The sequence below is a fragment of the Streptomyces sp. 2A115 genome, from assembly GCF_052245575.1.
In the GTDB taxonomy this organism is placed as follows: Bacteria; Actinomycetota; Actinomycetes; order Streptomycetales; family Streptomycetaceae; genus Streptomyces.
On the sequence record NZ_JBQQCG010000014.1, the window covers coordinates 1 to 54,859 of the forward strand.

The following is a 54,859-nucleotide window of genomic DNA, read 5'->3' on the forward strand; positions in this document are numbered from 1 at the left end:
GGTAGGGGCCGGGCGGTACTGGGGTGAGGGCCGGGCGTTAGCCTCGGTTCGACATACGCGGACCAGGAGGCAGCGATGGCGAAGGTACCGGCCGCGGCGGTGGCGGCGAGTGGGCTCATCGGCGGGTACGGGATCGCTCGCTGGACCAGGAAGCGGCAGCTCGGCGGGGCCGTACTCGCCGTCGCCGGGGCCGCGGCCGCGCAGCAGTGGCGGCAGCAGGCCGGCGGGAAGGCGGCGGGGGCGCTGACCGCCGCGTACGTCGTCGCCTTCGCCGGGTCGCATCCGCTGGCCAAGAAGGTCGGGGCGTGGCCCGCCGTGTTCGGGGTGGCCGGGGCCGTGGCGCTGGCGTCGTGGGCGGTCGCGGACCGGCGGGGCTGAGAGTGCCTTGGTACAGCTGAGAGCCCGTGTCCTGCTTCAGGTGCTCTCAGCTGGTCTCAGGTGCTCAGGTGGGCTCAGCTGGTCTCAGGTGGGCTGAAAAGCCCTTCGGTACGCCTGCGGGCTGGTCCCCACCACCCTCTTGAACCGGTCCCGGAAGGCCGTCGGTGACCCGAACCCCGCCTGGACCGCGATGTGTTCGACGGGGTGGGACGTGGTCTCCAGGAGGTGCTGGGCCCGGCGCACCCGTGCCCGGTGCAGCCACTGCAAGGGCGTCGTGCCGGTCTGTTCGCGGAAACGGCGGTTGAGGGTACGGGCGCTGGTGCCCGCGTGCGCGGCGATGTCGTCCAGGGTCAGGTCGCGCCCGGCGTTCTCCTCCAGCCACTCCAGCAGGGGTTCCATCGTCGCGCCGGCCGGGGCCGGAGGCTGGGCGTGGATGATGAACTGGGCCTGCCCGCCCTCCCGTTCGAGCGGCATGACGGCGAGCCGGGCCGCGTGCGCGGCGACGGCCGAGCCGTAGTCCTTGCGGATCATGTGCAGGCACATGTCGAGCGCGGCGGCGGAGCCCGCCGAGGTGAGGAACTGGCCGTTGTCGACGTAGAGGACGTACGGGTCGACCGTCACCGCCGGGTACATGTCCGCGAGGTACGGGGCGGCGATCCAGTGGGTGGTCGCCCGCAGCCCGTCCAGGAGACCGGTCGCCGCGAAGATGAACGCGCCCACGCAGACCGAGGCGATCCGGGTGCCGTCGGCGGCGGCCTCGCGCAGCGCCTGCGCGACACCGGGCGGCAGCGGGACGGCGGGGTCGGCGATGCCGGGCAGGATGATCGTGTCCGCCTCGGCCAGGGCCTCCAGACCGCACGGCGCCCGCAGCGTGAAGACGCCCGCGCTCACCTCGTCCTGCGCCGCGCAGACCCGGACCCGGTAGGCGTCTCCGCCGTCCGGGAGCCGGGCGCGCGAGAAGGTGTCGATCGGCGCGGAGAGGTCGAACGGGATGACCCCGTCGAGGGCGAGGACGGCCACGGAATGCATGGCGACAGGGTAGGCGGGGGCGACCGAGGCCCTGGCGAGAATCCGTTGAACTGTGGCAATACCGCCACTTCTGCAGGATCTCGTACGCCGCCTACCGTCCCCTCGTGACCAAATTCCTGCTCGTCGTCCACGTCCTCGCCGCGATCGTCGCCATCGGGCCCGTCACGGTGGCGGCCAGCATGTTCCCGCCCAGCGCGCGCCGGGCCCTCGCCGATCCCGGAGACCCGCGGGCGGCGGAGACCGTACGTCTGCTGCACCGGATCTGCCGGGTGTACGCCGCGATCGGCATCGCCGTACCCGTCTTCGGTTTCGCCACGGCCGGCAGCATGGGCGTACTCGGCGACGCCTGGCTGATCGCCTCGATCGTCCTGACCGGACTCGCGGCCGCCGTTCTCCTGGCGCTGGTGCTGCCCCGTCAGGAGGAGATCCTGGAAGCGACGGAGATCCTGGGATCGGCGGAAGCCGCCCCAGGGGCCACGAAGGCCCCGGAGGCCATGGATGCCTCCGGAGCCACCAAGACCACCGAAGTCACCGCGAACCCCCGCGCCACCGTCCGGCTCGCCATGTTCACCGGCATCTTCAACCTGCTCTGGGCAACGGTCACGATCCTCATGATCGTCCGTCCGGGTTCCACCACGGGAGCCTGACCGCGTCCTCGACCTCGACCTCGACGCTCAGGGTCGGGGACGACTCCGCGAACACTCACAGGACTGGCTCAGGACGCGCACGACGAACGGTGGGCGATGATCAACCCGTCCATCGAGTCTCCCGCGTCCTCCCTGAACTGCCTGGCCACCGACGCCGCGACCAACACCCCCGCCGCCATGACAAGCGTGGAGAACGCCCAGGCCAGGGGCCACACGGATGCGTCCGGCGGTTCGGAGTGGGTGTGGAACGAGAGGTACATGAGCGTCGACGGGGGCGCCGCCACCAGCAGCAGGGGCCAGGCCAGAGCGTCGCGGTGACCGAAGTACGCGGCCAGAAGGAGCAGGGACACGGCCAGGACCGCGACGCCGAGGACGGTCACCGGGGTCGTCTCGGTCGTCGAACCGGGTGACTCGGGCCGGTTGCGCAGGTCCCAGGGAAGGCAGAGGAGGTACGCCGCCGAGGACAGGGCGGCACCCAGCAGGCGGGTCAGCCAGCGTTCCGCCCAGGGGCGCGTCGACAGGAGGCCCAGCAGTTTCTCGGTCAGCGGCTTCTCGGTCAGCGGCTTCTCGGTCATGGGAACAAGGGTTCCCCGTACGCACACAGGGCCGACAGAGTACGCGTACTCAGTTCCCGTAGGCGTTCCCCTGAGCATTTCTCCGGGTGCTCGTCCAGGCCGTACAGCTGATCCGAGGCCTAGACTCCCAGGTCATGAAGGGACTGCTGCTACGGCTGTCGGCCCTCGACGCGGACGCGGCGGCGGCGCTGCGGGTCATCGCGCACTTCGAGGCGCTGCTGGGTGCCGTACGGCTCGACGCCGAGTCGCTGGTGCGGTCGACGGCGGGGCTGGCGGAGTGCCCGGCGGGGCTCGAGGTGGGCGGGCGTGTGGTGCGGTTCGGGCCCGCCGGGACCGTACCGGCGGGGCCCGCGGGGCAGCCGTCCGGGAGTGCCGAGTTCGCGCCGGGCGGCCGGGTGTGGCTGGAGCGGGCGGGTGCGCCGGGGCCCTTCGACGAGCTGGTGCTGGAGTGGATGGCCATCGCCGCGGGCGTCCTGCACGGCAGCCGTCAGCCGGACACCGGGCACGCCCAGGTGGCCGACCCCGCACTGGTCGAGCGGGTGCTGTCGGAACGGGAGGCCGTCGAGGACCGGGCGCGGGCGCTGCGCCTGCTGGGCCTGGTGCCCGAGCAGCCGCTGCGGGTGGTGGCCGTCGCCGGGGCCGCCTCGGTCGCCGTGCTCGGCCGACGCGAACTGCGTGCGGGCGTACGGGTCGCCGGTGTCGGCCCGCTCGCGGTGGCCCTGGTGCCGGGTGCCCCGTCGGTCGCCGAGGAGCTGCGGGCGTACGTCCGTGAGCAGGGCGCCGAGGGAGTACGGATCGGGGTCGGCGGCAGCGTTCCCGCCCTGGACGCCGGTGTCTCCTGGGCCCAGGCCCGGCTCGCCCTGCGCTTCGCCGTCGACCTCACCGGTCTGCCCGACGAGGCGGTCGTCGACCACGACACCCTTGGCCCGGTCGCCCTGCTCGCCGACATCCCCGTCGACCGGCTGCGGTCCCAGCCCGACGTCCGCGCACTGGCCGGCCTCGCAGCGGGCAAGGGCGGCCCGGCGGCCCTCACCGCCCTGACCGCCTTCCTGCGCACCGGCTCACTCCGCCACGCCGCGACCGACCTCCACCTGCACCACAGCTCGGTCGCGGCCCGCCTCTCCGGCGTGGAGACGGCGCTGGGCTACCGGCTGAGCGGCGCCCAGGACAGATTCCGGGCCCAACTGGCGCTGTACGGGCTGCGGTTGGCGGAGCCCCGATAAGGGCGCGGGGCTGTGTCGATACGCGGCTCCGCCGCGTGGGCGCGACCAACGCCCGATAGGGGCGCGGGGAACTGCGCGACCAGCCACAACCGACCCGCAGCCAACGAACAGCCTTTCCCGCGGAGCGCTCCGCCGGCTCCCCGGAGCTAGCGGAGCGCTTTGCGGAGCACCGCCACCGCTTCCGCCGCCTCCCGCAGGGACACCTCCGCGTGCGGGATCATCCCCGAGCCGTGGAAGGTACCCGGGAACAGATGCAGCTCCACGCTCACACCGGCCGCGAGCAGCGCCCGGGCGTAGTCGATGCCCTCGTCACGGAGCGGGTCGAACTGCATCACGGAGATGTACGTCGGCGGCAGCCCGGCGAGCTGTTCGGCGGTGGCCCGGGCGGGGGCGGCGTGGACGGGCACATCGGCACTGCCGGGGACGCCGGCGCCGAGGTAGGCGTCCCAGCTGACGACCGCGTTGGGCTGGTTCCAGATGGGCGTGTCGGTGAAGGCGCGCATGCTGGGCGTGTCGAGGCGGTCGTCGAGTTCGGGGATGCCGAGGTACTGGAAGGCGATCGCGGGGCCGCCCCGGTCGCGGGCAAGGAGCGCGAGACCGGCCGCGAGACCGCCACCGGCACTGCTGCCGAAGAGGGCGATGCGGTCCGGGTCGATGCCGAGTTCGGTGGCGTTCTTGGTGACGTGGACCAGCCCGGCGTACGCGTCCTCCAGCCCGGCGGGGTACGGGTGCTCGGGGGCGAGCCGGTATTCGACGGAGAAGACGGCGGCGCCCAGCTCCCGCGCGAGCATCGTGTTGACGCCGTGGTCGAATTCGACGGTGCCGAGGATGAAGCCGCCGCCGTGGATGTCGTAGACGACCGGCAGCGGGCCCTCGACGCCCTGCGGGCGGTAGCAGCGCAGGACGACGTCCGGCGCACCCGCCGGCCCGGGTGCCACCAGCTCGGTGACGTCCACGCCGGTGGTGTCCACGTCCGCCGAGGCCGCCGCGATGCTGACCGCGGCCTCGGCCCGGGCCCCTTCGAGGTCCGAGCAGTCGGCCCTCGGCAGCATGTGCACGACCGCGGCGAGCTCCGGGTCGAACGGGTAGGTCGTCATGTCGTCTCCGATCCGCCGCTCCGTATCGTCGGCGCACCGTTGCGCCGACGCTCGTCGCGTCGTTGCGGAAACCGTGCCATGGCGCGTCCGCGCAGGTCACCCGACATGTGTCGGGTTATATGGAAGCGTGGACCGACAGTCGTGCGGCCCGACCGCCGGCGTGCGTGATCGGCAGTCGGCTGACGGCAGACGGCAGACGGCAGACCGGAGGCTCAGGTCTGGCTTACAGGCCTGGCTCAGGCCATCGACCGCGCCCCCGGCCCCGACCCCCGCCCCAGCGAAGCCACCGAAAGCGGCCGGGCGATGTCCTCCAGCGAACGCCGTTCCGCCCGCACCGCGAGCGCCACCGCGACCAGCCCCGCCGCGCACATCAGCGCCGCACCGATCCGGAACGCGAGCACCGTGTCGGCGACCACACCCGTACTGGTCAGATCCGCGAACAGCAGCGGCCCGCTGATGCCGCCGGCCGCCGTGCCGATGGCGTAGAAGAAGGCGATGGCCATGGCGCGGGTCTCCATCGGGAAGACCTCGGAGACCGTCAGGTACGCGCTGCTCGCGCCCGCCGACGCGAAGAACAGGACCACGCACCAGCAGGCGGTCAGCGTCACCGCGCTCAGCGAGCCCCGGCCGAAGAGCCAGGCCGTGCCGAACAGCAGGAGGCCCGAGCCGAGGTACGTGGAGGAGATCATGACCCGGCGGCCCACAGTGTCGAAGAGCTTGCCGAGCAGCAGCGGGCCGAGGAAGTTGCCGGCCGCGATGACGGCGAAGTAGTAGCCGGTGTCCGAGGTCGGCACGTCGTAGAACGTGGTGAGGATCGCGCCGAAGCCGAAGGTGATCGCGTTGTAGAGGAACGCCTGGCCGATGAAGAGGGAGAGGCCGAGCACGGCGCGCTTGCGGTACGTCGAGAAGACCGTGCGCCCGATGGTGAGGAAGCCGATGCTCTTGCGCTGGTGGATGGTGATCTCCCCGGCGGGCGGTGGGAGTTCGTGTCCCTTCTCCGCCTCGATCCGTCGCTCCACGTCGCCGACCAGACGCTCGGCCTCCTCTCCCCTGCCGTGGATGAACAGCCACCTCGGGCTCTCGGGGACGTTGCGGCGTACGAGCAGGATCACCAGGCCGAGGACGACGCCGAGGGCGAAGGTCAGCCGCCAGCCGACGTTCATGGCGAACAGGTCGGTGTTCAGCGCGACGATCGACAGGAGCGAGCCGCCGATCGCGCCGAGCCAGAAGCTGCCGTTGATGATCAGGTCGACGCGGCCGCGGTAGTGGGACGGGATGAGTTCGTCGATCGCCGAGTTGATGGCCGCGTACTCGCCGCCGATGCCGAAGCCGGTGAGGAAGCGGAAGGCGAAGAACCACCACGAGTGGAAGGAGATGGCGGTCAGGGCGGTCGCCGCGAGATAGACGGCGAGGGTGACCATGAAGAGCTTCTTACGGCCGAACCTGTCCGTCAGCCGGCCGAAGAACAGCGCCCCCGAACAGGCACCGGCCACATAGAGCGCGGCCGCGATACCGGTGACCTGGGCGGCCGAGATGGGCAGTCCACTGCCGGACTCGGAGAGACGGCCGGCGATGTTGCCGACGACGGTGACCTCCAAGCCGTCGAGGATCCACACCGTGCCGAGACCGATGACGATGGTCCAGTGCCAGCGTGACCACGGGAGACGGTCCAGGCGGGCGGGGACGGCGGTGGTGACGGTGCCGGTGTCGGCCTCGGTGACGGACATGGGCTCCCTCCTCGTCGAGCGAACCCGGAACGGGTCCCCTCGACGACGGGGCCTACGCCCGCGTTCGCACCGGCTAGCCGCCCACCGCCCGCGACAACGTGTAGATCACCAGCCCCGCCAGCGAACCCACCACCGTGCCGTTGATCCGGATGAACTGCAGGTCACGCCCGATGTGCGCCTCGATCTTCTTGGAGGTGTGCTCGGCGTCCCAGCCGGCGACGGTGTCGGTGATGAGGGAGGTGATCTCGTCGCGGTACGTCGTCACGACGTACACCGCCGCGCCCTCGACCCATCCGTCGACCTTCGCCTGGAGCTTCGGCTCGGTGGACATCCGCGCGCCGAGCGAGAGCAGCGACGCCCGCACGCGCAGCCGCAGTTCGCTGCGCTCGTCCTCAGCCGCGGACACGATCATCTGCCGTACGGCGGACCAGGCGGAGGCGATCAGGTCCTGGACCTCGCCACGGCCGAGGACCTCACGCTTGAGGTCCTCCACACGCGCGCGCGTGTCGGTGTCGGACTGGAGGTCGGAGGCGAAGTCGGTGAGGAAGCGGTCGAGGGCGCCGCGGGCCGGATGGGTGGGCATGTCGCGCATCTCGGTGACGAAGCGCAGCAGCTCCTTGTAGACGCGCTCGCCGACCTTCCTGTCGACGTACCGCGGGGTCCAGCCGGGGGCGCCGCCCTGCACCGCGTCCAACACCTGGTCGTTGTGAAGGACCAGCCAGTCGTGGGCGCGTACGCAGATCAGGTCCACGACCCGCCGGTGGCCGCCGTCCGCGACGACCTTCTCCAGCATCTTGCCTATGCCGGGGGCGATCTCCTGGGCGTCGGCCCGCCGGTTGATGGCCTCGCCGACGACGGCCTGCACGTCGGAGTCACGCAGCACGGCGAGGGCCCCGCGCAGGGCGGTGGCGAGCTCCGCGGTGACCCGGTCGGCGTGCTCGGGAAGGGCCAGCCAAGCGCCGAGGCGGCTGCCTATGCCGACGGTACGCAGCCGCTGCCGTACGACTTCCTGCGAGAGGAAGTTCTCACCGACGAACTCGCCCAGGGAGACGCCGAGCTGGTCCTTCTTGGTCGGAATGATCGCCGTGTGCGGAATGGGCAGGCCCATGGGGCGCCGGAACAGGGCCGTCACCGCGAACCAGTCGGCGAGCGCGCCGACCATGCCCGCCTCGGCGGCCGCTGCCACGTATCCCGTCCAGGCGCCCGCGCCGGAGTTGCCGGCCCACTTGGCGAGTACGTAGACGACGGCGACCAGGAGCAGCATGCCGGTCGCCGTGAGCTTCATCCGGCGGACGCCGCGGAACTTCTCCTCGTCGGCGGCGCTGAACGAGGTCATCGCGCGGTTGGCAGCCCCGCCGGGCGGGGCATGCTGCCCTTCTGAACCTACTTCGTCCTCTTTCGTGCGTTCCATCCACTCCACCCGTTCCCGGTCCCCCATACCCATTGTCCCAACCTGACCGACTCCTGGAACGGAACAGGAGTTCCCGACGTCTTTCCGGGCGGGGTCAGGAAAGAGGAAAGCACCCGCAGGGGCAATGGGGGTCCTGTCGGGTTCCTCCCCCGCCATGCCTCATCATGGGGTGATCACATCGGAGCCTTGAGCTCCCACTGCTCGAGGAGATACGCACCGCATGACCAAGCGTCACGGTTATGCCTTGCTGGCCGCGATCGTCGCCGTAATCGTGGCCATCTCAGCCGCCATATACGTCGGCGTCTCGGTCGACGACGGTGAGGAGAACACCCTCGCCGGCGGCCGTACCCCGCACAACTCGGCGGCTCCCGCGTCCACCGGCATCTGGGTGGGCGCCTGGTCGGCGTCCATGGTCGGCGCCGAGCCCGGCACCGAGGTGAACGGGATGGCGGGCCGTTCGGTACGCAACGTCGTACACGCGGGCATCGGCGGCACCGCGGCCCGGATCACCCTGTCCAACCTGTACGGACAGCAGCCGCTCAGCATCACTCACGCCTCCATCGCCGTCGCGGCCACCGACAACAACGCCGCCGCGGCCGCCGACACCATGCGCCGCCTCACCTTCGGCGGCAGCCCCTCGGTGGTCGTGCCGGCCGGGCAGCAGATGGTGAGCGACGCCGTACGGCTGCTGATCCCGCACGACTCGGACGTGCTGGTGACGACGTACTCGCCGACCCCGTCGGGCCCGGTCACCTACCATCCGCAGGCGCGGCAGATGTCGTACACGGCGGAGGGCGACCGCACGGAGGACGTCAGCGGCGCCCCCTACACCTGGCAGACCCCGTACTGGCGCTATCTGACCGCGCTGGACGTGCTGAGCAACGAGTCGGAGGGCACGGTCGTCGTCATCGGCGACTCGCTCACCGACGGCGTGACCTCGACCGTGGGCGAGAACCGTCGCTGGACGGACGTCCTCGCCGACCGGCTGCGCGAGCCGCGCGACAACTCCGACGGGCCCCGCTACAGCGTGGTCAACCAGGGCATCAGCGGCAACCGCGTCCTGGCCAGCGGCCTGGGCCGCCCCGCCGAGAACCCGAGCGCCCTGAGCCGCTTCGGCCGTGACGTACTCGGCCGCACCAACGTCAAGGCCGTCGTCGTCGCACTCGGCGTCAACGACATCCTGCGTACGCCGCACCAGACCGACGCGAACAAGATCACGGCCGGTCTGCGCGAACTGAAGCGCCTGGCCCACGCCCGCGGGCTCCGTGTCATCGGCGCCACGCTCATGCCCTTCCACGGCCACCGCGGCTACCAGCCCGACCTGGAAGCCACCCGCCAGGCCGTCAACGCCCAGGTCCGCTCCGGCAAGGTCTTCGACGCCTACGTCGACTTCGACAAGGCACTCCGCGACCCGTACGACCCCCGCCGCCTCCGCACCGACTACGACTCGGGCGACCACCTCCACCCGAGCGACCGGGGCTACGAGCGGATGGCGAAGGTCTTCGACTTGGACGACCTGAAGGGGACGGCTCCGGCGGAGCTGTGACGGGGCCCGCGCCCCGGAAGGGCGCAGCCCTTCAGGGGCGCGGGGAACTGCGCGACCAGCCACAGACGGCCCGCGCTATACAGCACTACCCGCGGGAGCATCGGCGCTCAATCCCGATCGCGCCGGTTACTGCGCCGCTCGTCCCGCTCCTCCCGCCGCGCAGCGTTCCGCTCACGCCGCTCCTCGTGCCGTTCATCCCGGTGCTCGCGCGACATCTCCCGGTGCTGCTCCATAGCGGCACGATGGATGGACCGGGCCTCGTCCAGCGAGTCGTCGCCGTCCCCGGCACCGGCACCCTCCAGGGCCCGGCGCCTGGTCTCCTCCAGCTCCTCCTGGCGGGCAGCCTTCCGCTCCAGCTTCTCCAGCCGGCGCTCCTCCTTCAGGCGCAGCCGTTCGGCCCTGGTCATCTTGCGTTCGACGCCGACGCCGCCCCAGAAGGCGAAGCCGGTCACGATGACGCGCGGGGCGCCGGGGTCGCCCAGCACACCCTCCTGGCTGTGGTCGAAGCCGCCCATGACGCCGATGCCGCGGACGACGACCTCGACGCCGGGCGGCACGATCACCCCTATGCCGCCCATGATCGTGACGCAGTTGACCACGACCTCGCGGTCCACGAAGTTCGCGTCGCGCAGGTCGATGGTGCCGCCGCCCCAGAACGCGAAGGAGTTGAAGCGCCTGGGCATGGTCCAGCGCCCCTTGCGCTCGAACCCTCCCATGATCGCGACGCCCCACTGGGACGAGCCCTCACCGCCGACGATCCGGCCCGCCCAGTCCCCCGTACCCTCGGGCCCCTTGACCGTCGACACCACGGGAGCCGGAGTGGTCACACCGGGACCGGGCAGATCCCGGGTGATGGGCGCCAGCTCCTTGTACGTACGCGCCTTGTAGGTCGCCTCCAGCCGTTCCTCGAACTCCTCCATGTCGAGGCGGCCCTCCGCGAGGGCGTCCCTCAGCACTTCGGCCACCTGCTCTCGGTCGGCATCGGAGGCACGCAGCTCGGCAAGTCCGTCGGAAGGGCCGTCGGCGAGTTCGTCCGTCATGGACAGAAGCCTACGAGGTTGCCTTCTCCTCGTACATGCGGCTGATGACCGCCTCGATGTCCGGTTCCCGCACCGACAGGTCCACCAGCGGATACTCCGCCGCGATCCGCGCCACCAGCGGAGCCGCCGACGCCGCCGCCGGGAAGGCCAGCCACTGCCGCGGCCCCTCGACCCTCACCACGCGCGCCAAGTCGACCTCGATCGGCGGAAGTTCGCGTTCCAGGTCCACCACCAGCGTCCGCTCGCTCTCGCCGATCTCGTGCAGCCCGGTCAGCGGCCCGTCGTACATCAGCCGCCCGTGGTCGATCACCATCACCCGCTGACACAGCTGCTCGATGTCGGTCAGGTCGTGCGTGGTGAGCAGCACGGTCGTACCGCGCTCGGCGTTGAGCTCCCGCAGGAACTCCCGCACCTTCGCCTTGCTGATCACATCGAGCCCGATCGTCGGCTCGTCCAGGTACAGCACCTCCGGGTCGTGCAGCAGAGCCGCCGCGATGTCCCCGCGCATCCGCTGCCCGAGCGACAGTTGCCGGACCGGCACGTCCAACAGGGCGCCCAGTTCGAGGAGTTCGACACACCGGTCGAGATTCTCGGCGTACCGCGCGTCGGGGATCCGGTACATGCGGTGCATCAGCCGGTACGAGTCGATCAGCGGCAGGTCCCACCACAGCGTCGTACGCTGCCCGAACACCACCCCGATGCGCTGCGCGAGCCGCGTCCGCTCACGTGACGGATCGATGCCGGCGACCCGGAGGCGCCCACCGCTCGGCGTCAGGATCCCCGTGAGCATCTTGATCGTGGTCGACTTGCCCGCGCCGTTCGGCCCGATGTAGCCCACCATCTCGCCGCGCGGCACCGTGAAGGAGATCGAGTCGACCGCCCGCACCTGCCGCCGTTCCCTGCGCAGGAAACCGGTCTTCTTGCGTACGTCGAAGACCTTCTCGACCCGGTCGAGCTCAATGAACCGGCCGTCCGCGATGTGACTGTCCATGTCCCCTAACTCCCCGTGCTCCGGTACGAACGAAGACCCGCACGCCAGGCGACCCCCGCGAGCGCACAACACCCCACCGCCACCAGCGGCGGCAGGAACGCGACCCACTCCGGCAGATCGAGCGGATACGGCCGCCCCAGCACGTACAGCGCGGGCAGCCAGTTGACGAAGGCGAGCGGCAGCACGAAGGTCACCCCACGCACCAGGTCCTTCGCGAAGACGGTCGGCGGGTACTGGAGGAGCGTGGTGCCGCCGTACGTGAAGGAGTTCTGCACCTGGGACGCGTCCTGCGCCACGAACTGGAACGCCCCGCCCGCCACGAACACCGCCGCGAAGATCCCGGCCCCGCTGACCACCATCACCGGCATCATCAGCACCTTCAGCGGGGTCCACGCGATGTCGAGTACGACGAGCGCGTACCCGAGGACCAGCAGCCCCTGCGTGATCCGGCCGAGCCGGCGCAGCGCGAACCGGTCCGCCGCGACCTGCGCGAGCACCGGCGCGGGCCGCACGAGCAGCGTGTCGAGCGTGCCGTCGCGCACCCGCAGGCCGAGCCGGTCCATCGAACCGAGCGCCAGGTCGGTCAGACCGAAGGACGCGGTGGACAGCCCGTACAGGAAAGCCACCTCGCCCAGCGAGTAACCGCCCAGCTCGTCGACCCGCGAGAACATCAACATGATCGTGACGAAGTCGAGCGCGCTCCCGGCGAAATTGCTGAAAACGGTCATCGCGAAGGACGCGCGATACGTCATCGTGGAGCGGATCCACATCCCGGCGATCAGCCGGTAGGCACGCAGCCCGTCCACCAGACGCGAGGCCTGAGCCCCACGACGCGAACCCTCCACCGCCGGACGCGGGGCCTCGATCGGCGGACGCGAGGACTCCACAACCGGCCGCGGTGCCTCACCCACCCTGGACCACCACCCTCCGCGTCGCAGCCGACTGGACCAGACGGCCGACCGCGAGCAGCCCGACCGCCCACGCGGCCTGGAAGACGTACGTGCTCAGCAGCCCGAACCCCGTCCGCTCGCCCAACAACACATCCACGGGCGCCTGGAGCAGCGCCGACCAGGGCAGCGCACGGGCCAGTTCACCGAGGGCGCCCGGGAAGACGTTCAGCGGCAGCACCATCCCGGCGAAGAAGAGCCCCGCGAGAACGGCCAGTTGCTGCACGCCCGCACCATCCATGAACCAGAACGCCGACAGCGCCACGAGATAGCGGATCGCGAAGCTCACCAGGACACCGAGCACGACGGCGACGAGGAACGCCAGCCAGGTCCCCGGGTCCACCGGGAGCGCGATGTCGAAGACGAGCCCTCCGAAGGCCACCGGCACCACACCCCGCCCCAACAACTGGAACGCGGCCCGCCCGGAATCCGCGGCCAGCCACCACGCCTGCAGATCGGCGGGCCGGTAAAGGTCGATCGCGATGTCACCCGTACGGATTCTCTCGATCATCTCGTCCTCGAAGCCGCCGCCCATCACCGCGATGGCCGAGAGCAGCCCCTGCCCGATCCACACGTACGTCAGCGCCTGCGCCTGGTCATAGCCCCCGAGACCTGGTCTCTCGTCCCACAGCGCGATGTACGTGTACGCCAGGATCAGCCCGAACACGGTGTTCGTGAACACGCCCGCCGCCGTCGCCACCCGGTAGGTCGTGTACCGCCGGAACCCGCCCGCCGCGACGGCCGCGTACAACCGCCCAGTCCCCACCAAAGGCCCCCTTCGGCCGTTCCGGAGCGCTCCGAACCAAAGCGCAGGAGCCTAGCCGCGCGGCCGTGCCCGGTGCCAGGCATTTTCTCCGCGCGACACGGGCCACGAGCCGGGAACCCTTCGCCGGATGCGACAGTCTTCAAGGGGGACGCATAAGGCGTACGAGGACGTACGAGACGTACGACGCAAAAGCTAAACGGGAGTCCGGCACAACATGAACGACCAGCCGCAGCCGCAACAGCCGAGCGAGGGCTGGGCACCCAGGGAACCCGGAACCGCCCCCGTGGCGGCGCCAGGCACACCCGGGTACACGCCCGGCAAGAAGCCCAAGCGGCCCGAGCGCACCGGCTGGCGCCGCCTGATCCCGACCTGGCGGATCGTGCTCGGCACGTTCGCCACGGTGGTCCTGCTGCTCATCGGCCTGTTCGCGCTCGGCTACACCCTGGTCGAGATCCCGCCGGCGAACGCCGCCGCGACCAAGCAGAGCAACGTCTATCTGTACGCGGACGGCAGCCAGCTCGCCCGCGACGGCGAGGTCAACCGGGAGAACGTGACGCTCGCGCTGATCTCCAAGGACGCCCAGCACGCGGTGCTGGCCGCCGAGGACCGGGACTTCTACACCGAGTCGGCCATCGACCCCAAGGCGATGATCCGCGCCGGCTGGAACACCGCCACCGGCAAGGGCAAGCAGTCCGGCTCGACGATCACCCAGCAGTACGTGAAGAACTACTACCTGGCCCAGGAACAGACCGTCACGCGGAAGGCGAAGGAGTTCTTCATCTCCATCAAGCTGGACCGCGAGAAGAGCAAGGACGACATCCTCGAGGGCTACCTCAACACCAGCTACTTCGGCCGCAACGCGTACGGCGTCCAGGCCGCCGCCCAGGCCTACTACGGCGTCGACGCCAAGGACCTGACGGTCGCTCAGGGCGCTTACCTGGCGGCACTGTTGAACGCGCCGAGCGAGTACGACGTGGTCGCGCACCCCGAGAACAAGCCGGCGGCGCTGGCCCGCTGGAACTACGTCCTCGACGGCATGGTCAAGAAGGAGTGGCTGAGCGAGGCGGACCGCGCCGGCGTCAAGTTCCCCGAGCCCAGGCAGACGGTGGTCTCGGCCGGGATGTCCGGACAGCGCGGCTACATCGTGACGGCCGTGAACGACTACCTGACCGACAACAAGATCCTCGACGAGGACGCGCTGAACACCGGCGGCTACCGCATCACGACCACCCTGCAGAAGCCCAAGCAGGACGCCTTCGTGAAGGCCGTGGACGACCAGGTGATGGACGAGCTCGACAAGAAGAACCGCAAGGTCGACAACTACGTCCGCGCGGGCGGCGCCTCCATCGACCCCAAGACCGGCAAGGTCCTCGCGATGTACGGCGGCATCGACTACACGAAGCAGTACTACAACAACGCCACCCGCCGGGACTACCAGGTCGGCTCCACCTTCAAGCCGTTCGTGTTCACCTCGGCCGTGCAGAACGGCTCGGTCACCCAGGACGGCCGCACGATCACCCCGAACACCGTCTACGACGGCACCAACTCGCGCCCCGTGGAGGGCTGGGACGGCGGCTCGTACGCCCCCGAGAACGAGGACGAGGTCTCGTACGGCCCGATCTCGGTCCGCACGGCCACCGACAAGTCCGTGAACTCGGTGTACGCGCAGATGGCGGTGGACGTCGGCCCGGCGAAGGTCAGGCAGACCGCCGTCGACCTCGGGGTGCCGTCCGACACCCCGGACCTGACGGCCTCCCCGTCCATCGCGCTCGGCCCGTCCACGGCCAGCGTCCTCGACATGGCGGAGGCGTACGCGACGCTCGCGAACCACGGCAAGCACGGCACGTACTCGATGATCGAGAAGATCACCAAGGACGGCAGGGACGACGTACAGCTCCCGAAGAAGGACACCAAGCAGGCCGTGAGCCGCGAGGCCGCCGACACCACGACCGCGATCCTGCAGAGCGTCGTCGAGGGCGGCACCGGCACGGCCGCACAGGCCGCCGGACGCCCCGCCGCGGGCAAGACCGGCACCGCGGAGAACGACCAGGCGGCCTGGTTCGCCGGCTACACCCCGAACCTCGCCACGGTCGTCGCCGTCATGGGCCAGGACCCCGACACGGGCGAGCACAAGCCGCTGTACGGGGCGCTCGGCCAGGCCCGGATCAACGGCGGCGGCTACCCGACGCAGATCTGGGCCCAGTACACCGAGGCCGCCCTGAAGGGCACCGAGGTCCAGGACTTCGACCTGGAACCCCAGGAAGGCGCGGAGGAACAGGAACTGCCGCCGGCCGACCCCGCTCAGGAACAGCCGGGCACGGGCGGCCAGGACAACGGCGGCGCGACCACCGGCGGCCGTCAGACCCCCGGGACCCAGGGCCAGACCAACGGCGGCACGACCACGGGCGGACAGACCCCGGGCAACGGCGACACCACGACCGACGGCGGCACCACCAACGGCGGCGGCACAACCACCGACGGCGGCACGACGACGGGCGGCACCACCGGCGGCACCACGGGTGACACGACAGGCGGCACCACGGGCGACGGCACGACGACGGGCGGCGGCGAGACGGACGACGGGGACGGGGACGAGGACGCGGGCCTCGTAGGCATCACCTAGTCCCCCACTGGCCCCCACGTAGTGCCCCACTGCCCCCACGGTGACCGCCGCCGGGCGAAGGTACGCAGAAGGGGCTGGTGACGATGGTCACCAGCCCCTTCTGTCTCTTTGCTCCAGAGGTACAGCGTTCCACTCCAGAGGTACAGCGTTCTAGAGGTACAACCCCGTGGAGTCCTCGGAGCCCTCGAACCGGTCCGCCGCCACGGCGTGCAGGTCCCGCTCGCGCATCAGCACAAACGCGGCGCCGCGCACCTCGACCTCGGCCCGGTCCTCCGGGTCGTACAGGACGCGGTCGCCCGGTTCGACGGTCCGTACGTTCTGCCCGACCGCGACGACCTCGGCCCAGGCGAGCCGCCGGCCCACCGCCGCGGTCGCGGGGATCAGAATGCCTCCGCCGGAACGGCGCTCGCCCTCGGCGGTGTCCTGCCGCACGAGCACGCGGTCGTGCAGCATCCGGATGGGCAGCTTGTCGTGATGGGTCTTCTCGCTCACGTCAACGAACTTACCTGGCTTTGCGCGACCCGTACGTAGGAGGGTGCGGATGGAGCGCGAGTGGACTGCGGGTGGAGTGCGCGTGAGGCGCGCGGGTGTGGGTCAGCCCCTGCGGCGCCGCGAGCCCACCGCGAACAGCCCGACGAGGCCGACCACCACGAGGGCCACGGGCACGACGCGCTCCAGCCGCGGCACCCCGTCCTCCGTGACGAACTGCCCCTTCACGTCGTCGACGATGCGGTTGACGCCGACGTAGGCACGGCCGAGCGAGTGGTCGACGCTGGACACCACCTTGGCCTTGGCGTCCCCGACGATCGTCTTCGGGTGCACCCGCACACCGATCTCGTCGAGCGTCTCGGCGAGGTTTTCGCGACGGCGTTTGATGTCCGCCTCGATCTGCGCCGGAGTCCTGGTGTCCGGCGAGCTCGACGTATCCGACACGCGCTGCCTCCGTGGTCGTCGTGGTCGTTTCCGTGGCCTGTTCCCGTCGGCCTCTTCTGTGGTCGACAGTCTGTCAGCTCCGCTCACCGCGCATCGCCCGGCACCCCCATTACGCTCGGGTCCGTATCCACCACCCCGCAAGGAGACCGAACCGAGATGAGCGAGCGACTCCAGCCCGGCGACACCGCCCCCGCCTTCACCCTGCCCGACGCCGACGGCAAGGAGGTCTCCCTGGCCGACCACAAGGGCCGCAAGGTCATCGTCTACTTCTACCCGGCCGCCCTGACCCCCGGCTGCACGAAGCAGGCCTGCGACTTCACCGACAACCTCGACGTCCTGGCGGGCGCCGGCTACGACGTCATCGGCGTCTCCCCCGACAAGCCCGAGAAGCTCGCCAAGTTCCGCGAGAAGGAGTCCCTGAAGGTCACGCTGGTCGGCGACCCCGACAAGACGGTCATCGAGGCCTACGGCGCCTACGGCGAGAAGAAGAACTACGGCAAGACGTACCTCGGCGTCATCCGCTCCACGGTGATCGTGGACGAGGAGGGCAAGATCGAGCGGGCGCTGTACAACGTGCGGGCGACCGGGCACGTCGCGAAGGTCATCAAGGATCTGGGGATCTGAAGACCTTCCGCTCAGCCTCAGCCGCCTGCCCGGTACGATGGCAGGCGGCTAGCGGCGGTGGCGCAACAGGCGACGCAGCAGACTTAGGATCTGTGGCCCTTGATCGGGCTTGAGGGTTCGAATCCCTTCCGCCGCACATGAACGGCCTGCGAATCGAATGATCGATGCGCAGGCCGTCTCTGCGTCCGCTCAGCCCAACAACTCCCGAACCACCGGCACCAGCCCCCTGAACGCCTTCCCCCGATGACTGATCGCGTTCTTCTCCTCGGGGCTCAGTTCCGCGCACGTGCGCGTGTCCCCCTCCGGCTGGAGGATCGGGTCGTAGCCGAAGCCGTGGGAGCCGGTGGGTTCGTGGCGCAACGTGCCCCGTAGGCGGCCCTCGACCACCCGTTCCGTGCCGTCGGGGAGGGCGAGGGCGGCGGCGCAGGCGAAGTGGGCAGCGCGGTGTTCGTCGGGGATGTCGCTGAGCTGGTCGAGGAGGAGGTTGAGGTTGGCGCGGTCGTCGCCGTGGGAGCCGGACCAGCGGGCGGAGAAGATGCCGGGGGCGCCGCCGAGGACGTCGACGCACAGGCCCGAGTCGTCGGCGACGGCCGGCAGGCCGGTGGCCTGGGCGAGGGCGTGGGCCTTGAGCAGGGCGTTCTCGGCGAAGGTGACGCCGGTTTCCTTGACGTCGGGGATGTCCTGGTAGGCGTCCGCGCCGACGAGCTCGTGGTGGAGGCCTGCGGCGGCGAGGATCGCTCTCAGCTCGGTGATCTTTCCGGCGTTGCGGGTGGCGAGGATCAGGCGGGTCATGGTTCTCAGCCTAGTCAGCCTGGGCACGAGCCGGCCTGGGTTACGCCTGTCGATCGGCGTCCTCCGGCCGGCTCCCAGCCCTCGCTCGCCCCGGCCGGTGTCCCTACGGCGTGCAGACCTTCGTCAGTTCGCCCGCCGCGTCCGTCACCGGGCTGATGTCGGGCGTCTCGTCGCCGTTCTTGATGGCGTCGCGGACGTTGGTGACCGCCGTCTGGAGGTCGTCGACGGCCTTGTTGATGTCGGTGTCGTCGGTCTTGTCGCCGATCGTGTCGAGGTTCTTGTCGATGGAGTCGAGCGCCTCGCCGGCCTGCGTCGGGTCGTTCGCCGCGTTCTCGACGGCCTGCTGGAGGTCTGTGACGCTGTCGGCGATGGTGTCGGCGGTCTGGACACAGTCCAGCGCCTTGTTGACAGCGTCGCAGCCGGTGGTCAGCCCGGCCGTCAGCGCGACGGCTGCCACAGCTGCGGCGATGGCGGTGGTACGACGGTGTCGGCGGCGGCTCGCGGCCATGGAACGGTCCCTCCCGTTGGACAGGCCCCACGGGCCCCGTTGTCTGGCTGGGGCCTCCATGGGCCCCCTCCGGTGCTGGCCGGGCGTACAGCGGTGAGCCGTACGCCCGTATTCGTAGGGACGCGAAGGCCCGTGCCGTGGTTGCCCGGCGGCACGCGGCTGTCTTGGTGCGTCCTTTACCTTTCCAGGACCGTATCAAGTGCCTTGCGCTGGGCGACAGCGAGTTCCGTGCAGCCCTGAACGGCCAGGTCCAGAAGGGAGTTGAGTTCGTCGCGGGCGAACGGCTCGGCCTCCGCGGTGCCCTGGACCTCGACGAAGCGGCCGTCGCCGGTGCAGACGACGTTCATGTCGGTGTCGGCGCGCACGTCCTCCTCGTAACAGAGGTCGAGGAGGGGTACGCCGCCGACGATGCCGACGGAGACGGCCGAGACGGTTCCGGTGAGGGGCTGGCGGCCGGCTTTGATGAGCTTCTTGCCCCGGGCCCAGGTGACGGCGTCCGCGAGGGCGACGTACGCGCCGGTGATGGCGGCGGTGCGGGTGCCGCCGTCGGCCTGGAGGACGTCGCAGTCGAGGACGATGGTGTTCTCGCCGAGCGCCTTGTAGTCGATGACGGCACGCAGGGACCGGCCGATGAGGCGGCTGATCTCGTGTGTACGGCCGCCGATGCGGCCGCGGACGGATTCGCGGTCGCCGCGGGTGTTGGTGGCGCGGGGCAGCATGGAGTACTCGGCGGTGACCCAGCCCTCGCCGCTTCCCTTGCGCCAGCGCGGGACGCCCTCGGTGACGGAGGCGGTGCAGAAGACCTTCGTGTCGCCGAAGGAGACGAGGACGGAGCCCTCGGCGTGCTTGCTCCAGCCGCGTTCGATGGTGATCGGGCGGAGCTGTTCGGGCGTGCGGCCGTCGATTCGAGACATGCCATCGAGCCTAGTCGCATACAGGTGAGGGGCCGTCCCCGGTAGCGGAAGCGGCCCCTCGGGAGTGAGTGGCGGTGAGCAGCGGTGAGCGACAGGGCCTGGTGAGCCCCGTGGCTCACAGCATGTCTTCGATCTCCCCGGCGATCGGGTCCGCGTCCGTGCCGATGACGACCTGGATCGCGGTGCCCATCTTGACGACGCCGTGGGCGCCCGCGGCCTTCAGGGCGATCTCGTCGACCAGGGCCGGGTCGACGACCTCGGTGCGCAGCCGGGTGATGCAGCCCTCGATCTCTTCGATGTTGTCGATGCCGCCGAGCCCGGCGACGATCTTCTCAGCCTTGGTGGCCATGTCCTACTCCCTGATCCGAACCGCTTTGTCGCAGTAACCCACAGTTGGCCCATCTTCGCGAGCGGTCATGGTGTGTGTGCCGAATGATGGCGGTCGCGGCAGCGCGACCGTTCCGTGAACCGTTCGCCGACTGGTCTACACCAGTTTTCAACGGCCGCCAAGCCCGGCCCTGTTCGCGATCACGGGATTCGATCGGCCGGCTTCGGGGAGGGGAGGGGAGCGGAGGAGCCGCGCGATTCCGCGAGTGCCAGGGCTCCGCGCTCCTGACGGTGTGCCATAAATTCGCGGGTTCCTTATCTCGCCTTCACCGTGCTACAACAGGTCTACACCACTGAGTGGTGTAGACCACGCGGTCGATGGCCGCGTTCCCTCGGCGGCGCCGCCTTCCATATTTTGCCTGTCCCCAGGCGGCGCCATGTCCACTGGAGGAAGTTGTGTCCACGGCCAGCGCCGCCCCTGCGGCTGCGAAGAAGAAGGGCTCCGGCGCGATGGCTGTCATGCAGCGCATCGGCCGCAGCCTGATGCTGCCGGTCGCTGTCCTGCCGGCGGCCGCGCTCCTGGTGCGCCTCGGCAACACCGACATGCTCGGCCGCGAGTCGTTCCCGGCGTTCATCACCAAGATCGCCGGCTTCATGGCGGCGGGCGGCAACGCGATTCTCGACAACATGGCGCTGCTGTTCGCCGTGGGTATCGCGATCGGCTTCGCGAAGAAGTCGGACGGTTCGACCGCGCTCGCGGCCGTCGTCGGCTACCTGGTCTTCAAGAACGTACTCGCCACGTTCACCGACGAGAACCTCCCGCAGGTGGCGAAGGCCGTCGACGGCAAGGTCGTCATGACGGACGCCCCGGTGGACGCGAAGGTCCTGGGCGGTGTGGTGATGGGCATCGTCGTCGCCCTCCTGTACCAGAAGTTCTACCGGACCAAGTTGCCCGACTGGGCGGGCTTCTTCGGCGGCCGCCGCCTCGTTCCGATCCTCTCCGCCTTCGCGGGCCTGGTCATCGGCATCGTCTTCGGCTACATCTGGCCGGTGTTGGGCACCGGTCTGCACAACTTCGGTGAGTGGCTGGTGGGTTCGGGCGCTGCGGGCGCGGGCATCTTCGGTGTCGCCAACCGTGCGCTGATCCCGATCGGCATGCACCACCTGCTGAACTCCTTCCCGTGGTTCCAGGCGGGCGAGTTCGAGGGCAAGAGCGGTGACATCGGCCGCTTCCTGGCCGGTGACCCGAGCGCCGGACAGTTCATGACCGGCTTCTTCCCGATCATGATGTTCGCGCTCCCGGCCGCCTGCCTGGCGATCGTGCACTGCGCCCGCCCCGAGCGCCGCAAGGTCGTCGGCGGCATGATGCTCTCGCTGGCGCTGACGTCCTTCGTCACGGGCGTGACCGAGCCGATCGAGTTCACGTTCATGTTCATCGCACCGGTCCTGTACGCCATCCACGCGGTCCTCACCGGTGTCTCCATGGCGCTGACCTGGGCACTCGGCATGAAGGACGGCTTCGGCTTCTCGGCCGGCGCGGTCGACTTCTTCCTGAACCTCGGCATCGCGACGAATCCATGGGGCCTGGTCGTGGTGGGTCTCTGCTTCGCGGCGGTCTACTACGCGGTCTTCCGCTTCGCGATCATCAAGTTCAACCTTCCGACACCGGGCCGCGAGTCCGACGAGGAGCTGGCGGAGCTGCAGAAGGCCGAAGCCAAGTAGCAGTACGTACGCCGAGCAGCACTACGTACGAGAAGGCCCCCGGAGATTCCTCCGGGGGCCTTCTCGTACGTTCGGGCTCTAGATCTCGTACGTCACCCGCGGTGCCGCCAGTTCCACCGGTCCCCCGTACACCGCGCGGGCGTCCGCCAGGTTTGCCTGGGGGTCCGTCCACGGGGGGATGTGGGTGAGGACGAGTCGGCGGGCCGCGGCGCGGGCCGCGGTTTCGCCGGCCTCGTGGCCGTTGAGGTGGAGGTCCGGGATGGCCTCCTTGCCGTACGTGAACGCGGCCTCGCAGAGGAACAGGTCGGTGTCCCGGGCGAGTTCGTCGAGCGTGTCGCACACGCCCGTGTCCCCGGAGTACGTCAGCGACTTCCCGCCGTGCTCGACGCGGATGCCGTACGCCTCCACGGGGTGGCTCACCCTCTCGGTGTGTACCGAGAACGGGCCGATCTCGAAGGAGCCGGGCTTGACGGTGTGGAAGTCGAAGACCTCGCTCATGGAGGAGGCGGAGGGAGTGTCCGCGTAAGCGGTGGTCAGCCGGTGCTCCGTGCCCTCGGGTCCGTAGACCGGGATGGGATCGCAGCGGCCGCCGTCATGGCGGTAGTAGCGCGCGACGAAGTACGCGCACATGTCGATGCAGTGGTCGGCGTGCAGGTGGCTGAGGAAGATCGCGTCAAGGTCGTAGAGACCGCAGTGGCGCTGCAGCTCGCCAAGGGCACCATTGCCCATGTCGAGAAGCAGCCGGAAGCCGTCGGCCTCGACGAGGTAGCTCGAGCAGGCCGATTCCGCGGACGGGAACGACCCCGAGCAGCCGACGACGGTGAGCTTCATAGAGCAGAAACCTCCGCGGGCGGGGAGTGAAAACGGGGGTCGTGCGGTCCGTCGAGCGTAAGGCGCAAAAGGGCGGGTCGCTCCTCAGTAAGGGGGCGTTGTGGGGGAACTCACCTGCGGTGTCACCGGTTCGGGGGCCAGCGGGGTGGACGAGCGTCGGCAAGCGCGGGGCGGGGCCGGGAGCGCGCCGGTACCGTCATAAGCATGGACACGTCGTGGTGGCTGGCGCTCGCTGCCGTGCTGTTGCTCGCGGTTGTCGCGACGCTGGTTGATGGGTGGGGGCGGCGGGGGCCCTCCGGGCAGCCCGGGCCCGCCGGGTGGCTTCGGCGTGCTCCTCGGCCGCGGGCCGCCGAGATCTGGTGGGCGAACGTTCCCTACGAGGAGGACGGGGCCGGGGCGAAGGATCGTCCCTGTCTGGTGCTTGCCGTGCGCGGTCGCACGGCCATCGTCGCCAAGATCACCAGCAGGTATCGCGACGGGCGGGGGGCCGGGGTGATTCCGCTGCCGCCGGGGGCCGTGGGCGATGCCCACGGCCGGGCGAGCTTTCTGGAGACGGACGAGCTGCGGGATCTGAGGGTGTGGGACTTTCGGCGGAGGGTGGGGGTGGTGGATCCGGGGGTGTGGGATCAGGTGCGGTATCTGGCGGGGTGAGGATTTCTTTCGCCCCCGCCGCCCCTACCCGTCCCATCCCCTGGGGGCTGCGCCCCCGGACCCCCGCTTTCGGCCTGAACGGCCTCGTCCCCAAACGCCGGACGGGCTGATTGGTGCCGGCCCGGGCCGCAAAGTATTCAGCCCCTCCGGCGGAAGTATTCAGCCCCTCCGGCGTTAATGGTCAGCCCCTCCGGCTTTGAGGGCGGAGCCCCGGACTACGCCCAGAGCTGGCCCTGCAGCGTCTCGATCGCCTCTTCCGTCGTGGCCGCCGTGTAGACACCGGTGGAGAGGTACTTCCAACCGCCGTCCGCGACGACGAAGGCGATGTCGGCGGACTCCCCCGCCTTCACGGCCTTGTTGCCGACGCCGATCGCGGCGTGCAGCGCGGCCCCCGTCGAGACGCCCGCGAAGATGCCCTCCTGCTGGAGCAGCTCCCGCGTACGGGTCACGGCGTCGGCGGAGCCGACGGAGAAGCGGGTGGTCAGCACGGAGGCGTCGTACAGCTCGGGTACGAAGCCCTCGTCCAGGTTCCTGAGGCCGTACACCAGGTCGTCGTAGCGCGGCTCGGCGGCGACGATCTTGACGTCCGGCTTGTGCTCGCGCAGAAAACGGCCGACGCCCATCAGGGTGCCGGTGGTGCCGAGGCCGGCGACGAAGTGCGTGATCGAGGGGAGGTCGGTGAGGATCTCCGGGCCCGTGGTGGCGTAGTGCGCGCCCGCGTTGTCAGGGTTGCCGTACTGGTAGAGCATCACCCAGTCCGGGTGCTCGGCCGACAGCTCCTTGGCGACCCGTACCGCCGTGTTGGAGCCTCCCGCCGCCGGGGACGGGATGATCTCGGCGCCCCACATGGCGAGCAGTTCCCGGCGCTCCTGGGAGGTGTTCTCGGGCATGACGCAGACCATGCGGTAGCCCTTGAGCTTGGCCGCCATGGCGAGGGAGATGCCGGTGTTGCCGGAGGTGGGCTCGAGGATGGTGCAGCCGGGCGTCAGCCGGCCGTCCTTCTCGGCCTGTTCGATCATGTGGAGCGCGGGCCGGTCCTTGACCGAGCCGGTCGGGTTCCGGTCCTCGAGTTTCGCCCAGATCCGTACGTCCGAGGACGGCGAGAGCCGCGGCAGGCGCACCAGAGGGGTGTTGCCCACCGCGGCCAGCGGGGAGTCGTAGCGCATCAGCGATCAGAGCCCGGGCCCGGTCAGACCATGCCGCCGGCCACGGCCGGCAGGATCGTGACGTTGTCGCCGTCGGTGAGCTTGGTGTTGATGCCGTCGAGGAAGCGGACGTCCTCGTCGTTCAGGTACACGTTCACGAAGCGGCGCAGCTCGCCACCGGTGGCGTCGTCCACGATGCGGGCCTTGATGCCCGTGTGGCGGGTGTCGAGGTCGGTGAACAGGTCGGCGAGGGTCTCCCCGCCGCCCTCGACGGCCTTCTGACCGTCTGTGTAGCTGCGGAGGATGGTGGGGATGCGGACCTCGATGGCCATGGTTGCGGGCTCCTGTCGGGAGGAAAGTCAGGTCGGTGGGCGCGCGGCAGCGCGGGCAACGCACGTGCGGGGTGTTACGGGCCGCGGCTCACGGCCGTACGGCGGCAGGGGTCAGCGCGTACAGATGGCGCTCTGCAGCCTGCACAGGTCGACGTGCAGCCGCGCCACGAGCAGCGTGCCCGGCGTCTTTTCGCTCACGTCCTGGGAAACCATGCGGTCATCGTATCGATTCCCGGCCCCGCCCCCGGAATGTGATCCCACATCCCGGACGCTTTCCGTCCGAAAAGTGAGATAGCTGGGTCTTTCCCGGGAGCTCGGCGGCTCGAGTTCGGCAGCTCCGCAGCTCAGTAGGCCTCCACGATCTTGACCTCTTCCTCTGTGACCTCGCCCTCCACGATCCGGTAGGAGCGGAACTGGAAGGGGCCCGCGTCGTCCGTGTCCGCCGTGGAGACGAGGACGTAGTGGGCGCCGGGCTCGTTCGCGTACGAGATGTCGGTGCGGGACGGGTACGCCTCGGTGGCCGTGTGCGAGTGGTAGATGACCACCGGTTCCTCGTCGCGGTCGTCCATCTCGCGGTACAGCTTGAGCAGGTCGCCGGAGTCGAACTCGTAGAAGGTGGGCGAGCGCGCGGCGTTGAGCATCGGGATGAACCGCTCGGGGCGGCCGGTCCCCTCGGGGCCCGCGACCACGCCGCATGCCTCGTCGGGGTGGTCCTGGCGCGCGTGCGCGACGATCTGGTCGACGAGGGCCTGGGTGATGGTCAGCATGTCGGTCAGGATAAGCAGGAAATCAAAAGGGGCCGATGGGGGTCCCCCAGGCGTTCAGCACTGGGGAGCGTCGGGCAGGGTGGCGGTGGGAGACGGGTGGGCTGCCGCGTACCGAGGGGTGGTACGGGGCAGCCCACATGCCGGACCGGCCGACTCAGTCGGTCTTCTCGAACACCGGCTCGCGGCGCTCGGCGACCTCCGGGTTGCGCGACTTCAGCACGGCCCAGCCGATGCCCAGCGCGGCCGCCCAGCCGGCCATCACGTACAGGCAGACGCGGGAGTCGGGGTCGTACGCGATCAGGCCGGTGACGAAGAGCAGGAACACGACCGCGACCCAGCTGAGCTTCGCGCCGCCCGGTGCCGGGAAGGGCGACGCGGGCAGTTGTCCGGCGTCGACCGCGCGGCGATACAGGATGTGGCTGATGAGGATCATCAGCCAGGTCCAGATGCCGGCCGCGGTGGCCACCGAGACGACGTAGCCGAAGGCCTTCTCCGGGACGATGTAGTTCAGGATCACGCCGATGCCCATGAAGAGCATGGAGACGGTGATGCCGAACGCGGGCGTCTTCGTGGCGGAGAGCTTGCTGAAGACCCGGGGGGCCTCGCCGTTGTCGGCCAGGGTGCGCAGCATGCGGCCGGTGGAGTACATGCCCGAGTTGCAGGAGGAGAGGGCCGCCGTCAGGACCACGAAGTTGACGATGCCGGCGCCGGCCGGGATGCCGATCTTCGCGAAGGCCGCGACGAAGGGGCTCACGCCGTCCGCGAATTCCGTCCACTTCACGACGCAGAGGATGACGGTGAGGGCGCCGACGTAGAAGAGGGCGATGCGCCAGGGCAGGGTGTTGATCGCCTTGGGGAGGGTCTTCTCCGGGTTCTCGGACTCACCGGCGGTGACGCCGACGAGTTCGACCGCGAGGTAGGCGAACATGACGCCCTGCAGGGTCATCAGGGACGAGCCGATGCCCTTGGGGAAGAAGCCGTCGAAGGCCCAGAGGTTGGAGACGGCGGCGGAGTCGCCCGCGGAGCTGAAGCCGAAGGTGAGCACGCCCAGGCCGATCACGATCATGCCGATGAGGGCGGTGACCTTGACCATCGAGAACCAGAACTCGATCTCGCCGAAGAGCTTGACGGAGATCAGGTTGGCCGCGAACAGGACGATCAGGAAGACCAGGGCCGTGACCCACTGCGGGATGGCCGGGAACCAGTAGTTGACGTAGATCGCGGCGGCGGTGAGTTCCGCCATGCCGGTGACGACCCACATCAGCCAGTACGTCCAGCCGGTGAAGTAGCCGAAGAACGGGCCGAGGAACTCGCGGGAGTACTCCGCGAAGGAGCCCGAGACGGGGCGGTAGAGCAGGAGCTCGCCGAGGGCCCGCATGATGAAGAAGATGATGACGCCGGCGAGGGCGTACATGAGGATGAGACTGGGGCCTGCCTTGGCGATGTTCGCCCCGGCACCCAGGAAGAGGCCGACGCCGATCGCGCCGCCGATCGCGATCATCTGCACCTGGCGACTGCCGAGCCCGCGTTCGTAACCCTCTTCGGGGGCCTCGTGGCCCTCGGCCTCATTGCCGTCGTGGTTCTTGCCGACCTGCACCGAGGTCATGTGGTGGACGCCTTTCTCCATGCCGATCCGAGCCGGCTGCGCGGCCTCGGATCGGGTTCCGATCCCCCCGGATATGGATGGAGCTGTGCCGAGCCGGCGATCCGCCGGCGTGGTGGCGCCCCCGACCGGACATGGGTGGTCCCGTCAGGTGGTCGTGAAGATCTATCACGGCGGCCCTGGTGATCAACTGGGCGCCGCGTGGCGCACGCCACAGAGAGAACCGGACAAAAGTCGAACCGCGCCCTATAGGACGCGGTCACGGTGACGCGATCGTTATCCGGTTTTGAGCGTCCTTTGAGCGAACACCAGACACCAAATGTCCGAACAGATCAGGGCAAGTCGGCACTCGACACGGGCGTGCGGGCGTGCGGTAGGTGGGGCGTGCGGGTTCAGGGCATGAGCGTCTCGACGAGCGTCTCCTGGAGCCCGCCCAGCCACAGGTACGCCATCACCATCGGCTTGCGCGGATCCTCGTCCGGCAGCCGGTAGAGGAGGTCGGTGTCCTCCTCGTCGATGACGTCGAGCCGGGAGCCGATCGCCAGGCGCAGGTCGTTGAGGGAGCTGAGCCACTGCTTCGACTCCTCCGGCGTCAGCTTGAGGACGGCGCCGCCCTCGCCCGCGGAGGAGAGCGCGTCCAGGGAGCGGATCACCGCGAGCGCGTTGTCCCGCTTGCCCGCGCGCAGGTCGTTCTCGGTGAAGCGGCGGAACTCCGCGGAGTACGCGCGCTGCTCCTCGGCCTGCTCAGGCGACGTGGCCTCGACGTCGGGGCCGCTGTACGCGTCGGGGAACAGCCGCTGGAGGACGGGATCGGAGGGCGGCTCGCTCGGGCCGTCCGCGAACAGCTCCGCGAGCGGGTCGTCGGAGGCGTCCTCGCCGGGGCCCGGGCCGATGAGCTCCAGGAGCTGTACGGCGAGGGAACGGATGATGGAGATCTCGACCTCGTCGAGCGCGACGGCCGCGCCGCCGCCGGGGAGCGGTTCGAAGTGTCCTGGCATCAGGTTGCGTCGCTACTTCCAGTACTGCGCGCGGTCGGTTGTCGCCGGTTCCGCCGGACGGGTTCCGCCGGAAGGACTGCTTCGGGTCCCGGCGGGTCACTCACGTCCGGTCTACTTCCGGTCCTGCTGGAGGGTCGCCCACAGACCGTAACCGTGCATGGCCTGCACGTCGCGCTCCATCTCCTCACGGGTTCCGCTGGAGACCACCGCCCGGCCCTTGTTGTGGACGTCGAGCATGAGTTTGGTGGCCTTGTCCTTGGAGTACCCGAAGTACGACTGGAACACGTAGGTCACGTAGCTCATCAGGTTGACCGGGTCGTTGTGGACGATGGTGACCCAGGGGACGTCGGGCTCGGGTACGGCGAAGACCTCCTCCGCCGATTCGGTCTTTTCGGTCTCTAGGGGTGCGGGAGCCGTCACACGGCCCATGCTGCCACCACAGGGGGGTGCCCGGCCAAACGAACCCACAAATCGTCAGAGTGACGAGATTAGGGGTAGCATCTCTTGCCATGAACACTGCGGACCTAGGGCTGCCGGTGGACGTCCCGTCGACAGCGCTCTTCACGGACCACTACGAGCTGACCATGCTGCAGGCCGCCCTCAAGGGCGGTACCGCCGACCGGCGTTCGGTCTTCGAGGTCTTCACCCGCCGACTGCCCGAGGGCCGCCGTTACGGCGTCGTCGCGGGGACCGGGCGGGTACTGGACGCGGTCGAGAACTTCCGCTTCGACGCGGACGTCATCGGCTTCCTGCGCGAGCACCGCGTGGTGGACCGGCCGACCCTGGAGTGGCTGGCCTCGTACCGCTTCAGCGGCGACGTCTGGGGCTACCCGGAGGGCGAGGTGTACTTTCCCGGCTCGCCGATCCTGCGGGTCGAGGGCTCCTTCGCGGAGTGCGTGCTCCTGGAGACGGTGATCCTCTCCATCCTCAACCACGACTCGGCGATCGCGGCCGCCGCGTCCCGGATGGCCTCGGCCGCCGGGGAGCGCCCGCTGATCGAGATGGGCGCCCGGCGCACGCACGAGCTGGCCGCGGTGGCGGCGTCCCGGGCGGCGTACGTCGGTGGCTTCACGACCACCTCGGACCTGGCCGCCGGCTTCCGCTACGCCATCCCGACCGTCGGCACGAGCGCCCACGCCTTCACCCTCCTCCACGACAGCGAGCGGGACGCGTTCCAGGCCCAGGTGGACTCGCTCGGCCGGGGCACGACGCTGCTCGTGGACACGTACGACGTGGATGAGGCGGTCCGGACGGCCGTGGAGGTCGCCGGGCCCGAGCTGGGCGCCGTGCGCATCGACTCCGGTGACCTGCTGCTCGTGGCGCACCGGGTCCGGCAGCAGCTGGACGAGCTGGGCGCCACGAACACGCGGATCATCGTGACCTCGGACCTGGACGAGTACGCGATCGCCTCGCTGGCCGCGGCGCCCGTGGACGCGTACGGCGTGGGCACCCAGCTGGTGACGGGTTCCGGCCATCCGACGTGTTCGATGGTCTACAAGCTCGTGGCGCGCGCCCACTCGGCGGACCCGAAGGCTCCGCTCGAACCGGTGGCCAAGAAGTCGACGGGCGGCAAGACGTCCATCGGCGGCCGCAAATGGGCCGCGCGGCGGCTGGACGAGCACGGGACCGCCGAGGCCGAGGTGATCGGCACCGGGGTCGTCCCGGCGGAGCTCGCCGGCCGTGAGCTGCTGGTGGAGCTCATCAAGGGCGGCCAGGTCCTCGCCCGCGAGCCCCTGGACGTCGTACGCGACCGGCACGCGGCGGCCCGCGCCAACCTGCCTCTCTCGGCGACCCAGTTGTCCCGGGGGGAAGCGGTCATTCCGACCGAGTACGTGTGAGGCGCGTGGGGCCGACCCGGCGGGGCGCCCGTCGCAAACCTCCGGCCAAGCCCACCCGCGAAGGCGAATGAACGAGACGGAAGCGGGAAGGCCTCTCCCACCCCGACCGCGAAGTCTCTAGGCTCGATCCCAGCAACCGGCCCCGCAAGGGGCACGGGGAACTGCGCGACCAGCCCCACGACCAACCCGAAGACAAGGCACCACCCCTCGCGGAGCGGTCCGCGCCAAGCCGAAGGAACCGACCCATGCGCCGCGCCTTGATCGTCGTTGACGTACAGAACGACTTCTGCGAGGGAGGCAGCCTCGCCGTGGCCGGAGGCGCCGACGTGGCCGCCGCGATCACGGAGCTGATCGGGCAGGCGCCCGCCGGTTACCGCCATGTCGTGGCGACCCGCGACCACCACATCGCCCCCGGCGGCCACTTCGCCGACAACCCCGACTTCGTCCACTCCTGGCCCGCGCACTGCGTGGCCGGCACCGAGGGCGTGGGCTTCCACCCGAACTTCGCTCCGGTGGTCGCCTCCGGCGCGATCGACGCCGTCTTCGACAAGGGCGCGTACGCGGCGGCGTACAGCGGCTTCGAGGGCGTCGACGAGAACGGGGTAGCGCTGGGCGACTGGCTGCGCGCCCGCGAGATCACCGAGGTCGACGTGGTGGGCATCGCCACCGACCACTGCGTCCGCGCCACGGCCCTGGACGCGGCCCGTGAGGGCTTCCGTACGCAGGTCCTGCTGGACCTCACGGCCGGGGTGGCCGAGGCCACCACCGAGCGCGCCCTGGAGGAGCTGCGCGAGGCGGGCGTGGAACTCAGCGGGAAGCCGGTCGTCTAGACCGAGGCCGCCCCCTCCGGGCCCCGAAGGGGGCGCGGAGAACTGCGAGCTCCTCCGGGCCCCGAAGGGGCGCGGGGCTGTGACATATGCGGCTCCGCCGCGCGGGCGCGACCAGCCCCCACAAACCCGCAGACAACGAACCGCCTCCCGGCGGAGCGCTAACGCGGAGTCGCCGGGGCCCGCATCAGGGATCGGATCGGGCGCCACAGCTCGGCGGCGCAGGCGTCGGCGCCGGGGGCCGTGCGCCATATCAGGCCGTCGGGGTGGTGCAGGACGGCGGTGATCTCGTCCGGGGTCGGCGGCTGCCCGTTGCCGCGCAGGTACACCGCCCGCAGGCCCAGGTTGCGCAGCCGCGTCAGTGCGCGGGCCCGGTTCTGGGCGTGCACGAGCACACGTACCGAGCCGCTGCCTCCGGCGTACGGGCTGGGCAGGTTCAACGCCACCACCACCCTGCCGTTCGGCAGTCTGCAGAAGCCTCCTGCGGCCATGCGGTCATCCCCCCGAGAGAACTGGTGTCAATAAGTCAGCCACAGGACGCACCTAAACACGATCGGCCGCAACCCGCCAGGGGGTTGCGGCCGATCATGGCCTGACCTGCGAAAACGAGTTCTACTTCGTCGCGGCGGTGACCTTCACCGTGATCGTCGAGCCGGAGAGCGGCTCCTGCACGATCGCGATCTTGGTGTTGGTGTCAGTGACCTTGACGCCCGCGTACGGGGTCGCCTCGTCGTAGTACGTGTTCGTGTGGTCGTTGAAGATCCGGTTGCCCGGGAGCGACTTGATCTTCGTGGGGACGCCCGCCTTGTGCAGCGTGACGCCGTCCGTCCGGTACGAGCTGAACGTCGAGTCGTACCCCTGGATGCGGCTGCGCATCATCGTGCCGTCGGCCCACTTCAGCGGCGTCGGGTGGGCGTCCACCGGCAGCAGCAGGCCGGTGCCCGGGTGCTGGCTGACGTTGTTGTCCGCCTGGGAGGTGTCCCACTTCCAGATCAACAGGCCGTTCTGGTACGGGAAGTGCTCCACCCAGTCCGGACGCGTGGTCGTGAAGCCGAAGTTGTACGGGCCGGTCTTGAGGGTCTTGTCGTACGACACGTACTGGCGGTTCTCGGCGATGTAGTACTGCGCGTAGTCGTCCGTGATGGACGCGCCGATGCGGGAGAAGCCGGTGGCCGTCCAGGCGGCGTCCGCGGTCTCGGCGTTGTCCGAGAAGAGCGGCGAACCGTCGGCGGTCACGGTGATCTCGTCGGCCGCGAAGCCCTTCTGGGCCACGCCGCCGTCGGTCGAGTAGCGGAAGCGCAGGTCGATCTTCTTGCCCGCGTAGGCGTCGAGCGGGTACGACAGCTTCTTGTACGCGTCCACCGTGCCGGTCAGCGCGGGCTTGCCGCTGCCGTCGCGGGTGATCGCGGCGCCGTCGACCGTGCCGTCGACGGGCGTCCAGTTGGCGCCGCCGTCGGTCGAGACCTCGGTGTAGAGGTAGTCGTAGTCCGTCTCGATGTCGTACCAGCCGTCGAGCGTCAGCGTGGCCGAGGACTTGCCCGTGAGGTCCACGGAACGGGTCAGCGAGTTCCTGAGGTCATCGCCGCTGCCGCTCCACCACTGGGTTTCGCCCTGCGCCGGGACGACCACCTCGGTGCTGACCTTCTTCGCCGGCAGTTCGACGATCAGCGCCTGCGGGTTCGCGGTGTTGTACTCGGCGACGCCCAGCTTGTGGGTGGACCGCGTCGCGGCCTTGGCCGTGTCGTAGTCCAGCCAGCCGAGTTGCAGCTTGTCCCAGGCGGTCATGTCGCCGGGCAGGTTGCCGATCTCGCCCTTGCCGGTGCCGAGCCAGGAGCCGCCGGACATCACGGTCCAGAAACCGGTGGAGTTCTCGGCGGTGTTGGTCGTGTCGTAGTGGTCCGGCAGACCCAGGTCGTGGCCGTACTCGTGGGCGAAGACGCCGAGTCCGCCGTTCTCCGGCTGGATGGTGTAGTCGCCGACCCAGATGCCGGAGTCACCGATCTGCGCGCCGCCGAGCTTGTTGCCGGCCGGGCCGGTGGAGCCGGCGTCGGTGCCGAACGCGTACCAGCGGTGGGCCCAGATCGCGTCCTCGCCCTGGGCGCCGCCGCCAGCGGACTCGTCCTCACCGGCGTGCACGATCTGGAAGTGGTCGATGTAGCCGTCGGGCTCGTTGAAGTTGCCGTCGGCGTCGAAGTCGTAGCGGTCCCACTTGTCGTAGGCGGACAGCTCGGACTTGATGTCGGCCTCGGACTTGCCGGCCGCCTTCTGGTCGGCGGCCCACGCGGTGACACCGTCGGCGACGGCGTTCCACGCGCAGGTGTCGGGCTGGCACTTGTTGGAGCCGTAACGGGCCTCGTTGTAGGGCACCTTGACCCAGTCGGAGACCGCGCCGTCCACCGAGTAGCGGCCCGAGGACTGCTTCTCGTAGTACTTCTTCATCGACTCGGTGTTCTTGCCGGTGCCGAAGTAGAGCTCTTCGAAGTGTTCCTTGTTGTAGTCCGCCTGCCAGGCCGTGCTGTTGTCCTTGGCACGGTCCGGCTCGGCTATCTGGTTGTGCAACGGGCCCGGCGTACCGCCGTACCGGCTGTCCACCTGGTCGCCGAACTCCACCAGGATCGTGAAGATCTGGTCCGTCTTCTCGCGGCCGAGCTCGACGTACTTGCCGTTCTCGAGCTTGACGACCTGCGAGCCGCCACGGCTCTTGACGGTGGCGTCGCCGGATATGACCTGCTTGAGCGCCTCTTCGCGCTGGGCTTCCTGACGATCTGTCAACGGGCCCTTCAGGTCGTCGACTTTGCCCTCGGCACGCGCCGGGTCCCGCCGGTCCACGGCCGCGGCCGGCTGGTCACCGGCGTCGGCCTGCGCCACCGCGAAGGTCGAGAACGTGGCAGCCGCCGCTGCGAGTGCCACACCCACCGCGGTTGCTCTGAACGTCCATGGTCTGCTGGTCACTTGAGGCAGTCCTCCCTCGCGCACGGGCGCGCGGAAGGGAGGGGGGTAAAAACCTTGGGGTCCGCGCGCGCTCTATGCGCGTCACAAGTGACGCCATTCGACCGGAGTTGAAGAAGAAAAGACAGATCTTGACTTGAACAGGTCAAATGCGATATGTACCGGCGGCCGCACACCACACCTCGGCATCCGCCCGCTCGCGGGCGTTCGGCGCACCGCTCAACGGGCGCGTTCGAACGTCCACTTGATGGACGCCATGACTCCGTGCGCCCCCTGTGCACCGGCACCGTGGGTTAGGTCACGCTTACCGTTCGTTCCCCTCGGGCAGACAGGCGAATAGAGTCGGTTGGCGGCTCGCCGGATTTCCGGTGGTTTGCCAACCGGACACCGTTGTCGAACCCTTCATTCTTATCCGCACCCTCCCCCATCGCGAGAGGCACGGGGGGAGACCCCCACCCCGAGGACGGAACTGCCATGCCTCGTCCGACCGCCGCACAGCTCACCTACGGCTCCTGCACCGTGATCTTCACCACGCTCGCCATGTTGCTGCTGTCACAGACGAGTTCGGGCCTGGGAATCGTGGTGATCGCGTTTTCCGCCCTCGTTCTCGGGCTTCTCGTGGCCATGACGGTTCCCGTACCGAAGCCCGCGCCGGCCGCCGCCGCACCGAATGCGTCTGCCGCCCCTGTCGCCCATGCCCCGACTGGCGCTCCCGCCGCGCCTGTTGACTCCACCGAGCCTGTCACCGTCACGGAGCAGCGTGCTCCGATGCGGCGGCAGACCGTGTCCGCCGCCAGCGCCGGTGCGCCGGAGCCGGTACGCGAACGCGCCTGACTGAGCCGGTACGCGAACGGCGGACCGAGAAGAACGGACCCGTCGTTCGTACGGGGCGTCGTTCGTACGGACCCGTCGTTCGTACGGACCCGTCGTTCGTACGGACCCGTCGTTCGTACGGACCCGTCGTTCGTCACGCCGCCTCGCGCTTCAGCCGGCGCCGCCTCAACCAGTGCTGACCACCACCGTTTTGGCCGCCTTGTCGTGCAGGCCCTGTTTGTAGGGCTTGTCGAAGAAGCTCCAGCCGCCCGCGATCGCGGTCCAGAGGCAGGCGCAGCAGAACGCGAACGGCACCCACAGGACCAGCGCGCGGATCAGCGACACCTGCATGGAGGGCGTGGCGCCGTTGTCGAGGTTGGCCACGCGCAGGTTGAGCCACTTCTTGCCGAGGGTCTGCCCCGACTTGGCGGTCATGAAGGTGTCGTAACCGATGTAGAGCACCGCGGCGATCAGGGACTGGCCGATGCCTCTGCCGTACTCGATCCTGTCTGTGTCCACGTCGTACTCGTTGACACCGAAGCCCCAGGTCAGCAGCCACACCACGACGATGACGAGGATCATGTCGATGATCCTGGCGAGCACGCGCCTGCCGCTGTCGGCGAGCGGGGGCATCCCGGCGAGGGGGTCAGTGGTGTACGGGCCGCCGCCGTAGGGGTCTCCGCCGCCGTAGGGCGGGGGTGTGGCGCCGTACGGGGAACCGTCGCCCGGCGGGGGCTGGTTGCCGTACGAGGGGTCGTACGGCGGGCCCTGGCCCTCGCCGGAGGGTGGCGGCTGCTTCTTGAACGGGTCCTCGTCCGGGCGCTTCTTGAACGGGTCCTCGTCCGGCGGAGGCGGCGGCTCGGTGGTCATATCCCGAGTCGACCGCGAACCCTCCGGCTGCGCAATGGGCGGGCGGCCGTCCGAGGTAGGCGAATTTCGACGACAGGGTGATGACAGGGTCCGGAATCAGCCGGCCACGAACGTGTGGGCCGCCTTGTCGTGCCAGCACTGGCGCCACGGACGGTCGAACAGGCCCCACAGGACACCCACGACACCGATGGCGAGGACGCCGGAGACGCTGTAGACGAGCCAGCGGCGCAGGGCCGCGCCGAACGACGGGGGTTCGCCGCCCTCGATGTCCCGTACCTGGAGACCGCACAGCTTCTTGCCGAGGGTGCGGCCCCACTTTGCGGTGGGCAGCGCCTCGTAGAGGACGCCGAAGACGAGCAGTACGGCCAGGATGATGCCGAGGTAGACCGCGGTCGTGCCGTCCACCAGCCAGACCGTGACCGTCTCGCCGGACAGCTTGGCCGCGTCGATCTTGTCGTTGACGTGGTCGAAGGCCTTGGTGCCCAGCGGCACGGCGGCCGCGCCGGTGACACCGGCCAGCACGAGCGTGTCCACGAGGCGGGCGGCCAGCCGCTTCCCGAGCCCGGCCGGACGCGCGGACGACTGCGCCCGGACCGCCGCCTGGAACGGGTCCTCCCGCACCGGCTTCCACGGGACGACGGACGGCTCCTCGTTCCCGGCCCCGGCCAGGCGGTGCACCTGCTGGGCCCAGGAGGGCTGTCCGCCGCCGGCGCCCGCGGTCACGGGGGCGTTGGCCTCGGCCTGCGGCGGGACGGTGGGGGTGGTCTGTTTCGGGGTGGCAGGAGTGGCAGGAGTGGAGGGGGCGGACGGGGAGGCGGCCGCGGGAGTCTGGGGTGCGGAGGGCTGGGCCGGGGAAGGCTGCTGCCCGCCCCGCTGCTGCCCCACACGAGGGGAGACACTGCGGAAGGTCATCGTGCCCTCGGAGGCGAGGGGGTCGCGGGAGCCCGGGACGCCGGGCCGGGCGGGGCCGGTGGGGCCGCCGGCGCCGGCCGGGGCCGCGCCGCCGCCCACGGCGTCCGTGCGCCCGGCGCTCGCGTCGGCCGCACCCGGACCACCCGGGCGCCCCGCACCGGACGTACCCGCGACGTGTGCGCGCCCGGCACCCATGGCTCCGGCCTTGCCGCCCGGCCCGTCGGCCGCTCCCGCGGACCCGGGCCGCACCGGCCCCGTGGGCCTGCGGAACACCACCGTGCCGCCGGAGGCGGGAGGCTTGGCGGACCCGGACCCGGACCCGGACCCGGACCCGGAGCCTCCGTCGGGCTCGGACTCGGACTCGGACGTACCGAACGCGGCTGTGCCGTGCGTGTGCTCGGACCTGCCCTCCGACCGGGAGGGCTGGGAGGGCGCGGACGAGTCCGACGGTACGCGGGGGTCGGGTGAGCCCCAGGAGACCCGTCGGTCCGGGTCGCCGCCGAAGCCGGTCTGCCGGGAGCGTTCGGCGCCCCACGCGGACGCGGGCTCGGGCCGGCTGCCGTGCTGAGCCTCGGCGGGTGACGGACCGGCGGCGGGCGGGTCCTCGTCGAAGAAGTGCGGACCCGTCTCCTCCGTGGAAACCGGGGCGGCCCGCGAACCGTCGGGCGACGGGAGCGGCACGCCGTCGGACGGCGCCGGTCGGCTGGTGCCCGGCACCCATGAGGCGCCGTTCCAGTACCGGACATATCCAGGAATGGAGGGATCCGGGTAATACCCTTCGCGTGGCCTGTCGTCGCCGGGGGCCGGGGTTGGGGCGCTCATGTCCGTCGTCCCGTATCTGCTCGGGGGTCGTGTTGAGCGTCCACATCTATCAGACGGGCGCAAGTGCCACTGCCGGTCCCGCCGGACCTACCCCCTTCGAGCAAGGTTCCGCCACCCTTTCCGGCCCGGTGCGGTCGTACGTCGGACACCTTCGGAAAGATTCCTCCGAACCCGCGTAATGCTCCGGGCCCCGCGCCCTCTCCACTCGTACGGGCCCCCTCACAGGGCCCCGGACGCGAGAGGAAACGCACGATATGTACACCGTGGTGGAACGCGAGCTCGAGCTCAAACTGGTCCTGTCACCGGAGCGCAGCATCCCGGTCGCGGCGCGGCTGACCTATCGCACCGACGATCCGTACGCCGTCCACATCACCTTCCACGTCGGCTCCGATCACCCCGTGAGCTGGACGTTCGCCCGTGAGCTGCTCGTCGAGGGGGTGTTCAGGCCGTGCGGGCACGGCGATGTGCGGGTGTGGCCGACGAAGGTCGGCGGCCGGAGTGTCGTGCTGATGGCGCTGACTTCACCCGACGGCGACGCGCTGCTCGAAGCGCCCGCCGCGCAGGTGTCCGCCTGGCTGGAGCGCACCCTGCGGGCGGTTCCTCCGGGCTCTGAGGCCGAGCGGCTCGGTATCGACGACGGCCTCGCCGAGCTGCTCGCTCCCACTCCCGCCGACGATCTGTGGCTGCGCGACCCGTGGCCGTCGGACGAGTCGAAGGACGGTGAATAGCGTTGGGGGCGAAGACGGCCGGGGGTGAAGCGAGCTGGGAGTGCCGAGAGCTTGGGGGGTGAGGAGAGCCAGGCGTGAAGAGAGCTTGGGGGGTGAGGAGAGCTTGGTGTCAGAACAACTTGCCGGGGTTGAGGATGCCCAGCGGGTCGAAAGCCGTCTTGATCGCCCGCTGCATCTCGACTCCCACGGGGCCGATCTCGCGCGCCAGCCACTCCTTCTTGAGGACGCCCACGCCGTGCTCGCCGGTGATCGTGCCGTCAAGTTCCAGGCCGAGGCCCATGATCTCGTCGAAGGATTCACGGGCACGCCGGGACTCGTCGGGGTCGCCCGCGTCGAAGCAGACGGTGGGGTGGGTGTTGCCGTCGCCCGCGTGTGCGACGACCCCGATGGTCAGCCCGTACTTCTCGGCGATCCGGTCGACCCCTTCGAGCATCTCGCCGAGTTTCGACCGGGGTACGCACACGTCGTCGATCATCGTCGTGCCCTTGACCGCTTCGAGCGCGGTGAGGGACAGGCGGCGGGCCTGGAGCAGGAGTTCCGACTCGGCCGCGTCGTCGGCGGGTACGACCTGGGTGGCGCCCGCGGCCTCGCACAGCGCGCCGACCGCGGCGAGGTCGGCGGCCGGGTCGTGGGTGTCGAACGCGGCGAGGAGCAGGGCCTCGGTGGTCTCCGGGAGGCCCATGTGCGACAGGTCGTTGACGGCCTTCACCGTCGTACGGTCCATCAGTTCGAGGAGGGACGGCACGTGCCCGCCCTCCATGATCCGGCACACGGCGTCACAGGCGGCGGTGCCCGACGCGAACTCGGCGGCCAGCACCAGCTGTTGGGGCGGCTGGGGCTTGAGGGCCAGGGTCGCCCGTACGACGATGCCGAGCGAGCCCTCGGAGCCGACGAAGAGGCGGGTGAGGTCGTATCCGGCGACCCCCTTCGCCGTACGGCGGCCGGTGGACATGAGACGCCCGTCGGCGAGGACGACGTCCAGGCCGAGGACGTACTCGGCCGTGACCCCGTACTTCACGCAGCACAGCCCGCCGGAGGCCGTGCCGATGTTGCCGCCGATGGTGCACATCTCCCAGCTGGAGGGGTCCGGCGGGTAGTAGAGGCCGTGGTCGTTGACGGCGCGGGAGAGCGTGGCGTTGATGACGCCGGGCTCGACGACGGCGATGCGGTCGACCGGGCTGATCTCGAGGATCCGGTCCATCTTGATCAGGGACAGCACGATGCAGCCGTCGGAGGCGTTGGCGGCGCCCGACAGGCCGGTGCGGGCGCCTTGCGGGACGACCGGGACACGCAGCTCGGTGGCGACGCGCATGACGTGCTGGACCTGTTCGACGGTGCGGGGCAGGACGACGACAGCGGGGGTGCCGGCCTCGCAGAAGCTGGCCATGTCGTTGGCGTACGAGGCCGTGGCGTCCGGATCGGTGAGGATCGCGTCGGCCGGGAGGCCCGCGAGGAGACGGTCTGTGAGGTTCCCCGTCACTTCGTCGTGCGGGGCTTCGATACGGCTCATGATCACAGCGTCGCACCCGGGGCCATCGGTGTGAACCCCGCTGGCGAGAGGCTTTGGGCACCGGGGTGGTGACCGGGTGCGCTCTTCGTATTGACGCACAGTGAGCGCCATGGAGACAGAACCGCCGACGCACCCGTCCGTACGGGACGCGGTGATGCGGCGTGCGCTGATCGGCTCCCTCGCGGGCTGTGTCGTACTGGGCGGTGTGCTGATGGTGATGCCTTCCGAGCATGACGAACCGCAGTCCGTGGCGTACCACCGGGGCATGATCGAGCGCGCGCTGGAACGGTACGGTCCGGCCCGCCGCCACCTCGCGGAGTCCCTCCGCGTCAACCCGGACTTCTCGCCGCTCCTGGTCCCCTTGGCGAAGGAGGCGCTGGAGGAGTTGGGGGAGCCGGAAGAGGAACTCGCGGGGGCGCCCTCCGAGGTCACGGGGGCGCCCTCCGACGTCACACCTCAGCTGTCCCGATCAGGGCGTTCCGCGTGACCAGAGCCGCCAGTTCGGCCTCCTGCGAGGAACTCGTGCCGGAGGGGCGGCGGGGCAACACCATGTAGCGGGTCTCGGCGCTGGAGTCCCACACCGTGATCTCCGTGCTCGTCGGCAGGTCGAGGCCGAACTCGGCGAGTACCGCGCGGGGTTCGCGGACCACACGGGAGCGGTAGGCCTCGGACTTGTACCAGGACGGGGACGGGCCCAGGAGGCGCAGCGGATAGCAGGAGCACAGGGTGCAGACGATGACGTTGTGCGTCGCCTCCGTGTTCTCCACGACCCGCAGACGCTGGAATCCGCCTTCCATGAAGCCGAGTTCGCGGACCGCGGCCGTGCCGTCGGCCAGGAGTCGGGACTTGTACGCGGGGTCCGTCCAGGCGCGGGCGACGACCCGCGCACCGTTCGCGGGTGCCGCGCTCGACAGGAACGCGTCGATCACCTCGTCGAGGTCCCCGCCCGAGAGGACCCCCCGTTCCTCCAGCAGGCTCTCCAGGCGCCGCACCCTCCGGGAGATCAGCGCGTCGGCGTGGTCACCGCTCATGTCCGGGATCCTCTTCCGAGTCCAAGTCCAAGTCCAAGTAGCTTTCCCACAGGTCCAGTACGACGTGGTGGTCGCCCTCGCCCCAGAGGTCACGCGCCGCGAACCGTACCGCGTAGATCTGCTCGACCGGCGCGTCCCCGCGGCCCTGCGCGCTCACGTCCGCGAGGGGGGCGGGGCCCTCGGGCTCGACGACGACTCCGCGGCGGCCGCGGGCGTACCGGGGCAGGCGGGTGTGGTGCGGCGGGTCGTGGAGGTACGTACGGACGACTGTGCCCGGAGCGAAGCGTTCGGCACCGCTCTCGGTGTCAGACATCGAGTTCCCCCGGCTTGATCAGGCCCTTGCGCTCGAGGAGCGTGCTGATCGCGTGGAACCACCGTTCGTAGTACGACGCCGCCAGGTACTCCCCCGGCGGCATCGATTCGATGGCGTTCCTGAACTCGTCGGTGTTGAACACTCCTTGGGCCCGCAGGGCGTTGAAGAGCCCGAAGACCCGCGCTTCCCAGTCCGCGTGGAACGGCTCGGTGTCGTCGGTGGTGTCGATGGGGCCGAAGCCCTCCATGCCGCCGATGTCGTTCATCCTGGCCATGCGAACAGACTACGGGCGGACCAGACGGACCAGACGGACCAGACGCTAGAGATTGCCCCGCTTCTCCTGCTCCCGCTCGATCGCCTCGAACAGGGCCTTGAAGTTGCCCTTCCCGAAGCCCATCGAGCCGTGGCGTTCGATGATCTCGAAGAAGACGGTCGGGCGGTCCTGGACCGGCTTGGTGAAGATCTGCAGCAGGTAGCCGTCCTCGTCGCGGTCGGCGAGGATCTTCAGTTCGCGGAGGGTGTCGACGGGGACGCGGGTGTCGCCGACCCACTCCCCCAGGGTGTCGTAGTACGAGTCGGGCGTGGCCAGGAACTGGACTCCGGCCGCGCGCATGGTGCGTACGGTCTCGACGATGTCGTTCGTGTTGAGGGCGATGTGCTGGACGCCGGCGCCGCCGTAGAACTCCAGGTACTCGTCGATCTGGGACTTCTTCTTGGCGATGGCGGGCTCGTTGATCGGGAACTTGACCTTGAGCGTGCCGTCGGCCACGACCTTCGACATCAGCGCGCTGTACTCGGTGGCGATGTCGTCGCCCACGAACTCCTTCATGTTCGTGAAGCCCATGACCTTGTTGTAGAAGCCGACCCACTCGTTCATGTGGCCGAGCTCGACGTTGCCGACGCAGTGGTCGATGGCCTGGAAGGTGCGGTGGGCGGGCGGTTCGACGAGCGGGGCCGCGGCGACGAAACCCGGGAGGTACGGGCCGTCGTAACCGGAGCGGTCGACCAGGGTGTGCCGGGTCTTGCCGTACGTGGCGATCGCCGCGAGGACCACCGTGCCGTGCTCGTCCTTCAGCTCGTAGGGCTCGGCGACCGAGCGGGCCCCGTGCTCGACGGCGTACGCGTACGCGGCCCGCGCGTCCGGGACCTCGATGGCGAGGTCGACGACGCCGTCGCCGTGCTCGGCCACGTGCTCGGCGAGGAAGCGGCCCCAGGGGGTGGCGGCCTTGATGACGGAGGTGAGGACGAAGCGCGCCGAGCCGTTGGTCAGGACGTACGAGGCGGTCTCGCGGCTGCCGTTCTCGGGCCCGGAGTAGGCGACGAGCTTCATGCCGAAGGCGGTGGAGTAGTAGTGCGCCGCCTGCTTGGCGTTGCCCACGGCGAAGACGACCGCGTCCATTCCCTTGACCGGGAAGGGGTCTGCCTGCCGCGCGGTGTCGGGGGTGTGGTGGGTTGTCTGTGTCATGGCCGCAGGCTCTCTCTGTTCCGCAAGGTGCGCAACAGTTCGCGGATCTGCTGAACAATGTGCACAGCTATATCCCTGTCTGCGCGGGCTCCGTGTACAGGATGACCATCGAGGAGAGCGGCATGGCGATCGATCATCTGGACGGCCGGCTCATCGTGCTGCTGGCCCGTGAGCCGCGGATCGGCGTACTGGAGGCCTCGCGGCGGCTCGGCGTGGCACGCGGGACCGTGCAGGCGCGGCTCGACCGGCTTCAGTCGAACGGAGTCATCCGGGGGTTCGGGCCGAACGTCGATCCGGCCGCGCTCGGCTACCCGGTGACCGCGTTCGCGACCCTGGAGATCAAGCAGGGCCAAGGCGCCGACGTACGGGCGCATTTGGCGACCGTTCCCGAAGTGCTCGAACTGCACACCACCACGGGGCACGGGGACATGCTCTGCCGTCTCGTCGCCCGCTCCAACGCCGATCTTCAACGTGTGATCGACCGGGTTGTCGGTTTTGATGGCATCGTCCGGGCCTCCACGGCGATCGTCATGGAGAACCCGGTCCCGCTGCGGATCATCCCGCTGGTGGAGCAGGCCGCGGAGGACGACGACTGACAACGGCTGACAGCGGCCGGCCGACAGCGGCTGACAGCACCAGACGAGGGACGGGAGTGACTACGTGTGAACTTCTGGGAGTACCTCGACAGCCGCCATCAGCAGCTGCTCACCGACGCCTACCAGCACGCCAGCGCCGTCTTCCAGTGCATGGTCGTCGCGACGGCCATCGGCGTACTCCTCGGCGTGGTCACCTACCGCAGCGAGTGGGCCGGCAATCTCGCCACGACCACCACGTCCACGATCCTCACCGTCCCGTCGCTCGCCATGATCGGCCTGCTGATCCCGATCGTCGGTCTCGGCGTACCCCCGACGGTCGTCGCGCTGACCCTGTACGGGCTGCTCCCGATCGTGCGCAACGCGATCGTCGGGCTGCGCGGGGTCGACCCGTCGCTGGTGGACGCGGCGAAGGGCATCGGGATGTCGCGCCTCGCCCGGCTCGTGCGGGTCGAGCTGCCGCTGGCCTGGCCGCCGATCCTGACCGGGATCAGGGTCTCCACGCAGATGCTGATGGGCATCGCCACCATTGCCGCGTACGCCTCCGGGCCCGGCCTCGGCAACGAGATCTTCCGCGGCATCGCCTCCCTGGGCAGCAAGAACGCGCTCAACCAGGTGCTCGCGGGCACGCTCGGGATCATCGTCCTGGCACTGCTCTTCGACGCCGCGTACGTCCTCGTCGGCCGACTGACCATCCCGAGGGGGATCCGTGCCTGAGACCACTACCGGTACCACTCGTACCGCCGGTACGGCTGGTACGGCCGGTGCTCCGGCCATCGCAAGGGCCGCCGCCCGCGCCACCGCCCGCGTCACCATCGGCCCCACCACCAGCACCAGCACCCCCACCGGCGCCACCATCGAGCTGGAGAAGCTGACCAAGCGCTATCCGGGGAGCGGCGCCCCCGCGGTGGACAGCGTCAACATGGAGATCAGCGCGGGTGAGCTCATCGTCTTCGTGGGGCCCTCCGGATGCGGGAAGTCCACGACCCTCAAGATGATCAATCGGCTGATCGAGCCGACCGGCGGCCGCATCAGGATCGGCGGCGAGGACGTCACCGACATGGATCCGGTGAGGCTGCGCCGCAAGATCGGGTACGCGATCCAGGCCTCGGGGCTCTTCCCGCACATGACGGTCGCTCAGAACATCGCCCTCGTACCGAAGATGGTCGGCTGGCCCAAGGCGCGGATCGCGTCGCGGGTCGAGGAGATGCTGGACCTGGTGGGTCTTGAGCCGGGCGAGTTCCACGGGCGCTATCCGCGCCAGCTCTCCGGTGGTCAGCAGCAACGGGTGGGTGTGGCACGGGCGTTGGCCGCCGATCCGCCCGTGTTGCTGATGGACGAGCCGTTCGGCGCGGTGGACCCGATCACCCGTGACCATCTCCAGGACGAGTTGATCCGGCTCCAGCACGAGCTGCACAAGACCATCGTGTTCGTCACGCACGACTTCGACGAGGCGATCAAGCTGGGTGATCGGATCGCGGTCCTTCGAGAGCGGTCGCACATCGCGCAGTTCGACACCCCCGAGGCGATCCTCACCAACCCGGCCGACGCCTTCGTGTCCGGTTTCGTGGGCGCGGGGGCCGCGCTGAAGCGGCTGAACCTGACGCGCGTACGGGATGTGGGGATCACCGGCTGCCCGACGGCGAACGTGGACGATCCGCTCCAGGACATCTGCGACAAGCTCAGATCGAGCGGTACAAGCGGCATGAGTGGTACCAGCGGTACGAGCGGTACGAGCGGTACGAGCGGTACGAGCGAAATCCTGCTGCTCGACAAGCGCGGGCGGCCCTACAAGTGGCTGCGGCGCGGAGACCTGATGCGGGCCAAGGGTTCGCTGGCCCGGGCGGGCACGCTGGTGCACGCCACCGTGACCAGGGACGCCACCGTGCGGGACGCCCTCGAGGCCGTGCTCACCGACAACGCGGGGCGGGTCGCGGTGACCGGTCGGCGCGGGGAGTACACGGGCGTCGTGGACATGGAGACGCTGATGAACTCCGTGCACGAGCTGCTGGAGGCCGACCGGCTCGACGCGATGGAGCACCGGCACGAGCTGGAGGAGGCGCGCACCGAGCAGACCCATCACGAGCAGGAGGGCGTGGACAGCGGGGAGGCGAAGGCGTGACCAGTCCGGAGACCGCTCCCAAGATCGGTCCCGAGACGGCTCCCGATACCGCCCCCGGGACCGGGCGCGGCTCCGCGTCGACCGAGGCCGGAACTCCGGCGCCCGTCGAACCCACGGCACCCACTGCACCCACTGCACCCACGACCCCCACGGTGAGTTGGCAGAAGCTCACCCTCCTGCCCGTCCTGCTCGTGGCCGTGCTGATCGCCACCTGGATCTGGTTCGAGCAGGCGGACCTGGACCCGCTCTCCGAGAACGCCCTCTCGAACGGCCAGGTGTGGCAGGCGTTGCGGCAGCACGTCGAACTGACCGTGATCTCCACGTTCTTCGTGCTGATCATCGCGATTCCGCTGGGCATCCTGCTGACGCGCAGGGCATTCCGCAAGGCCACCCCGCTCGCGATGACCATCGCCAACATGGGCCAGGCCACCCCGGCGATCGGCCTGCTGGCCCTGCTGGTGATCTGGCTCGGCACGGGCCGGAAGGCGGCCCTCATCGGCATCATCACCTACGCCGTCCTGCCGGTGCTGTCCAACACGATCGCCGGACTGAAGGCGAACGACCCGACGCTCCTCGAAGCGGCCCGGGGCATCGGCATGTCGCCGCTCGAAGTGCTGCGCCGCGTCGAACTCCCCCTCGCCGTACCGCTGATCCTCGCGGGGGTCCGTACGGCACTCGTCCTGAACGTGGGCACGGCGACGCTCGCCACGTTCGGCGGGGGCGGCGGTCTCGGCGTACTGATCACCACCGGGATCACCAACCAGCGGATGCCCGTCCTGATGCTCGGCTCGATCCTCACGGTCGTGCTGGCGCTGCTCGTGGACTGGCTCGCGTCACTGGCCGAACTGCTGCTCAGCCCGCGCGGGTTGGAGGCGGGGGCATGAGGCGGCGTACGGGCCTGAAGCGGCCCATGGGCCTGACGCGACGTTCGGGTCTGACGCGACGTACGAACCTGACGCGATATACGAGCCTGACGCGGCGTACGGGTCTGACACGGCGTACGGGTCTGGTGGCCGCCGGGGCGGTGGTGATGCTGCTGGCGTCTTCGTCCGGGTGTGGGCTGACCAGTGGCTCGCCCATGGTGGACGACGTGGAGCCCGGCTCGATCGGGCAGGGGAAGCCTCTCGAAGGCGCCGACCTCACCGTGACGTCCAAGGAGTTCACCGAGCAGCTGATCCTCGGCGCCGTCATGGGCATCGCCTTCGAGGCGGCCGGCGCCGAGGTCCTCGACCGCACCGGCATCCAGGGCTCCATCGGCGCGCGCGAGGCCGTCAGGGGCGGGGACGCGGACGCCATGTACGAGTACACGGGGACCGCCTGGATCACGTACCAGGGCAACAGCGAGCCCATCCCGGACCCGCGGAAGCAGTGGGAGGCAGTGCGCGCGGCCGACCTGAAGCACGGGCTGACCTGGCTGCCGCCGTCCTCGCTCAACAACACGTACGCGCTGGCCATGAACCAGGCCAACGCCAAGAAGTACGGCACGAAGACCCTCTCCGACGTGGCCGCGCTCTCCAAGTCGGACCCGAACGCGGTCACGGTGTGCGTGGAGAACGAGTTCGCCAACCGGGCGGACGGGTGGCCGGGCATGGAGAAGGCGTACGGCATGAAGCCGGCCGCCGAGAACATCACGCAGATGGACACCGGGATCATCTACACACAGGCGGCGAAGGGGAGCTGTACGTACGGGGAGGTCTTCACCACCGACGGGCGCATCAAGTCGATGAACCTGGCGGTGATGGCGGACGACAGGAAGTTCTTCCCCAACTACAACGCGGCTCCCGAGATCAACAGCAATGCGCTGAAGAAGTACCCGGCGATCGCGGACGTCCTCGACCCGATCACCAAGCGGCTGAACAACGTCGTGGCACAGGAGTTGAACGCGAAGGTCGATGTGGCCGGGGAGGAACCGCACGCGGTGGCGTTGGAGTGGATGGAGGCGGAGGGGTTCGTCAAGGGCGGTTGAGTGGCTCGGGCGACTTACAAAGATTCCGTTGCAACCATTCCTTTGCAACGCTATCTTCGTACGCATGCCGGAACCCACGGAACGCCAGATCCGCCAACTCGACGCCCGCTCGCTGCGCGGCCTCGCACACCCGCTGCGGATGCGACTGCTGGACTCCCTGCGTTACGGCGGACCTGCCACGGCATCCCAACTCGCCGAAAAACTGGGTGAGTCGAGCGGCGCCACCAGCTACCACCTGCGGCAGCTCGCGACGTACGGCTTCGTCGCGGACGCCCCGGAGCGCGGCAAGGGACGGGAGCGGTGGTGGCGGGCGGTCCACCAGGGCCTGCGCATGGACGATGCCCTGCTCGAGGATATGAATCCGGCTGTGCGCGGGGCCGCCGACCTGTACCTGCACGAGGTGGCGACCAAGCACAGCCAGGAGCTGTCGACCTGGATCGGCAACCGTCACACATGGTCCGAGGAATGGGCCCGCAGCGGGGACATGAGCAACATGACCCTGCGGCTCACACCCGACCTCACCCGCGAGCTCGTCGAGAAGATGCACGCCCTCATCGAGACCTACCGCGATCTGCCCGCCGTCGAGGACGCCCCTGAGGCCGAGCAGGTACGCATCCACACGCACGTTCTCCCGATCACCACGGACTGACTCCAGAGAGGCCCAGCCGATGCACCCCGACACCCACCTCGCCCTGCACCACTTACGCGCCGAAGAACTGCGCACCCAGGCCGACACCAACCGCCTCGCCACTGCCTCCCGACGCCGTCACGAACTCCGTATTCGCCTCGGCTGGACCCTCGTGGAGGTCGGCCTGCGCCTCGCCTCAGCACCCCGGCCGGCCGTCGCGCACTAACAGCTCGGAACCGAACCCTCGCCCTTCTCCAGCGCCACCAGCGCGCTCACCGCACCCTTCAGCGTCGTCACCGGAATAAGGCGCAGCCCCTTCGGCAGTTCCGACTCCGCGTCCGAGCACTCCGCCCGCGGGACCAGGAAGACCGTCGCTCCGTCGCGCCGGGCGGCCTGCGTCTTGAGGGCCACGCCACCGACCGCGCCGACCTTCCCGCCGGCGTCGATGGTCCCCGTACCCGCGATGACGCGGCCGCCCGTGAGGTCGCCGCCGCTGCCGTCGCCGTTCAGCTTGTCGACGATGCCGAGGGAGAAGAGGAGCCCGGCGCTGGGGCCGCCGACGTCGGCGAGCTTCAGGGTGACCTTGACGTCGCCGGGGTCCTTGCCGAGGTGGTTCAGGGCCGCTTCGACGGCGGTGTCCTGGGACTTCTTCATCTCTTCGGCGTTGTACTCCTCGATCTCCCGCACGGTGTCGCCGCTCGGGTAGACGGAGTCGCGCGGCATCACGGCCCGGTCCGTACGGAACCAGCTGTCCAGCACGTCTCCCAGGTCCACGTCCGCGTCCGGTCCTGTCGCCACGATGGTCGTCATCCGCAGCTGGCCACGCGTCTCGCGCGCGGTCGCGCCGGTGATCGTGATGACCGGGTCGCCCTGGTTCTCCCCGAGGACGTTCGCCGTCATCCCTGGCTGGGCCACCGAGAAGGGCAGCGGCGCGAACACCGCCGTGGCGAGCAGGGCCACGACGGGGAGGGCGCACACGGCGACGGCCTGTGGGCGCGTGAGACGAGAGAGCAGGCGAGAGGACACAGGTTCAATCTAACGTGACGGCTACTTTCGGCCGAGGGCCGGTCGGCGCACGGTACAGTCGGCCCCCGCCTCAGCCGGAGCCGGAGCCGGAGCCGGAGGCAAGAGTTTGGCCACCCACCCGAAGCGGGGAACACCCGACCCGCCCCGAAAGGGGCGCGGGGAACTGCGCGACCAGCCACAAACCCCCCGCAGCCAACGCACTACCCTCCCCACCGAGGCTCTCGGCACCGAGCAACAGTTCAGGCAAAGCGACCACCAGCCCCGGCCACCCGCCCAGACCAGCGTCAGCGCAACGCGTCGGCCACTTCCTTCGCCGCGTCGACCACCCGCGGCCCCACCCGCTCCGGCACGGCGTCCGCGAGCATCACGACGCCCACGCTGCCCTCGACCCCCGTGACCCCGATCAGCGGCGCGGCCGCCCCGCACGCACCCGCTTCCAACTCACCGTGCGTGAGCGTGTATCCGGGTTCCGGAGCGGACGTGGCACGCGCGGCGAGGATCGCCCTGCCCGCGGCGCCCCGGTCCAGCGAATGCCGGAACCCCGCGCGGTACGCCACGTGGTAGTCCGTCCACGTCGGCTCGACCACGGCGACGGCGAGCGCCTCCGTACCGTCGACCAGCGTGAGATGGGCCGTCGCCCCTATGTCCTCGGCCAGCGACCGCAGCGCGGGCAACGCGGCCTCGCGCACCAGCGGATGCACCTGCCGCCCGAGCCGCAGCACGCCGAGCCCGACGCGGGCGCGGCCGCCCAGGTCACGGCGTACGAGGGCGTGCTGTTCCAGGGTCGCGAGCAACCGGTACACAACGGTCCGGTTCACCCCGAGTTTGTTGGACAGCTCGGTGACGGTCAGCCCGTGGTCCGTGTCGGCGAGCAGTTTGAGGACACGTAGTCCCCGGTCGAGCGTCTGGGAGGTTTCCGCGGTCACGACGCCCACTCCTTAGTGTGAGGTCGACGACCCCCTACGCGGCGGGCGTCACCGGTCCCATCGGCGACGCGCGTCAGAGGCCGCCGGTCGGCAAGCGTCCCGGGCATCCCGGGCGTGCACCGGCTGCGCTCCGCGGCGGCGCTGCCACGGGGCGTGTGCGTAGCGGGACAGTAGCGAGCCGGTTCGCTCAGCGGAAGGCTCCGTCCAGAATCCGGGCATTAGCAGGTACGGACCGCGTTCGCCCGTCCAGGCTTTGCTCCACATTTGCCCTGATACGACCGACGCGCGCCACTCGGCGCGCGCCGCCCCCGCACAGAGCGCACACGCACGCGAGCACCGCTGCCGGGGCAACGACACCGGCACTCTTGTCTCCGTACTCGGCGACGTACAGGCATGACCGCATGTACACGCATCACCGCACGTACACGCATCACCAGACGTGCACAACCACCAGCATGTACACGCACCACGCATACCAGGACATCACCACATGCCCAGGCATCACCGCATGCGCGTGGCCCACTCCTGCACCTTGGCGATCCGCTGCCGCAACTGCCCGGCCGTCGCCTCCGCGCTGGGCGGGCCGCCGCACACACGCCGCAGCTCGGTGTGGATCACACCGTGGGGCTTGCCGCTCTGGTGGACGTACGCGCCGACCATCGTGTTGAGCTGTTTGCGCAGTTCGAGCATCTCCTTGTGCGAGACCACCGGCCGCCGCTCGGCGGGGAGTTCGAGGAGATCGGCCTCCTCGTCCGGCTTCTTGCGACTGTGCGCGATCTGCCGGGCCTGCCGCTTCTGGAGCAGCAGCTGGACCTGGTCGGGTTCGAGGAGCCCGGGGATGCCGAGGTAGTCCTGCTCCTCCGCGCTCCCCGGGTGCGCCTGCATGCCGAACTCGGCGCCGTCGTACAGCACCCGGTCGAAGGTGGCCTCGGACTCCAGCGCCTCGAAGGCGAACTCCTCCTGCTCGCCGGTGTCCTCGTCCTGCTCCTTGTTCGCCTCCTCCATCTCCTTCTCGGAGTCGGCGTACGGGTCCTCCTCGCCCTCCTTCTTGGGCTTGTCGAGGGCGTGGTCCCGCTCGACCTCCATCTCGTTGGCGAAGGTGAGGAGGTCGGGAACGGTCGGGAGGAAGACGGAGGCGGTCTCGCCGCGCCGCCGGGACCGCACGAAGCGCCCGACGGCCTGCGCGAAGAAGAGAGGCGTGGAGATGGTGGTGGCGTACACGCCGACGGCGAGCCGCGGCACGTCCACCCCCTCGGACACCATGCGGACGGCGACCATCCAGCGGTCGTCGCTGTGGCTGAACTCGTCGATCCGGTTGGACGCGCCGGTGTCGTCGGAGAGGACGAGCGTCGCCTTGTTCCCGGTGATCTCGCGGATCAGCTTGGCGTACGCGCGTGCCGAGTCCTGGTCGGAGGCGATGACGAGGGCACCGGCGTCCGGAATACCCTTGCGGACCTCGGTCAGCCGCTGGTCGGCGGCGCGCAGCACGCTCGGCATCCACTCACCGCGCGCGTCGAGGGCGGTACGCCAGGCTTGCGAGATGGCGTCCTTCGTCATCGGCTCACCGAGCCGGGCGGCGATTTCATCTCCCGCCTTCGTACGCCACCGCATGTTGCCGCTGTAGGAGAGGAAGATGACGGGCCGCACGACCCCGTCCCCGAGCGCGCTCCCGTACCCGTAGGTGTAATCGGCGGCCGACCGCCGAATCCCGTCGTTCCCTTCCTCGTACGCGACGAAGGGGATGGGGTTGGTGTCGGACCGGAACGGCGTACCGGTGAGCGCGAGCCGACGGGTGGCGGGCTCGAAGGCTTCGAGGCAGGCCTCGCCCCAGGACTTCGAGTCACCGGCGTGGTGAATCTCATCGAGGATGACGAGGGTCTTGCGCTGCTCGACGCGGTTGCGGTGGAGCATGGGCCGCACGCCCACACCCGCATACGTGACCGCGACCCCCTGGTACTCCTTGCTGAGCGGCCCCGCGCTGTACTCGGGATCCAGCTTGATCCCTATCCGCGCGGCCGCCTCCGCCCACTGCTTCTTCAGATGCTCGGTCGGCGCGACAACGGTCACCTGCTGCACGACATGGTGATGCAGCAGCCACGACGCGAGCGTCAGCGCGAAGGTCGTCTTCCCGGCGCCGGGCGTGGCGACGGCGAGAAAGTCGCGTGGCTGCTCCTGGAGGTACCTCTCCATCGCCCCCTGCTGCCAGGCACGCAGCTTGTTGGCGGTACCCCAGGGGGCGCGGCCCGGGAAGGCGGGTGAGAGGTGATGCGAGGAGGAGGCAGAGGAACCTGTGGCGGCGGTGGTAGTCACGGTCTCCGTGGGGTGGTTGGGCGGCTCGGCTGCGTATGCGGATGGGGGTGCGTATGCGTATGACAACCGGGCCACCCTACCGGCGCCGTGCACGCGTCAACGCTCGGACGATGCCGGGGCGCCCTTGGATGGGATCCAGGTCACATCGCTTCGTGCAGGGCCCTCAAGCGTCGGGCGATCATGCCCACGTCCTCGAGGCTGCCGGCCGCCACCTCGATGACGAGCTTGTACGCCTCCTCCTGGTCGACGTCGAGCATTTCGGTGCCATTGAAGTCGAGGAACACGACCGTACACATCCACGCCATTCGCTTGTTGCCGTCCACCAGGGGGTGGTTCACGGCAAGCGACTGAAGCAGTGCCGCGGCCTTCTCAAAGAGGTCCGTGTACGCCTCGACGCCGAACATCTGCGACTGGGGTCGGTGGACGGCCGAGCTGAGCAGACCCAGGTCCCGTACGGCAACCTGTGTCTGCTCCCCGCACGCCAGCTCCGCCAGGTCCAGGACCTCCTGGACCGTGAGGTACTTCATCTACTCCCCCAGCCTCCGCAGCAGGTCGGCGTGGCCCGCCGCGTACTTGGCCCCCAGACGACGAACCGTCGCCCGGTCCGCCTCCTGCTCCAGATACCGGTCGATCGCCTGAAGCACTATGGCGTGCATGCTGCGCCCCTCCTCCTCGGCACGCAGCTTGAGCGCCTCCTGCTGGTCGTCGCGCAGACGAAGATTCATAGCCATACCGCAACGGTACCGGAAATGGGGCCATCGTGGTACCACTTCGCCTCACTCGGCCCGCACCCGCGTAGTAACCCATGCCCCCACCAACGCCACCCCCGCCATCGGCAGGAACACCGCGACGAAGGCAGCCGGATGACCGCCGGAGGCCTCCGTGGCCGCGTGCGTCACCGTGCCACCGCCCAGCGCCGCGAACGCCGCACCGCCCGCCGCCAGGAGCAGGACGTTGGAGAGGCCGTCGGATATCTGGAGCGCGGCGGAGTTGGAACCGGCCTCCTCGGGAGCGGAGAGGTGCAGCAGCAGAACGCTGGTGGAGGAGATCACCAGCCCCATCCCCAAGCACCCGAACGCCCACGCCACCGCCAGCGTCCACACCGGCACCGCATCGATCAGCACACTCGGCGCGGCGGCGATCGCGGCCGCGACCATCACCATGCCCAGCAGCATCAGTCGATCCCGGTACGGCTCCACCCGGGCCCTGGACTGCACGAACGACCCCAGGGCCCACGTGCCCCCGCCCGCCGCCAGCGATAACCCCGCCAGCGTCGGCGACAGCTCCCGCTCGGTGACCAGCATCAGCGGCACGAAGGACTCCGCCGCGATGAAGGACCCGGCCGCCACCCCGCGCAGCAGCACCACGGCCGGCAGCCCGCGCGCCGCCCGGTACGTCCCGCGCGGCAGCAGCCCGAGCGCCGCCGGGACCAGCAGCGCCGCTCCCGCCACGGCCGGAACGAGGGACAGCCACCGCACGCCTTCACCGGATACAGCCTGCGCGGCGTACTGCAGCAGCCCCGCGCCCGCCGAGATCCCCAGCGCCAGCCGGATGCGGCGCCGGTCGAAGGGCGCGGCGACGGCCCCCTCCGTCGGCCCGGACGCCCGTCGCCGTATCTGCGGCAGCGCGAGCGCCAGCGGAAAGACGACCAGCACTGGTATCCCGAGGAACACCCAGCGCCAGCCGAGGTGTTCGGTCACCGCACCGGAGGCGAGCGGCCCGACCACGGACGGGATCACCCAGCTCGCCGCGAACGCCGCCATGATCGACGCCCGCAACCGCTCCGGATAGGCCCGCCCCACCACCACGTACAACGCGACGATCACCATCCCGCCGCCCAGCCCCTGCACCGCCCGTCCGAGGATGAACAGCCACATCACCCCGGCCGTCCCCGACAGCAGCAGCCCCGCCGCGAACGCCCCGATCCCCGCCGTCAACGACCCCAGCGGCCCTCGCCGGTCCGACCACTGCCCGGCCAGCACCATCCCGAACAGGCTCGTCGTGAAGTACCCCGAGAACGCGAACGCGTACAACGAGATCCCGTCGAGCTCCCGCGCCGCCACCGGCATGGCCGTCCCCACCGCCGTCGCCTCGAAGGCGATCAGCAGCACGACGGAGACGATGCCGATACTCAGCGCCCGATGGGAACGGCTGAGCACGCCGTCACGGCCGACGGCCTCGGCCGGTGCGGTCGGGTTTTCAGCGACGCCGGTGTCGCGCGGTTCCAGGGTGGTCATGGTCGCCAGCGTAAGGGGCACAACTGACACTGGCCCCTGTCCAGAGACGGTGCCCGACCGGGACCTTGGTCGTACGCCCACGCTCCACCCGCCCTCCCACACCGCGTTCATGAACGGTCCCTTCATGAACGCGGTGTGGCAGTCCCATTGCAGCCCCCGCCCATCCCTTGAGCCCTCTCACCACCGCGGCCTACGGTCGACCCATCGAGTTCGGAACAACCGAAGCGAAATCCCCCGACCCGGCTGTGTGCCCGAGTGGTTCAGGGACTCGCCTGCAAAGCGAGTTACGCGGGTTCGATTCCCGCCACAGCCTCAATTCCGCGGTGTCAGCGGCCTCTTGGCACGGGGGCAGCCGACCCTCGTTGGCGCCGCGCCCCCTCGCGGTGCAGCAGCCAGAGCGTGAATCCCAGCATGGATATGTCGGCGTCGAGCGGCCGCAGGGTCGCATCCGGGGCGGACCACGTGTGGATCACACCGGTCGAGCCGTCCACGAGAAGGTCCGTGTCCTCGGCGAAGGGGCCAAGGCGGATCAATCGGTCTGCCCCATCCGGGAGTTCGGGGATTTCCTCGCCCCGCTCCGCCGCGTAGTGCTCGGCGAGCGTCGGCAAAGGCACGTCCGTCGCCAACTGGAACATGAAGCCGTCTTCCGGAAGCCCCGTTTCCCGGAGGAAGCGGCGGGTCGGCTCATGCGTGAGCACGGCCGGAAAGTCGACGTCCTCGAAGCGCATGACCCGGCCCGCACCGAACGCCTCATCGAGCACCCGCCCAGGAAGGTCGAGGAGAAGACCCCCACTCGACCCCCCAACCCGCGCAAGCTGCTGGACCA

58 protein-coding genes, 2 tRNA genes and 1 pseudogene (1 of these 61 cut by a window edge) are annotated in these 54,859 nt (G+C 69.8%); 22 read left to right on the top strand and 39 right to left on the bottom strand.

Going from position 1 to position 54,859, the window contains the following annotated elements; genetic code table 11:
• Positions 1-75 precede the first annotated feature (75 nt).
• On the top strand, positions 76-378 hold the full coding sequence (locus tag ACTWQR_RS14615) for a hypothetical protein (RefSeq protein ID WP_443227463.1): 303 nt from the start codon (positions 76-78) through the stop codon (positions 376-378).
• 84 nt (positions 379-462) lie between these two features.
• Here the strand turns inward: ACTWQR_RS14615 and ACTWQR_RS14620 are convergent, their stop codons facing one another.
• Entirely contained in the window at positions 463-1,407 is a 945-nt protein-coding gene (locus ACTWQR_RS14620) for a GlxA family transcriptional regulator (protein ID WP_443227464.1), read from the bottom strand.
• Between the two features lie 104 nt (positions 1,408-1,511).
• On the opposite strand from ACTWQR_RS14620, the gene ACTWQR_RS14625 reads away from it, so the two are divergent.
• Complete coding sequence (locus ACTWQR_RS14625; protein WP_443227465.1) at positions 1,512-2,054, top strand: protease; 543 nt, start codon at positions 1,512-1,514, stop codon at positions 2,052-2,054.
• Positions 2,055-2,122: 68 nt separating this feature from the next.
• Here the strand turns inward: ACTWQR_RS14625 and ACTWQR_RS14630 are convergent, their stop codons facing one another.
• Entirely contained in the window at positions 2,123-2,629 is a 507-nt protein-coding gene (locus ACTWQR_RS14630; RefSeq protein WP_443227466.1) for a hypothetical protein, read from the bottom strand.
• A 134-nt stretch (positions 2,630-2,763) separates the two neighbouring features.
• Between ACTWQR_RS14630 and ACTWQR_RS14635 the strand changes: the two genes are divergently transcribed.
• A complete protein-coding gene (locus ACTWQR_RS14635; protein ID WP_443227467.1) occupies positions 2,764-3,852 on the top strand; it encodes a helix-turn-helix domain-containing protein in 1,089 nt (362 codons plus the stop codon).
• Between the two features lie 146 nt (positions 3,853-3,998).
• Here the strand turns inward: ACTWQR_RS14635 and ACTWQR_RS14640 are convergent, their stop codons facing one another.
• The 3 genes from ACTWQR_RS14640 to ACTWQR_RS14650 all read right to left on the bottom strand — a co-directional run bounded on the left by ACTWQR_RS14640 (position 3,999) and on the right by ACTWQR_RS14650 (position 8,087).
• The gene (locus tag ACTWQR_RS14640) at positions 3,999-4,949 is read right to left on the bottom strand and encodes an alpha/beta hydrolase (RefSeq protein ID WP_443227468.1); all 951 of its coding nucleotides are present in this window, start codon (positions 4,947-4,949) and stop codon (positions 3,999-4,001) included.
• A gap of 236 nt (positions 4,950-5,185) precedes the next feature.
• Positions 5,186-6,676: an MFS transporter gene (locus ACTWQR_RS14645; protein ID WP_443227469.1), complete on the bottom strand. Its 1,491-nt coding sequence runs from the start codon at positions 6,674-6,676 to the stop codon at positions 5,186-5,188.
• A 73-nt stretch (positions 6,677-6,749) separates the two neighbouring features.
• Positions 6,750-8,087 (bottom strand): DUF445 domain-containing protein, encoded by a 1,338-nt coding sequence (locus tag ACTWQR_RS14650; RefSeq protein ID WP_443227470.1) that lies wholly within the window; start codon positions 8,085-8,087, stop codon positions 6,750-6,752.
• Positions 8,088-8,307: 220 nt separating this feature from the next.
• Between ACTWQR_RS14650 and ACTWQR_RS14655 the strand changes: the two genes are divergently transcribed.
• Positions 8,308-9,633 (top strand): SGNH/GDSL hydrolase family protein, encoded by a 1,326-nt coding sequence (locus ACTWQR_RS14655; protein WP_443227471.1) that lies wholly within the window; start codon positions 8,308-8,310, stop codon positions 9,631-9,633.
• A 107-nt stretch (positions 9,634-9,740) separates the two neighbouring features.
• Here ACTWQR_RS14655 and ACTWQR_RS14660 read toward each other — a convergent pair whose 3' ends face one another.
• Genes ACTWQR_RS14660 through ACTWQR_RS14675 form a run of 4 tightly spaced genes read right to left on the bottom strand, consistent with a single transcriptional unit; the run spans position 9,741 to position 13,377 of the window.
• Positions 9,741-10,673 carry a DUF1707 SHOCT-like domain-containing protein gene (locus ACTWQR_RS14660; RefSeq protein WP_443227472.1) on the bottom strand — a complete coding sequence of 311 codons (933 nt, stop codon included), beginning with the start codon at positions 10,671-10,673 and terminating at the stop codon, positions 9,741-9,743.
• 10 nt (positions 10,674-10,683) lie between these two features.
• A complete protein-coding gene (locus ACTWQR_RS14665) occupies positions 10,684-11,664 on the bottom strand; it encodes an ABC transporter ATP-binding protein (protein WP_443227473.1) in 981 nt (326 codons plus the stop codon).
• Between the two features lie 5 nt (positions 11,665-11,669).
• The gene (locus tag ACTWQR_RS14670) at positions 11,670-12,530 is read right to left on the bottom strand and encodes an ABC transporter permease (RefSeq protein WP_443227594.1); all 861 of its coding nucleotides are present in this window, start codon (positions 12,528-12,530) and stop codon (positions 11,670-11,672) included.
• A gap of 37 nt (positions 12,531-12,567) precedes the next feature.
• Positions 12,568-13,377, bottom strand: a complete 810-nt coding sequence (locus tag ACTWQR_RS14675; RefSeq protein WP_443227474.1) for an ABC transporter permease — start codon at positions 13,375-13,377, stop codon at positions 12,568-12,570.
• Positions 13,378-13,591: 214 nt separating this feature from the next.
• On the opposite strand from ACTWQR_RS14675, the gene ACTWQR_RS14680 reads away from it, so the two are divergent.
• Positions 13,592-16,000 (top strand): transglycosylase domain-containing protein, encoded by a 2,409-nt coding sequence (locus ACTWQR_RS14680; protein ID WP_443227475.1) that lies wholly within the window; start codon positions 13,592-13,594, stop codon positions 15,998-16,000.
• 150 nt (positions 16,001-16,150) lie between these two features.
• Here ACTWQR_RS14680 and ACTWQR_RS14685 read toward each other — a convergent pair whose 3' ends face one another.
• A complete protein-coding gene (locus tag ACTWQR_RS14685; protein ID WP_443227476.1) occupies positions 16,151-16,492 on the bottom strand; it encodes a GroES family chaperonin in 342 nt (113 codons plus the stop codon).
• 102 nt (positions 16,493-16,594) lie between these two features.
• On the bottom strand, positions 16,595-16,933 hold the full coding sequence (locus tag ACTWQR_RS14690; RefSeq protein WP_443227477.1) for a DUF3618 domain-containing protein: 339 nt from the start codon (positions 16,931-16,933) through the stop codon (positions 16,595-16,597).
• A 156-nt stretch (positions 16,934-17,089) separates the two neighbouring features.
• Here ACTWQR_RS14690 and bcp point away from each other — a divergent pair, with 156 nt between their 5' ends.
• Both bcp and ACTWQR_RS14700 read left to right on the top strand, forming a co-directional pair.
• A complete protein-coding gene (gene bcp / locus ACTWQR_RS14695; protein ID WP_443227478.1) occupies positions 17,090-17,557 on the top strand; it encodes a thioredoxin-dependent thiol peroxidase in 468 nt (155 codons plus the stop codon).
• 51 nt (positions 17,558-17,608) lie between these two features.
• Positions 17,609-17,693: transfer RNA gene (locus ACTWQR_RS14700), tRNA-Leu, on the top strand.
• A 53-nt stretch (positions 17,694-17,746) separates the two neighbouring features.
• Here ACTWQR_RS14700 and rdgB read toward each other — a convergent pair.
• From rdgB to ACTWQR_RS14720, 4 genes are all read right to left on the bottom strand, one after another.
• A complete protein-coding gene (rdgB, locus tag ACTWQR_RS14705; protein ID WP_443227479.1) occupies positions 17,747-18,349 on the bottom strand; it encodes an RdgB/HAM1 family non-canonical purine NTP pyrophosphatase in 603 nt (200 codons plus the stop codon).
• 103 nt (positions 18,350-18,452) lie between these two features.
• Positions 18,453-18,857, bottom strand: coding sequence for a hypothetical protein (locus tag ACTWQR_RS14710; protein WP_443227480.1), 405 nt, complete (start codon positions 18,855-18,857; stop codon positions 18,453-18,455).
• A 176-nt stretch (positions 18,858-19,033) separates the two neighbouring features.
• On the bottom strand, positions 19,034-19,771 hold the full coding sequence (rph, locus tag ACTWQR_RS14715) for a ribonuclease PH (protein WP_443227481.1): 738 nt from the start codon (positions 19,769-19,771) through the stop codon (positions 19,034-19,036).
• A gap of 115 nt (positions 19,772-19,886) precedes the next feature.
• The gene (locus ACTWQR_RS14720; protein ID WP_443227482.1) at positions 19,887-20,120 is read right to left on the bottom strand and encodes a glucose PTS transporter subunit EIIB; all 234 of its coding nucleotides are present in this window, start codon (positions 20,118-20,120) and stop codon (positions 19,887-19,889) included.
• 434 nt (positions 20,121-20,554) lie between these two features.
• Here ACTWQR_RS14720 and ACTWQR_RS14725 point away from each other — a divergent pair, with 434 nt between their 5' ends.
• Positions 20,555-21,820: a PTS transporter subunit EIIC gene (locus ACTWQR_RS14725; protein ID WP_443227483.1), complete on the top strand. Its 1,266-nt coding sequence runs from the start codon at positions 20,555-20,557 to the stop codon at positions 21,818-21,820.
• Positions 21,821-21,898: 78 nt separating this feature from the next.
• Here the strand turns inward: ACTWQR_RS14725 and ACTWQR_RS14730 are convergent, their stop codons facing one another.
• Positions 21,899-22,651 carry an MBL fold metallo-hydrolase gene (locus ACTWQR_RS14730; RefSeq protein WP_443227484.1) on the bottom strand — a complete coding sequence of 251 codons (753 nt, stop codon included), beginning with the start codon at positions 22,649-22,651 and terminating at the stop codon, positions 21,899-21,901.
• Positions 22,652-22,855: 204 nt separating this feature from the next.
• On the opposite strand from ACTWQR_RS14730, the gene ACTWQR_RS14735 reads away from it, so the two are divergent.
• Positions 22,856-23,302, top strand: a complete 447-nt coding sequence (locus ACTWQR_RS14735; protein ID WP_443227485.1) for a type II toxin-antitoxin system PemK/MazF family toxin — start codon at positions 22,856-22,858, stop codon at positions 23,300-23,302.
• 215 nt (positions 23,303-23,517) lie between these two features.
• Here the strand turns inward: ACTWQR_RS14735 and ACTWQR_RS14740 are convergent, their stop codons facing one another.
• The 7 genes from ACTWQR_RS14740 to clpS form a co-directional block, all read right to left on the bottom strand.
• Positions 23,518-24,468, bottom strand: a complete 951-nt coding sequence (locus tag ACTWQR_RS14740) for a PLP-dependent cysteine synthase family protein (protein ID WP_443227486.1) — start codon at positions 24,466-24,468, stop codon at positions 23,518-23,520.
• 23 nt (positions 24,469-24,491) lie between these two features.
• Entirely contained in the window at positions 24,492-24,779 is a 288-nt protein-coding gene (locus ACTWQR_RS14745) for a MoaD/ThiS family protein (RefSeq protein WP_443227487.1), read from the bottom strand.
• Positions 24,780-24,890: 111 nt separating this feature from the next.
• Positions 24,891-24,992, bottom strand: a complete 102-nt coding sequence (locus ACTWQR_RS14750; protein WP_322747002.1) for a putative leader peptide — start codon at positions 24,990-24,992, stop codon at positions 24,891-24,893.
• A gap of 131 nt (positions 24,993-25,123) precedes the next feature.
• The gene (locus ACTWQR_RS14755; RefSeq protein WP_443227488.1) at positions 25,124-25,546 is read right to left on the bottom strand and encodes a Mov34/MPN/PAD-1 family protein; all 423 of its coding nucleotides are present in this window, start codon (positions 25,544-25,546) and stop codon (positions 25,124-25,126) included.
• 154 nt (positions 25,547-25,700) lie between these two features.
• The gene (locus ACTWQR_RS14760) at positions 25,701-27,152 is read right to left on the bottom strand and encodes an amino acid permease (protein WP_443227489.1); all 1,452 of its coding nucleotides are present in this window, start codon (positions 27,150-27,152) and stop codon (positions 25,701-25,703) included.
• Positions 27,153-27,541: 389 nt separating this feature from the next.
• Positions 27,542-28,147 carry a DUF2017 domain-containing protein gene (locus ACTWQR_RS14765; RefSeq protein ID WP_443227490.1) on the bottom strand — a complete coding sequence of 202 codons (606 nt, stop codon included), beginning with the start codon at positions 28,145-28,147 and terminating at the stop codon, positions 27,542-27,544.
• Between the two features lie 111 nt (positions 28,148-28,258).
• Entirely contained in the window at positions 28,259-28,576 is a 318-nt protein-coding gene (gene clpS, locus ACTWQR_RS14770) for an ATP-dependent Clp protease adapter ClpS (protein WP_443227491.1), read from the bottom strand.
• 80 nt (positions 28,577-28,656) lie between these two features.
• Here clpS and ACTWQR_RS14775 point away from each other — a divergent pair, with 80 nt between their 5' ends.
• Complete coding sequence (locus ACTWQR_RS14775) at positions 28,657-29,985, top strand: nicotinate phosphoribosyltransferase (RefSeq protein WP_443227492.1); 1,329 nt, start codon at positions 28,657-28,659, stop codon at positions 29,983-29,985.
• Positions 29,986-30,230: 245 nt separating this feature from the next.
• Positions 30,231-30,815: an isochorismatase family protein gene (locus tag ACTWQR_RS14780; protein ID WP_443227493.1), complete on the top strand. Its 585-nt coding sequence runs from the start codon at positions 30,231-30,233 to the stop codon at positions 30,813-30,815.
• Positions 30,816-30,973: 158 nt separating this feature from the next.
• Here the strand turns inward: ACTWQR_RS14780 and ACTWQR_RS14785 are convergent, their stop codons facing one another.
• Together ACTWQR_RS14785 and ACTWQR_RS14790 are read right to left on the bottom strand one after the other, a co-directional pair.
• Positions 30,974-31,303 carry a hypothetical protein gene (locus ACTWQR_RS14785; protein ID WP_443227494.1) on the bottom strand — a complete coding sequence of 110 codons (330 nt, stop codon included), beginning with the start codon at positions 31,301-31,303 and terminating at the stop codon, positions 30,974-30,976.
• A 121-nt stretch (positions 31,304-31,424) separates the two neighbouring features.
• Positions 31,425-33,764, bottom strand: coding sequence for an immune inhibitor A domain-containing protein (locus ACTWQR_RS14790; protein ID WP_443227495.1), 2,340 nt, complete (start codon positions 33,762-33,764; stop codon positions 31,425-31,427).
• A 471-nt stretch (positions 33,765-34,235) separates the two neighbouring features.
• Between ACTWQR_RS14790 and ACTWQR_RS14795 the strand changes: the two genes are divergently transcribed.
• Entirely contained in the window at positions 34,236-34,595 is a 360-nt protein-coding gene (locus ACTWQR_RS14795) for a hypothetical protein (RefSeq protein ID WP_443227496.1), read from the top strand.
• A gap of 165 nt (positions 34,596-34,760) precedes the next feature.
• Here the strand turns inward: ACTWQR_RS14795 and ACTWQR_RS14800 are convergent, their stop codons facing one another.
• A complete protein-coding gene (locus ACTWQR_RS14800; RefSeq protein ID WP_443227497.1) occupies positions 34,761-35,444 on the bottom strand; it encodes an RDD family protein in 684 nt (227 codons plus the stop codon).
• Between the two features lie 96 nt (positions 35,445-35,540).
• Complete coding sequence (locus tag ACTWQR_RS14805) at positions 35,541-37,178, bottom strand: RDD family protein (RefSeq protein ID WP_443227498.1); 1,638 nt, start codon at positions 37,176-37,178, stop codon at positions 35,541-35,543.
• 254 nt (positions 37,179-37,432) lie between these two features.
• On the opposite strand from ACTWQR_RS14805, the gene ACTWQR_RS14810 reads away from it, so the two are divergent.
• The gene (locus tag ACTWQR_RS14810; RefSeq protein WP_443227499.1) at positions 37,433-37,906 is read left to right on the top strand and encodes an SsgA family sporulation/cell division regulator; all 474 of its coding nucleotides are present in this window, start codon (positions 37,433-37,435) and stop codon (positions 37,904-37,906) included.
• Between the two features lie 109 nt (positions 37,907-38,015).
• Here the strand turns inward: ACTWQR_RS14810 and ACTWQR_RS14815 are convergent, their stop codons facing one another.
• Positions 38,016-39,422 carry an FAD-binding oxidoreductase gene (locus ACTWQR_RS14815; RefSeq protein WP_443227500.1) on the bottom strand — a complete coding sequence of 469 codons (1,407 nt, stop codon included), beginning with the start codon at positions 39,420-39,422 and terminating at the stop codon, positions 38,016-38,018.
• A gap of 244 nt (positions 39,423-39,666) precedes the next feature.
• Here ACTWQR_RS14815 and ACTWQR_RS14820 point away from each other — a divergent pair.
• A pseudogene (locus ACTWQR_RS14820) lies at positions 39,667-39,903 on the top strand (hypothetical protein); the annotation flags it as partial.
• On the opposite strand, the gene nthA reads toward ACTWQR_RS14820, so the two are convergent.
• From nthA to hppD, 4 genes are read right to left on the bottom strand one after another with little or no spacing between them, the layout of a single operon-like run.
• Positions 39,866-40,447 carry a nitrile hydratase subunit alpha gene (nthA, locus tag ACTWQR_RS14825; protein WP_443227501.1) on the bottom strand — a complete coding sequence of 194 codons (582 nt, stop codon included), beginning with the start codon at positions 40,445-40,447 and terminating at the stop codon, positions 39,866-39,868. The pseudogene ACTWQR_RS14820 and the gene nthA overlap by 38 nt on opposite strands.
• Positions 40,437-40,760: an SH3-like domain-containing protein gene (locus tag ACTWQR_RS14830; protein WP_443227502.1), complete on the bottom strand. Its 324-nt coding sequence runs from the start codon at positions 40,758-40,760 to the stop codon at positions 40,437-40,439. The genes nthA and ACTWQR_RS14830 overlap by 11 nt, the downstream gene beginning before the upstream one ends.
• Positions 40,753-41,034, bottom strand: coding sequence for a hypothetical protein (locus ACTWQR_RS14835; protein WP_443227503.1), 282 nt, complete (start codon positions 41,032-41,034; stop codon positions 40,753-40,755). The genes ACTWQR_RS14830 and ACTWQR_RS14835 overlap by 8 nt, the downstream gene beginning before the upstream one ends.
• A 45-nt stretch (positions 41,035-41,079) precedes the next feature.
• Positions 41,080-42,225, bottom strand: coding sequence for a 4-hydroxyphenylpyruvate dioxygenase (hppD, locus tag ACTWQR_RS14840; RefSeq protein ID WP_443227504.1), 1,146 nt, complete (start codon positions 42,223-42,225; stop codon positions 41,080-41,082).
• Between the two features lie 122 nt (positions 42,226-42,347).
• Here hppD and ACTWQR_RS14845 point away from each other — a divergent pair, with 122 nt between their 5' ends.
• The 7 genes from ACTWQR_RS14845 to ACTWQR_RS14875 all read left to right on the top strand — a co-directional run bounded on the left by ACTWQR_RS14845 (position 42,348) and on the right by ACTWQR_RS14875 (position 47,760).
• Positions 42,348-42,821: an Lrp/AsnC family transcriptional regulator gene (locus tag ACTWQR_RS14845; protein WP_443227505.1), complete on the top strand. Its 474-nt coding sequence runs from the start codon at positions 42,348-42,350 to the stop codon at positions 42,819-42,821.
• Between the two features lie 66 nt (positions 42,822-42,887).
• On the top strand, positions 42,888-43,535 hold the full coding sequence (locus ACTWQR_RS14850) for an ABC transporter permease (RefSeq protein WP_443227506.1): 648 nt from the start codon (positions 42,888-42,890) through the stop codon (positions 43,533-43,535).
• A gap of 97 nt (positions 43,536-43,632) precedes the next feature.
• Positions 43,633-44,940: an ATP-binding cassette domain-containing protein gene (locus ACTWQR_RS14855; RefSeq protein ID WP_443227595.1), complete on the top strand. Its 1,308-nt coding sequence runs from the start codon at positions 43,633-43,635 to the stop codon at positions 44,938-44,940.
• Positions 44,941-44,963: 23 nt separating this feature from the next.
• Positions 44,964-45,824 carry an ABC transporter permease gene (locus ACTWQR_RS14860; protein WP_443227596.1) on the top strand — a complete coding sequence of 287 codons (861 nt, stop codon included), beginning with the start codon at positions 44,964-44,966 and terminating at the stop codon, positions 45,822-45,824.
• Positions 45,825-45,970: 146 nt separating this feature from the next.
• Positions 45,971-46,906 (top strand): glycine betaine ABC transporter substrate-binding protein, encoded by a 936-nt coding sequence (locus tag ACTWQR_RS14865; protein ID WP_443227597.1) that lies wholly within the window; start codon positions 45,971-45,973, stop codon positions 46,904-46,906.
• A 64-nt stretch (positions 46,907-46,970) separates the two neighbouring features.
• Positions 46,971-47,555: a helix-turn-helix domain-containing protein gene (locus ACTWQR_RS14870; RefSeq protein ID WP_443227507.1), complete on the top strand. Its 585-nt coding sequence runs from the start codon at positions 46,971-46,973 to the stop codon at positions 47,553-47,555.
• A 19-nt stretch (positions 47,556-47,574) separates the two neighbouring features.
• Complete coding sequence (locus ACTWQR_RS14875; RefSeq protein ID WP_443227508.1) at positions 47,575-47,760, top strand: hypothetical protein; 186 nt, start codon at positions 47,575-47,577, stop codon at positions 47,758-47,760.
• Here ACTWQR_RS14875 and ACTWQR_RS14880 read toward each other — a convergent pair.
• From ACTWQR_RS14880 to ACTWQR_RS14905, 6 genes are all read right to left on the bottom strand, one after another.
• Positions 47,757-48,548, bottom strand: a complete 792-nt coding sequence (locus ACTWQR_RS14880) for a S16 family serine protease (protein ID WP_443227598.1) — start codon at positions 48,546-48,548, stop codon at positions 47,757-47,759. The genes ACTWQR_RS14875 and ACTWQR_RS14880 overlap by 4 nt on opposite strands.
• Positions 48,549-48,844: 296 nt before the next feature.
• Entirely contained in the window at positions 48,845-49,486 is a 642-nt protein-coding gene (locus ACTWQR_RS14885) for an IclR family transcriptional regulator (RefSeq protein WP_443227509.1), read from the bottom strand.
• Between the two features lie 501 nt (positions 49,487-49,987).
• Positions 49,988-51,796 carry a DEAD/DEAH box helicase gene (locus ACTWQR_RS14890; RefSeq protein ID WP_443227510.1) on the bottom strand — a complete coding sequence of 603 codons (1,809 nt, stop codon included), beginning with the start codon at positions 51,794-51,796 and terminating at the stop codon, positions 49,988-49,990.
• Positions 51,797-51,936: 140 nt separating this feature from the next.
• The gene (locus ACTWQR_RS14895) at positions 51,937-52,323 is read right to left on the bottom strand and encodes a type II toxin-antitoxin system death-on-curing family toxin (RefSeq protein WP_443227511.1); all 387 of its coding nucleotides are present in this window, start codon (positions 52,321-52,323) and stop codon (positions 51,937-51,939) included.
• On the bottom strand, positions 52,324-52,521 hold the full coding sequence (locus ACTWQR_RS14900; RefSeq protein WP_013003224.1) for an Arc family DNA-binding protein: 198 nt from the start codon (positions 52,519-52,521) through the stop codon (positions 52,324-52,326).
• A gap of 51 nt (positions 52,522-52,572) precedes the next feature.
• Positions 52,573-54,033: an MFS transporter gene (locus ACTWQR_RS14905; RefSeq protein ID WP_443227512.1), complete on the bottom strand. Its 1,461-nt coding sequence runs from the start codon at positions 54,031-54,033 to the stop codon at positions 52,573-52,575.
• 241 nt (positions 54,034-54,274) lie between these two features.
• On the opposite strand from ACTWQR_RS14905, the gene ACTWQR_RS14910 reads away from it, so the two are divergent.
• Positions 54,275-54,346 (top strand) — tRNA-Cys (locus tag ACTWQR_RS14910).
• 13 nt (positions 54,347-54,359) lie between these two features.
• Here the strand turns inward: ACTWQR_RS14910 and ACTWQR_RS14915 are convergent.
• Positions 54,360-54,859: the 3' portion of an SUKH-4 family immunity protein gene (locus ACTWQR_RS14915; RefSeq protein WP_443227513.1), read on the bottom strand. Its footprint extends 226 nt past the window's final position; only the last 500 of its 726 coding nucleotides appear in the window; its start codon lies off the right edge, out of view; the stop codon is at positions 54,360-54,362.

Coding starts and splice junctions, on each gene's coding strand:
- ACTWQR_RS14905 (WP_443227512.1), bottom strand. CDS start 54,033: ATGACCACCCTGGAACCGCGCGACACCGGCGTCGCTGAAAACCCGACC.
- ACTWQR_RS14760 (WP_443227489.1), bottom strand. CDS start 27,152: ATGACCTCGGTGCAGGTCGGCAAGAACCACGACGGCAATGAGGCCGAG.
- ACTWQR_RS14720 (WP_443227482.1), bottom strand. CDS start 20,120: ATGGCCACCAAGGCTGAGAAGATCGTCGCCGGGCTCGGCGGCATCGAC.
- ACTWQR_RS14805 (WP_443227498.1), bottom strand. CDS start 37,178: ATGAGCGCCCCAACCCCGGCCCCCGGCGACGACAGGCCACGCGAAGGG.
- ACTWQR_RS14730 (WP_443227484.1), bottom strand. CDS start 22,651: ATGAAGCTCACCGTCGTCGGCTGCTCGGGGTCGTTCCCGTCCGCGGAA.
- ACTWQR_RS14615 (WP_443227463.1), top strand. CDS start 76: ATGGCGAAGGTACCGGCCGCGGCGGTGGCGGCGAGTGGGCTCATCGGC.
- ACTWQR_RS14650 (WP_443227470.1), bottom strand. CDS start 8,087: ATGGAACGCACGAAAGAGGACGAAGTAGGTTCAGAAGGGCAGCATGCC.
- ACTWQR_RS14645 (WP_443227469.1), bottom strand. CDS start 6,676: ATGTCCGTCACCGAGGCCGACACCGGCACCGTCACCACCGCCGTCCCC.
- ACTWQR_RS14665 (WP_443227473.1), bottom strand. CDS start 11,664: ATGGACAGTCACATCGCGGACGGCCGGTTCATTGAGCTCGACCGGGTC.
- ACTWQR_RS14900 (WP_013003224.1), bottom strand. CDS start 52,521: ATGAATCTTCGTCTGCGCGACGACCAGCAGGAGGCGCTCAAGCTGCGT.
- clpS (WP_443227491.1), bottom strand. CDS start 28,576: ATGGGCCGTGTGACGGCTCCCGCACCCCTAGAGACCGAAAAGACCGAA.
- ACTWQR_RS14800 (WP_443227497.1), bottom strand. CDS start 35,444: ATGACCACCGAGCCGCCGCCTCCGCCGGACGAGGACCCGTTCAAGAAG.
- ACTWQR_RS14740 (WP_443227486.1), bottom strand. CDS start 24,468: ATGCGCTACGACTCCCCGCTGGCCGCGGTGGGCAACACCCCTCTGGTG.
- ACTWQR_RS14620 (WP_443227464.1), bottom strand. CDS start 1,407: ATGCATTCCGTGGCCGTCCTCGCCCTCGACGGGGTCATCCCGTTCGAC.
- ACTWQR_RS14810 (WP_443227499.1), top strand. CDS start 37,433: ATGTACACCGTGGTGGAACGCGAGCTCGAGCTCAAACTGGTCCTGTCA.
- ACTWQR_RS14835 (WP_443227503.1), bottom strand. CDS start 41,034: ATGGCCAGGATGAACGACATCGGCGGCATGGAGGGCTTCGGCCCCATC.
- ACTWQR_RS14795 (WP_443227496.1), top strand. CDS start 34,236: ATGCCTCGTCCGACCGCCGCACAGCTCACCTACGGCTCCTGCACCGTG.
- ACTWQR_RS14750 (WP_322747002.1), bottom strand. CDS start 24,992: ATGGTTTCCCAGGACGTGAGCGAAAAGACGCCGGGCACGCTGCTCGTG.
- ACTWQR_RS14775 (WP_443227492.1), top strand. CDS start 28,657: ATGAACACTGCGGACCTAGGGCTGCCGGTGGACGTCCCGTCGACAGCG.
- ACTWQR_RS14870 (WP_443227507.1), top strand. CDS start 46,971: ATGCCGGAACCCACGGAACGCCAGATCCGCCAACTCGACGCCCGCTCG.
- ACTWQR_RS14660 (WP_443227472.1), bottom strand. CDS start 10,673: ATGACGGACGAACTCGCCGACGGCCCTTCCGACGGACTTGCCGAGCTG.
- ACTWQR_RS14755 (WP_443227488.1), bottom strand. CDS start 25,546: ATGCTGACCATCACCCAGGCCCTCGTCGACCAGATCGTCGCGCACGCG.
- ACTWQR_RS14640 (WP_443227468.1), bottom strand. CDS start 4,949: ATGACGACCTACCCGTTCGACCCGGAGCTCGCCGCGGTCGTGCACATG.
- ACTWQR_RS14865 (WP_443227597.1), top strand. CDS start 45,971: ATGCTGCTGGCGTCTTCGTCCGGGTGTGGGCTGACCAGTGGCTCGCCC.
- ACTWQR_RS14680 (WP_443227475.1), top strand. CDS start 13,592: ATGAACGACCAGCCGCAGCCGCAACAGCCGAGCGAGGGCTGGGCACCC.
- ACTWQR_RS14785 (WP_443227494.1), bottom strand. CDS start 31,303: ATGGCCGCAGGAGGCTTCTGCAGACTGCCGAACGGCAGGGTGGTGGTG.
- ACTWQR_RS14635 (WP_443227467.1), top strand. CDS start 2,764: ATGAAGGGACTGCTGCTACGGCTGTCGGCCCTCGACGCGGACGCGGCG.
- ACTWQR_RS14630 (WP_443227466.1), bottom strand. CDS start 2,629: ATGACCGAGAAGCCGCTGACCGAGAAGCCGCTGACCGAGAAACTGCTG.
- ACTWQR_RS14655 (WP_443227471.1), top strand. CDS start 8,308: ATGACCAAGCGTCACGGTTATGCCTTGCTGGCCGCGATCGTCGCCGTA.
- ACTWQR_RS14745 (WP_443227487.1), bottom strand. CDS start 24,779: ATGGCCATCGAGGTCCGCATCCCCACCATCCTCCGCAGCTACACAGAC.
- rph (WP_443227481.1), bottom strand. CDS start 19,771: ATGTCTCGAATCGACGGCCGCACGCCCGAACAGCTCCGCCCGATCACC.
- ACTWQR_RS14780 (WP_443227493.1), top strand. CDS start 30,231: ATGCGCCGCGCCTTGATCGTCGTTGACGTACAGAACGACTTCTGCGAG.
- rdgB (WP_443227479.1), bottom strand. CDS start 18,349: ATGACCCGCCTGATCCTCGCCACCCGCAACGCCGGAAAGATCACCGAG.
- ACTWQR_RS14845 (WP_443227505.1), top strand. CDS start 42,348: ATGGCGATCGATCATCTGGACGGCCGGCTCATCGTGCTGCTGGCCCGT.
- ACTWQR_RS14875 (WP_443227508.1), top strand. CDS start 47,575: ATGCACCCCGACACCCACCTCGCCCTGCACCACTTACGCGCCGAAGAA.
- nthA (WP_443227501.1), bottom strand. CDS start 40,447: ATGAGCGGTGACCACGCCGACGCGCTGATCTCCCGGAGGGTGCGGCGC.
- ACTWQR_RS14710 (WP_443227480.1), bottom strand. CDS start 18,857: ATGGCCGCGAGCCGCCGCCGACACCGTCGTACCACCGCCATCGCCGCA.
- bcp (WP_443227478.1), top strand. CDS start 17,090: ATGAGCGAGCGACTCCAGCCCGGCGACACCGCCCCCGCCTTCACCCTG.
- ACTWQR_RS14765 (WP_443227490.1), bottom strand. CDS start 28,147: ATGCCAGGACACTTCGAACCGCTCCCCGGCGGCGGCGCGGCCGTCGCG.
- ACTWQR_RS14735 (WP_443227485.1), top strand. CDS start 22,856: ATGGACACGTCGTGGTGGCTGGCGCTCGCTGCCGTGCTGTTGCTCGCG.
- hppD (WP_443227504.1), bottom strand. CDS start 42,225: ATGACACAGACAACCCACCACACCCCCGACACCGCGCGGCAGGCAGAC.
- ACTWQR_RS14830 (WP_443227502.1), bottom strand. CDS start 40,760: ATGTCTGACACCGAGAGCGGTGCCGAACGCTTCGCTCCGGGCACAGTC.
- ACTWQR_RS14895 (WP_443227511.1), bottom strand. CDS start 52,323: ATGAAGTACCTCACGGTCCAGGAGGTCCTGGACCTGGCGGAGCTGGCG.